Source organism: Ornithinimicrobium sediminis, from assembly GCF_021272345.1.
GTDB lineage: Bacteria > Actinomycetota > Actinomycetes > Actinomycetales > Dermatophilaceae > Ornithinicoccus > Ornithinicoccus sediminis_B.
In genome coordinates this window covers 344,320-401,990 of record NZ_JAJSDQ010000001.1, presented here as the reverse complement: position 1 = coordinate 401,990, position 57,671 = coordinate 344,320, and the positions used below count along the sequence as shown (strand labels likewise).

The following is a 57,671-nucleotide window of genomic DNA, read 5'->3' as shown; positions in this document are numbered from 1 at the left end:
GAGGACGACGACGTCAACCAGGCACAGATCACGCGTCAGAAGCGCTGACCCGCGGGCGGTCCCGTCCAGCAGGCGGGACCGCGGCGGTCGCACTTCGTGCGCACCGGGCAAGGTTCGAGAAGGAGAGGCGAGACATGGGAGCGCAGCAGCGGGAGTACCGCCAGCGCAGCAGATCCGTCCAGTCGACGAAGAAGATCACTCGGGCGATGGAGCTGATTGCCGCTTCTCGGGTCGTCAAGGCACGGCAGCGGGTCCAGGAGACCTCGCCGTACGCACGGTCGATCACCCGGGCCGTGTCGGCCGTCGCGACGCACTCGGACGTGGACCACCCGCTGACCACCGAGCGGCCCGACGCCCGACGGGCCGGCATGCTGGTCATCACCAGTGACCGCGGCCTGGCCGGCGCCTACTCGGCCACCGTGCTCAAGCGCAGCGAGCAGCTGCGCACGATGCTGGAGGAGGACGGCCGCGAGGTCGTCCCCTACCTGTGCGGGCGCAAGGCCGAGGGCTTCTACAGGTTCCGCCGGCGTGACTTCGAGACCAGCTGGTCGGGCTTCTCCGACAAGCCGACCTTCGAGGCCGCCAAGGCCATCGCCGAGCGGATCACCGAGGACTTCATCGCCGGAGCCGACGGCGGCGGGGTGGACGAGATCCACGTCGTCTACACGCGGTTCGTCAACATGGTCACCCAGGAGGTGCAGGTGCTGCGGCTCCTGCCGCTGGAGGTCGTCGAGGGTGTGGAGGCGCCGGAGGAGCACGAGCTCATCCCGCTCTACGACTTCGAGCCCAGTGGCACGCAGGTGCTCGACGCCCTGCTGCCGAAGTACGTCGTGTCACGCATCTACAACGCGCTGCTGCAGTCGGCGGCCTCCGAGCTCGCCGCCCGTCAGCGGGCGATGAAGTCGGCGACCGACAACGCCGACGAGCTCATCAAGACCTACACCCGGCTGGCCAACCAGGCCCGCCAGGCCGAGATCACCCAAGAGATCAGCGAAATCGTGGGCGGCGCCAGCGCCCTCGCCGACGCCAAGTGAGAAGGAAGCACTGAACCATGAGCACTGCTACCACTGAGGCTCCCTCGCAGGAGCAGAACCAGGGCGGAGTCGGCCGGCTCTCGCGGATCATCGGTCCGGTCGTCGACGTCGAGTTCCCGCCCGGACAGATCCCCTCGATGTACAACCTCCTCACCACGCAGGTGGAGCTCGGCGGCGAGAGCAAGAACATCAACCTCGAGGTCGCGCAGGACATCGGCGACAACATGGTGCGGGCGATCTCGCTGCAGCCCACCGACGGCCTCGTCCGTGGCGCCGCGGTGCAGGACACCGGCGGCCCCATCTCCGTGCCGGTCGGCGACGTCACGCTCGGCAGGGTGTTCAACGCGACCGGTGACTGCCTCAACCTGGGCGAGGGGGAGACCCTCGAGGTCAGCGAGCGTTGGGGCATCCACCGCCAGGCGCCGGCCTTCGACCAGCTCGAGTCCAAGACCCAGATGTTCGAGACCGGCATCAAGGTCATCGACCTGCTGACGCCGTACGTGCTGGGCGGCAAGATCGGCCTGTTCGGTGGTGCCGGCGTCGGCAAGACGGTGCTCATCCAGGAGATGATCGCCCGCGTCGCCCGCGACCACGGTGGTGTGTCGGTCTTCGCCGGCGTGGGTGAGCGCACCCGCGAGGGCAACGACCTCATCGTGGAGATGGAGGAGGCCGGCGTCCTCGGGCAGACCGCCCTGGTGTTCGGCCAGATGGACGAGCCCCCGGGCACCCGCCTGAGGGTCGCGCTGTCGGCGCTGACGATGGCGGAGTACTTCCGCGACGTGCAGAAGCAGGACGTGCTGCTCTTCATCGACAACATCTTCCGCTTCACCCAGGCCGGCTCCGAGGTGTCCACGCTGCTGGGCCGGATGCCGTCCGCGGTGGGCTACCAGCCCAACCTGGCCGACGAGATGGGTGTGCTGCAGGAGCGCATCACCTCCACGCGCGGCCACTCGATCACCTCGATGCAGGCGATCTACGTCCCGGCCGACGACTACACCGACCCGGCGCCGGCGACGACCTTCGCCCACCTGGACGCGACGACCGAGCTGTCCCGTCCGATCGCCTCGATGGGCATCTACCCCGCGGTGGACCCGCTGGCCTCGACCAGCCGCATCCTGGACCCGCGCTTCATCAGCCAGGAGCACTACGACACGGCTGCTCGGGTCAAGTCCATCCTGCAGCGGTACAAGGAGCTGCAGGACATCATCGCCATCCTGGGCATCGACGAGCTCTCCGAGGAGGACAAGATCCTCGTCGGGCGCGCTCGGCGCATCCAGCGCTTCCTGTCGCAGAACACCTACGTGGCCAAGCAGTTCACCGGCATCGAGGGCTCGACCGTGCCGTTGTCGGAGACGGTCGAGGCGTTCACCAAGGTGGCCGACGGTGAGTACGACCACCTGCCCGAGCAGGCGTTCTTCATGTGCGGAGGCCTGGAGGACGTGGAGCGTCAGGCCGCGGAGCTGGAGAAGAGCTGACCGTCGGGGGCTGAGCCCCCGACCATCCACCCCCACGGGCCGGGTCCCCTCACCGCGTGTGCGGCCGGACCCGGCCCGCCGTGGTCGCCGTCTGGCGTCCCGGCACTCCCGGGCAGGGGCGATACACTTCCAACCCTGCCCACCCCGATCCGAGAGGACACCACACCCGTGAGCCATCTGCAGGTCGAACTCGTGGCGGCCGACCGCAAGGTCTGGGAGGGCGAGGCCACCATGGTCAGCGCCCGCAGCACCGAGGGGGAGCTGGGCATCCTGCCCGGGCACACTCCGCTGCTGGCCACGCTGGTGAGCGGTGAGGTGCGTGTGCACGCGCCGTCCGGCGACGGCACGGCTGTCATCGACAGCGGCTTCCTGTCCGTGGACAACGACCGGGTGACCATCGTCGCCGACACGGTCGACGCCGAGGGACTCGTCACGCCGGGTGGTCGCTGACGCCCATGACGGACGCCCTCCCCTCGGTCCTGCTGGTGGTGATGGCGATCCTGGCTGCCGTCGTCCTCGTGGGTCTGGGGTGGTGGGCCTTCTCGCGCTTCGCGGGGCCGCCGCACTCGGCCAGCCAGCCCATCACGTGCGGCTACCGGGCCGCCGAGGACGACCCATGGGCCGTCGGCGTGCTGCACTACGAGGGCGACCTGCTCGTGCACCGGCGGCCGGGCGGCCTGTCGATGACGACCCAGCACCGCTGGGCCAGGGTGGGCCTCGACCTGGGGTTCGCCGACCAGGTCGACGGCAGGGACGTCTCGGACAGGCTGCCGGACGTGCCGCTCATGGCCGTCCCGTGCCGGTACGGCGCCACGAGCTTCTGGCTGGCCCTGACCGAGGAGCACTACACCGCTCTGCGTGCGTGGGTCGAGGCGGCCCCGCCGGGATGGAACTCCAACGTCGCCTGAGGGGGACCCTCGTCAGGCCTGCGGCTCGGCGCGGCCGCCACCGGGCTGCCACAGCACGTCGCCGCCGTCGTCCGTGTTGGCCACGCGGGACAGGATGAACAGGAGGTCGGACAGCCGGTTGAGGTAGGTCGCGGTGAGCGGGTTGACACCGCCGATGCCCTTCTCGGCCTCCGGGAGGGCGGGCTCGGACCCGTGTGCGGTGACGGCGGCCCAGGCCGAGCGCTCCGCGCGGCGGGTGACGGTGCGGGCGACGTGGAGGTGGGCAGACCCGCGGGTGCCGCCGGGAAGCACGAAGGAGCGCAGCGTGGGCAGCCCCTCGTTGTAGGTGTCGCAGTCCTGCTCGAGCTCGTCGACCCAACGCGCCTGCACGCGCAGTGGCGGGTGCTCGTAGGCAGTGCGCAGGGGGGTGCACAGGTCGGCCCCCACGTCGAAGAGGTCGTTCTGGATGCGCAGCAGCGTGGCGCGCACCTGCTCGGACAGCCCGCCGCAGGTGACGGCGACCCCGATGGCCGCGTTGGCCTCGTCCGTGTCGGCGTAGGCCACAAGACGTGGGTCGTTCTTGTCGGTGCGGCTGAAGTCGCCGAGGGAGGTCGTCCCGTCGTCACCGGTGCGTGTGTAGATCCGAGACAAGGTCACCATGACCGCATCCTCGCAGACGGTGCCTCGCCGGGCGTCATCGACCGGCTCGTCCCTGGGTCACGGCAGCACGGCAGGGTGAACTCTGGGCATCCGGGAGAGATGAGTCACAATCGTGATGCAATCGTGACGCGTTTGTCCCGAAAAGCGGGTGCGCGGACTCCTGTTTGCCAGTAGAAACGGGGCAGGGACGCTGTCCACGAGAGCTTGGAGCCGCAATGACAGCAACATGGGGGGACCTCGACATCGATGTCGAGACACCGGGGGTGGTCCGTCTGCGGGGTGCGCTGAACGTGCACACCGTGCCGGACCTGCGGGTGACCCTGCAGCGGGTGCTCGACACCGGCGAGGGCGACCTCGTCCTGCACCTCGGCGAGGCCGAGGTCCACGACGCGACGGGGCTGGGCGTGCTGGTGGGTGCACACCACCGCGCCGTGCGTCGGGGCCGCCGTCTCGTCATCGCCGAGACGTCCGAGCGGCTGGAGCGCCTGCTGCGGCTGACCAAGCTCCACCTGGTGCTCGCGCGGCTGGACGCACCGGTGGCCGGCACGGTCGCCGGAGGTCGGACGGTCAGGTCGCTGCCCACCCTGCCGCAGGTGCGCTGAGCCTGCGCACGATCTCGCGCACGCGCTCGGGTGACGTGCCCAGGTTGACCCGCACGTGCCCTGCGCCACCGGCGCCGTAGTCCTGGCCGTCGATGCGCACACCGGCCCGCAGGGCCCCACCCACCGGGTCGGGGCAGCTGAGGGCCCGCACGTCGAGCCAGGCGAGGTAGGTCGCCTCCGCCGCCCGGATGCGCACCGCCGGCAGGTCCTGGGCCATGAGCTCACGGAAGAGCACATGGTTGCCGGCGATCCGGGTGCGCACCTCGTCGAGCCACGGACCGCCGGCGCGGTAGGCGGTCGCGGTGGCGATCTGCCCGAGCGTGGTCATGCCGTGGTTGAGCACGGGATGCAGGTGCGTGAGGCGCCGGTGGTCCTCCAGCCGTTGGCTGACCACCTGGGCGCAGCGCAGGCCGGGCATCGTGAACGCCTTCGTGGCCGACATCAGGGTGGTGACCGGGGCGTCGGGCGAGGCGACGGCGGCGTAGGGGGTGAAGGCGACGCCGGGCAGCGTCAGCGGGGCGTGGATCTCGTCACTGACGACGTGCACCCCGTGCGGCTCGACGGCGTCACGCACCGCCTCCAGCTCGTTGCGGGTCCAGCACCGGCCCACCGGGTTGTGCGGATGGCACAGCAGCAGGGTCCGCGCCCCGTCGCGCGCGGCCCGCTCGATGCCGGCCACGTCGAGCTCGGCACGGTCGGCGTCCGGGTCGACCGGCACCTCCACCGCCTGTCTGCCCAGGTCGCGCACGGTCACGAGGAAGGGTGGGTAGACGGGTGTCGGGACGATGACCGGACCCCCGTCGGTGAGGTGGTGCAGCGTGAGCCGCATGCCCTCCATGACGTCACCGGTCAGGAGCACCCGGTGGGGGTCGACCTGCAGGCCCCAGCGCTCGAGTGCGAACCCGGCGAGCGCTTCGATGACCTCGTGACGTCCACGCGGGTCGGCGTAGCCGAAGACCCCCTGGGCAGCGTGGGCGAGCACGGCGTCGCGGACCACGTCGGGCACCGGCATGTCCATCTCGGCGACCCAGGCGGGGATGACCCCGGGACCGTCGACGGCCCACTTCAGCAGGCCTGAGGCCCGCAGCTGCTCGTCGGTGAGGTCGCGCATCGTCAGCCCACGGCCGTTGCAGCGGCCCGGCGCGGGTCGGCCCCGGCGCTCAGGGCGCCGTCCGGCTGGCGCAGGGCGCCGCCGACACCTCCGAAGAACATCGCATGCGGCTCGTGCTCGTAGAGCGGCAGCCCCACCTCGGTGAGGACGGTGGACAGCTCGGCGTCCCGCTCGTGGTCGATCCGCACCGTGTCGTCGTCGAGGTGGCGGACGTGCAGGCGGGGCCGGTCGATGGCCTCCTGCAGGCTCTCCCCGTGCAGGCAGACGTGGAGCAGCACCTGTGTGAGCGCCGTGGTGATCCGGTCGGCGCCGGGAGTGCCGATCGCGAGCCGGTCGCCGGAGTCGCTGCGACCCGTGGTGGGCGCCATGTTGGAGGCCATCCTGGTGCCTGGCTCCAGGGCGTGCAGGCCGCGCCGGTTCAGCTCGGGCTCTCCGAGGGCGTTGTTGGCGAGCATGCCCGTGCCCTGGATCGTCATGCCCGAGCTGTAGCCGGAGGACGCCGTGACCGCGCACGCCGTGCCGTCGCTGTCGACCACGGAGACGTGCGCTGTCGAGGCCGACGTCGGCAGCCCCAGGCCGGCGCCACCGTGGATGTCCCGGAGCAGCGCGTGGCCGGCGACCTCGAGGTCGGGGGCGATGTCGATGCGCTGCAGCCGCAGGTCGAGCACCCGGCGCATCACGCGTGCCGCGTCGACGGGGGTGACCGGTGTGCCGTAGGAGCCGAGCAGCCGCAGCATGGCGGTGAGCACCGGCCCACCGATCGAGGGCGGCGGGTTGCACGCAAGGTCCCACTCGCCGAGCCTGGTGCGCAGCGCGGGGCGGACCACCGGACGGTAGGCCTGCAGGTCCTCCAGGGTGAGCAGGCCGCCGCGCTGCGCCATGTCCTCCGCGATGACGCGGGCCAGGTCACCGGAGTACGCGGTGCCCGCGCCCTCGGCGCCGATCTGCTCGAGCGTGTCCGCCAGGTCGTCGTCGGTGATGATGTGGCCGGGGGTCAGCCCGTGCCCGTCATGGGTGTAGACAGCGCGGGTGACGGGGTCCCAGCCGAAGATGGTGGAGGACACCAGCTCGCTGTAGGAGCCGGCCGTCGGGCTCACCGGGAAGCCCTGGCGTGCCGCCCGGACGGCCGGGTCGAACAGCGCCGGCCAGGGCGCACGGCCGTGATGCCGGTGCGCCCAGCCCATGGCCGCGAGCATCCCGGGCGTCGCGACGGAGCCGGGGCCGGCGTAGGTCGTCAGGCCGCCGCCGTAGGTCGTCACGCACTCGATCATCCCCTGGCCGAAGCGCTCCCGTGGGGCACCACGCCCGGGCATCTCCACGTTGCCGTCGACGACCACAGGCTCGGCGTCGGCAGGCCAGATGTTGATGTAGCACCCCCCGAGCGGGCTGATCAGCCCGGGCTCGGAGACGCAGGCGGCGACCATCGCGGCGATCGCGGCGTCGACGGCGGTGCCGCCGTGTGACAGCGCCACCTGTCCCGCCTGGGCGGAGATCGGGTTGGGGGCGGCGATCGCGGCCTGTCGCGTCATGCCGCGATTGTGCCCCATCGGGGGACCCCGGTGCTCAGAACAACCGGTGCTCCGCGTCGTCCATCCCCCGCAGCGCCTCGTAGTCCAGGGTGACGCAGCGGATGCCGCGGTCCAGTGCGAGGGTGCGGGCCTGTGGACGGATCGCCTGCGCGGCGAAGACGCCGGCCACCGGGGCGAGGTGAGGGTCACGGTTGAGCAGCTCGAGGTAGCGGGTGAGCTGCTCGACCCCGTCGATGTCGCCGCGCCGCTTGATCTCGACCGCGACCGTGGCCCCGGTGCTGTCCCGGCACAGGATGTCGACGGGGCCGATCGCGGTGGGGAACTCGCGCCGCAGCAGGCTCCACCCGGCGCCCAGCGTCTGGATGTGCTGGGCGAGCAGCGCCTGCAGCTGCGCCTCGACCCCGTCCTTGACCAGCCCGGGGTCGACCCCGAGGTCGTGCGAGCTGTCGCTGAGGACCTCGTGGAGCCGGATGCGCAGCGTGTCCTCGCGTCTGCCGTGCCGGACCAGCCACACCGCGCAGACCCCTTCCTCGCGCTCGGCGTCGTCCGGCTCGACCTCACTCATGGCACACGGGGGCGCCATCCAGTTGAGCGGCTTGTAGGAGCCCCCGTCGGAGTGGACCAGCACCGAGCCGTCGGCCTTGACCATCAGCAGCCGGGTCGCCGGAGGCAGGTGTGCCTGCAGCGCACCTTCGTAGTCGACACTGCATCTTGCGATCACCACGCGCACGGGGCACCACCCTAGCCCGCCGGGGTGAGAGGATCGGCGCATGGCTAGCGACATCAGCACCGTCGGCGTGATCGGACTCGGCACGATGGGTGCCGGCATCGTGGAGGTCTTCGCCCGGGGCGGGCGCACGGTGATCGGGGTCGAGACCACCGAGGAGTTCGCCGAGCGGGGCAGGGCGATCCTCGCCGGGTCCACCGACCGGGCCGTCGCCAAGGGCAGGCTCGACGAGGCGGGCAGGCAGGAGATCCTCGACCGGGTCACCATCACCACCGACATGGCGGCGCTCGCTCCGGCCGACCTGGTGGTCGAGGCGGTGCCCGAGACGATAGACCTCAAGCGTGACGTCTTCGGGCGGCTCGACGGGATCGTGCGGGAGGACGCCGTGCTGGCCAGCAACACCTCGAGCCTGTCGATCACGCAGGTCGCGGCCGCCACGGCCCTCCCCGGGCGGGTCGTGGGCATGCACTTCTTCAACCCCGCGCCTGTGCTCCGGCTCGTCGAGGTGGTCACCACGCTGAGCACCGAGCCGGAGGTCACCGAGGCGGTCGTCGCCCTCGCCCGCGAGATGGGCAAGAGCCCGGTCGTGGTCGGGGACCGGGCCGGCTTCGTGGCCAACTACCTGCTCTTCGGCTACCTCAACTCCGCCATGCGCATGCTGGAGCACGGGCATGTCAGCCGCGAGGACCTCGACACGGCGATGCGCGTGGGGGCCGGCCTGCCCATGGGGCCGCTGACGCTCATGGACCTCATCGGCCTCGACGTGTGCGACCACATCGGCGACGTGATCTACGGGCACAGCCGCAGCCCCCTGCACGCGCCGAGCGCGATGCTCCAGCAGATGGTCACCGCCGGGCGGCTGGGGCGCAAGAGCGGCCAGGGGTTCTACAGCTACGCGCAGCCCGGTGGCGGCCAGGTCGTCCCCGACAGGTCCACCCCGGCCGAGGTGCGCCCGCCTGCGGTCGACAGCGTCGCGGTCCTGGGGGACGGCGCCCTCGCCCAGGAGCTCGACTCCCGGCTGACCGAGGCCGGGTATGCCGTCATCCGCCTGGCCGACGTGTCCGACCTCTCCCCGGTGGCGGGGGTCGACCTGGTGGTCGAGGCCCAGGCGGAGCCCGACGACGGGGACGGTGCCGAGCTGCCCGGACGTGACGTCGACGAGCTCTTCTCCGAGCTCGGGCAGGTCACCCGTCCGGGGACGATCCTGGCCACCGCCAACACCTACTCCGCCGTGGCGCTCGCAGCCCTGTCGGGACGACCGGAGGAGACGGCGGTGCTGCGCATGCACGCCCCCACCGGCAACGGACAGGTCGTGGAGATCGGCCGCACCGGCGTCACCGCCCGGTCCGTGGTCGACACCCTCCGTGGCGTGGTCACGGCACTGGGCGCCGAGCCGGTCGTCTGCCGCGACCGCACGGGTCTGGTCGTCGACGCACTGCTGGTGCCGCACCTGAACGACGCGGTGCGGATGCTCGACCAGGGCTATGCGAGCGTCGACGACATCGACACCGCGACCCGGTTCGGTCTGGGCTACCCGATGGGGCCGTTCGCCATGATCGACCACATCGGTGCCGACGAGGTGCTGTCCGTCTGCGAGGACATGCTCACCGGCAGCGACGGCTTCCAGCCGCATCTGGCGCCGTCGCCGCTGCTGGTGGAGCACGCCCTGCTCGATCGGCCCTTCACCCAGGGCTGATGCCCCGGTCCAACCGGCGTCGCCGGGGCGGGCGTCCCCGCCCCGGCGGCGGCCCGCCGTCGGCCCCCGCCGCGCGCGGGGGACAGGTCGCCACGACGCGCTACGCGGGCCAGGTGTGGTCGGTGCGGGAGGTGCGGGGCAACGACTCCGGCCGCAGCTACCTGTGCCCGGGCTGCCAGCAGCAGGTGGGGGCGGTGACACCGCATACGGTCGTGTGGCCCGAGGACGCCATGCAGGGCATCGACAACCGCCGGCACTGGCACACGCCGTGCTGGGCAGCACGCGAGCGCCGACGCCCTGGTGGGGCCTTCGCCTGAGGTCGTGACGGTCACAGCCGCGACTGGCGCGGCACGACGACCTCCTCGTAGACCAGCAGCAGCCCTGCGGCGACCGGGATCGCGATGAGGGCGCCGAGCACGCCCAGCAGGGTGCCGCCGACGAGCACCGCGACGAGCGTCACCGCCCCCGGCACGGAGACGGTCCGGGACATCACCCTCGGCACGATGAGGTAGTTCTCGATCTGCTGGTAGACGATGTAGTAGATGACGACGACCAGGGCCAGCGTGGGGTCCTGGACCAGCGCCACGGTCGCCACGATGGTGGCGCCCAGCGTGGCTCCGACGAGGGGGATCAGGCCCAGGAGGCCGACCAGCACGGCGAGCACGACGGGGTAGGGCAGGTCCAGGATCTCCAGGAGCACCCAGGAGCAGAAGGCGTTGATCGTGGCGACGGCACCCTGGCCCAGGGCGTAGGCGCCGACCCGGCGCATCACCTCCTCGGCCAGGGCGATGACGCGAGGGCGCCGGCTGGCGGGCACCAGCTTGTACGTCGCCTCCTTGACCGAGGGCAGGGTGGCCAGGAGGTAGAGCGTGAGGAACAACGCGAAGCCGAAGCCGATCAGCCCGCCGGCCAGCCACCCGGCTGCTCCCAGGACGCCGCCGAAGATGGTCGTCATGAACGTGCTGTCCGTGACCCGGTTCTCCAGCTCCTCGATGAGTCGGTCGGACACGGCGTACTGCTCGTCCAGACGGGTGACCCACGGCGTGGTCGACAGGTCCTCGAGGTAGCGCGGCGTGCGCTCGACGAGCGTGGTCGTCTGGTCGACGACGGGCGGCGCCACGAGGTAGCCGAGGGCGACGAAGACCGCGAGCAGCCCGACGAAGACGACGAGCACCCCGAACTGGCGGCTGGTGCCACGACGCACGAAGACCTCGACGATGGGGTTGAGCACCAGCGTCAGGAAGATCGCCACGACGAGGAAGGTCAGCACCGTGGACAGCCGGGAGAGGTTGCCCGCCAGGAACACGGCGGTCAGGACGCCCAGGGCGCCCACGAAGCCGATGAAGAAGGGCGCGGCCAGGCTGACCGAGCGGGGCGTGTGGTCCGGCGCCTCGACCTGGGGGAGCGGAGCCTGCTGCTGCGGGTGCTCCCACATCTCGCGGCGCAGCTCGTTGCTCTCGGCCAGCAGCTCGAGCTGTCGCTCCCGGTAGTCGTGCCAGCGCTGCACCGCCCGCCGGCCGGCACGCGGCACCGTCGCGGGGTTGAGGGCGTCCGGGACGCGCAGACGCGGGCGGTCCCGGTCCTGACCGGTCACACCGGCGGCTCCACCAGCTCGACGAGCACGCCGCCGGCGTCCTTGGGGTGGACGAAGTTGATGCGGCTGCCGCCGGTGCCGCGGCGAGCCTCGTCGTAGAGCAGCCGCAGGCCCTTGGCGCGCAGCATGCGCGTGGCCAGGTCGACGTCGTCGACGCGGTAGGCGAGCTGCTGCAGGCCCGGACCGGAGCGGTCCAGGAAGCGGCCGATGGCCGAGTCGGGACGCAGCGGCGCGAGCAGCTGCAGCTGGGCGGACCCGGCAGCGGCGTGCGGTGGGGCGAGCATGGCCTCGCGCACGCCCTGCTCCTCGTTGACCTCCTCGTGCACGACCACCAGGCCGAGGTGCCTCGCGTGCCACTCCACAGCGGCGTCGAGGTCGGCCACGGCGATGCCGACGTGGTCGATCGCACGGACGAGCGGGGCGAGGTCCTGCCACGGGCCGGTCATGGCCGCAGACTACTCACTTCGGGCCCCGTCGTGGACCGGGGGCGCGAAGGCAGCGGGCCTCCTGAGGCCAGGCCGCCGGGCCCGGGCTGGAGTGCCGCGGACGCACCGCATACGGTGCCGCCATGAACGACCTGCTGCTGCGCGGCGCCCGGGTGGTGCCCCTGGCCGACCCCCACCTGCCGCACCCGCCCGCGGGCCCGCCCGCCGAGCCTCAGGACGTGCTGGTCCGCGGTGGCCGGGTCGTCGAGGTCGCGCCCGTCGTCGAGGTCGGCAGCGAGGTGCCGCGCCTGGAGGCGGAGGGGCGCTGGGTCGTGCCGGGGCTGTGGGACCACCACGTCCACATGACCCAGTGGTCGCTGAGCCGCAGCCGGCTGGACACGTCGGGGACGGGCTCTCCCGAGGAGCTGCTCGCACTCGTCAGGCGGGCCCTGGACGACGGCGGTGCGCGCACCCCGACCGGTGTGCTCACCGGGTGGGGGCACCGCTCGGCCGGGTGGGGACGGCAGCCCAACGTGGCCGAGCTCGACGCCGTCACCGGGTCCGCCCCGGTGGTGCTCATCAGCGGTGACGGGCACCACGGGTGGCTCAACTCCGCCGCGCTGCTCCTGCTCGGTGTGCCGTTCCGCGACGGCATCGTCGAGGAGGAGGAGTGGTTCGGCATCTACGCTCGGCTGGACCGGCTCCCGCGGGCCCAGGAGGAGGCCGAGATGGGGGTCGCGGACGCGGTGGCGCAGGCCCGCGGACGAGGCGTCGTGGGCATCGTCGACCTGGAGTTCGCCGGCACCTGGGAGCAGTGGCCGCGGCGGTGCGCGGCCGGGGTGGGCCCCTGGCGGGTGCGCACGGGTGTCTACCCCGGGCGGCTCGAGGAGATCCTGGCCACCGGTCGCAGGGACGGCGACCCGGTCCCCGGCACCGACGGGCTGGTGACCCAGGGTCCGCTGAAGATCATCTCCGACGGGTCCCTCAACACGCGCACCGCGTGGTGCTGCGAGTCGTATGCCGACGGCTCCACGCTCCAGCACCCACGAGGTCGTGCCAACGTCTCGGTCGCGGAGATGACCGAGGCGGTGCGCCGGGCGCACGAGCACGGGCTGCGGGCAGCGCTGCACGCCATCGGCGACGCGGCCGTGACCGCGGTGCTCGACGTCTTCGAGGCGACCGGCGCCAGCGGGAGCATCGAGCATGCCCAGCTCCTGCGGCACGAGGACCTGCCACGCTGGGCCCGGCTGCCGGTCACGGCGAGCCTCCAGCCCGGGCACCTGCTCGACGACCGCGTCGTGACCGAGCAGTGCTGGCCGGACCGGACCGACCGCGCCTTCGTGGTCGCCGGGCTGGTCGAGCACGGCATCCCGGTCGCCCTCGGGTCCGACGCCCCGGTGGCACCCCTCGACCCCTGGCTGGCGATGGCGACCGCCGTGCACCGCGGCCCGGTCGAGGCCGGGCCCTGGCACCCGGAGCAGGCGCTCACGCCCCACCAGGCGCTGGCCGCCTCCGTCGACGGGCAGCGCGTGCGCCCGGGTGACCGGGGTGACCTGGTGCTCCTGGACGCCGACCCGCTGGTGTCCGGCAGCACCTCCGAGCAGGCCTCGGCCCTGCTCGCGATGACCGTGGCGGGCACCGTCGTGGCCGGTCGGGTGAGCGGGCCGGTCGCGGCCTCGCTGGACGGTTAGAGTGACGGTCACCACCGCCGTCGCTGGGAGGCCAGACATGTCGCACCACTCCACCACGTCCGTGATCGTCGCCGGAGCGCGCACCCCCATGGGGCGCCTGCTCGGCTCGCTGAAGGACATGTCCGGCACCGACCTCGGGGGCGTCGCCGTCGCGGGCGCGCTGGAGCGTGCCGGGGTGAGCGGCGACCAGGTCGACTACGTCATCATGGGCCAGGTGCTGACCGCCGGAGCCGGGCAGATCCCCGCGCGCCAGGCCGCGGTCAAGGGCGGGGTCCCGATGGACGTCCCGGCGCTGACCATCAACAAGGTGTGCCTGTCCGGCATCGACGCCATCGCCCTGGCCGACCAGCTCATCCGGGCCGGGGAGCTCGAGGTGGTCGTGGCCGGTGGCATGGAGTCGATGACCAACGCGCCGCACCTGCTGGAGAGGTCACGCTCGGGCTTCAAGTACGGCGACGTGACGATGCGTGACCACATGGCCTACGACGGTCTCTGGGACATCTTCACCGACCAGGCCATGGGTGGGCTGACCGAGACCGCCAACTGCGGTGACAACGGCGCGTTCAGCCGCGAGGAGCAGGACGCCTTCTCCGCTCGCAGCCACCGGCTCGCGGCGGCCGCCCAGGAGCGGGGGGTGTTCGACGCCGAGGTCGCCCCGGTGTCCATCCCGCAGCGCAAGGGCGAGCCCGTCGTGTTCGCCCGGGACGAGGGCATCCGCGCGGACACCACCGTGGAGTCGCTGGGGCGGCTGCGACCCGCCTTCCGTCCCGACGGCACCATCACCGCCGGGTCCGCCTCGCAGATCAGCGACGGTGCCTGCGCCGTCGTCGTCATGAGCAGGGCCAAGGCCGAGGAGCTCGGGCTCTCCTGGCTGGCCGAGGTCGGTGCCCACGGCGTCGTCGCCGGCCCCGACTCCACCCTGCAGAGCCAGCCGGCCCGGGCGATCGCCGCGGCCTGCGCCAAGGAGGGCATCGCGCCCACCGACCTCGACCTGGTCGAGATCAACGAGGCGTTCGCGGCCGTCGGCCTGGCCTCCACGGCCGAGCTCGGGCTGGACCCCGACATCGTCAACGTCAACGGCGGCGCCATCGCCCTCGGCCACCCCATCGGCATGTCGGGCGCGCGCATCGCGCTGCACCTGGCCTTGGAGCTGCAGCGCCGCGGCGGTGGCGTCGGCGCGGCCGCACTCTGCGGCGGCGGGGGGCAGGGCGACGCGCTCATCGTGCGCGTGCCGCAGCAGGACGCGGGCCGGCGTCCTTGAGGCGCGCGCGTCGTGAGGTCGACGTCCCGGCCCTGGTCGAGCAGGCCAGGGCCGGTGCGCCGCGCGCCGTCGCCCGGCTGATCACCCTGGTCGAGAACGCCGACCCGGCGCTGCGCGACGTCATGGCGGCGCTGGCGCCCCACACCGGCAGGGCGCGGATCATCGGGCTCACCGGCAGCCCCGGGGTGGGCAAGTCGACGACCACCACCATGCTGGTGACCGCCCTGCGTGCGCAGGGCAAACGGGTCGGCGTGCTGGCGGTCGACCCGTCCTCGCCGTTCAGCGGCGGCGCGCTGCTCGGCGACCGGATCAGGATGGTCGACCACGCACTGGACCCCGAGGTCTACATCCGGTCGATGGCCAGCCGGGGCCACCTCGGCGGGGTCAGCTGGGCGACGCCGCAGGCCCTGCGGGTGCTCGACGCCGCGGGCTGTGACGTGGTGGTCATCGAGACCGTGGGCGTGGGCCAGAGCGAGGTCGAGATCGCCGGTCTCGCCGACACGACGGTGGTGCTGCTCGCCCCGGGGATGGGCGACGGTGTGCAGGCGGCCAAGGCCGGCATCCTGGAGGTGGGTGACGTCTTCGTCGTCAACAAGGCAGACCGGGACGGCGCCGACGCGACCGTGCGCGAGATCCGGCACATGATCAGCCTCGGCGACCGCACCGAGCCCGGGCTCTGGCGGCCACCCGTCGTCAAGACCATCGCCGACCGTGGCGAAGGGGTCGAGGAGCTCCTGGAGGCGCTCGACAAGCACCTGGGACACCTGGAGGAGCACGACGAGCTGCGTGCCCGCCGCGAGCGTCGGGCTGCCCGCGAGGTCGAGGCGATCGTGCTGGCCGAGCTGCGCTCCCGGATGGGAGACCTGAGCGCGGGCGCGTCGCTGCCGGACGTCGCGGCGCAGGTGGCTGCCGGTGCGCTGGACCCGTATGCCGCTGCCGAACGCGTGCTCGCGGACCTCACCTGAGCCCGGGCGAGCCGTGCCACCGGCGGCTACGGTGAGCCCATGCTCTTCGCCTTCTCCATCTCGCCTGCTGTCACCGACGACGCCGACGGGTCGGTGAGCCGCGCCGTCGCCGACGCCGTGCGGGTCGTGCGGGCCTCGGGCCTGCCGCACGAGACCACCTCCATGTTCACCACCGTCGAGGGTGAGTGGGACGAGTGCATGGCGGTGGTCAAGGAGGCCTGTGACGCGGTCGCCCGGCACTCGCCGAGGGTGGGCCTGGTGCTCAAGGCCGACCTGCGGCCCGGCCATGAGGGGCAGCTGCAGGCCAAGGTCGACCGGGTGGACGCCCTCCTGGGGCAGGACGAGCCCCCGCACGGCGGCTGAGCGCTCGGCCATGGGTGAGTTCTTCGACCCCGACGAGGGTGGCCCGCTGCGCCTGGAGCTGCGCAGCATCGACGGACGGGACTTCACCCTGCTGCGTCGCATCGCCTACCTCGCCGACGACTACGAGGAGGCCTTCGTCGTGCCGGCCGACCTCACACGCTTCTCGACCGACCTGGCGTCGGTGCCGAGGGTGTTCACCTGGCTGGTGCCCCGGAGCGGAGACTTCCTGCCGGCGGCGGTGGTGCACGACGCCCTGGTCGAGGAGGGCGACTACCTCGGTCCACCCGTGGACCGGACCGAGGCCGACCTCATCTTCCGGGAGTCGATGGTCGAGCTGGGCACCGGACGCGTGCGGGCCTGGCTGATGTGGGCGGCGGTCACCACGGCCACGATGTGGGAGGGACGCATGTGGCGCGACCGTGCGGTGCTCCTGCTGATGCTCGGAGCGGTGACCGTGCTCGGTGTCGTCGCGACGCTCGACCTCGTGGACGTGTGGGACGTCCTGCCCTGGATGGGGGAGCGTGGGCTCGCCGCCGAGCTGGTGGGTGGGGCCGTCTTCGCGGTGCTGGTCCCGGCCCTGCTGGCCCTCACCTGGGGGGAGCGCCGGCAGGCGGGCATGATCATCGGCATCGCCCTGGCGCTGCTCCTGCACGTGACCGTCGTGCTCCTGGCCCTGTATGCGGCATACCTCGCCCTGGAGCGGATCGTGAGCGGCAGACGGGTACGGTGAGGGCATGACCGACAGCGTTGTTGATCGCACCACCCAGAGTGTCTCCTCCGGCCGCCAGGCGTGGCAGGCCCGCTACGACCAGGCCGTCGCCGCCGGCAGGGTCCGGGACGCGGACTTCACCACGCTGTCGGGCATGGAGGTCGACCCGGTGTACGGGCCCAGCCCCGAGGTCGAGGCCGTCGACGAGCGCATGGAGCGCATCGGCTGGCCGGGCACCTTCCCCTACACGCGGGGCCTGTACCCCACCGGCTACCGCGGGCGCACCTGGACGATCCGGCAGTTCGCCGGCTTCGGCAACGCCCAGCAGACCAACGAGCGCTACAAGATGATCCTGGCTCGCGGGGGCGGGGGACTCTCGGTGGCCTTCGACATGCCGACCCTGATGGGTCGCGACTCCGACGACCCGCAGGCCCTGGGTGAGGTCGGCCACTGCGGGGTCGCGATCGACACCGTCAGCGACATGGACACCCTCTTCTCCGACATCAGGCTGTCCGAGGTGACCACGTCGATGACCATCAGCGGCCCGGCGGTGCCCGTCTTCTGCATGTACCTCGTGGCGGCCGAGCGTCAGGGCGTGGACGTCAGCGCGCTCAACGGCACGCTGCAGACCGACATCTTCAAGGAGTACATCGCCCAGAAGGAGTGGCTGTTCCCGCCCGAGCCGCACCTGCGCCTGATCGGCGACCTGATGGAGTACACCACCTCCGACATCCCCGACTACAAGCCGCTGTCCGTCTCCGGCTACCACATCCGGGAGGCCGGCTCCACGGCGGCGCAGGAGCTCGCGTTCACCCTGGCGGACGGGTTCGGCTACGTCGAGCTGGGCCTGTCGCGCGGTCTCGACGTGAACACCTTCGCACCCGGGCTGTCCTTCTTCTTCGACTCCCACCTCGACTTCTTCGAGGAGATCGCCAAGTTCCGGGCCGCCCGGCGCATCTGGGCACGGTGGATGCGGGACGTCTACGGCGCCACCGACGAGAAGGCGATGTGGCTGCGCTTCCACACCCAGACCGCCGGGGTCTCGCTCACGGCCCAGCAACCTCTCAACAACGTCGTCCGCACGGCGGTGGAGGCCCTGGCCGCGGTGCTCGGTGGCACCAACTCGCTGCACACCAACGCCCTCGACGAGACCCTCGCGCTGCCCACGGAGCAGTCGGCCGAGGTCGCCCTGCGCACCCAGCAGGTGCTCATGGAGGAGACCGGCGTCGTCAACGTCGCCGACCCGCTGGGCGGATCCTGGTTCGTCGAGGCGCTCACCGACAAGGTCGAGGCCGAGGCCGAGGCCATCTTCGCCACCGTCCGCCGGATGGGGGAGCGTGGCAGGGAGGCGGGCGCGGACGGCGAGATCGAGCACCCCATCGGCCCGATGACCTCCGGCATCCTGCGGGGCATCGAGGACGGGTGGTTCCAGTCGGAGATCGCCGACGCCGCCTTCCAGTACCAGCTGGGCCTGGAGAAGGGGGCCAAGAAGATCGTCGGCGTCAACTGCCACACGGAGTCGGTCAGCCACGAGCTGGAGATCCTGCGGGTCAGCCACGAGGTCGAGCGTGACCAGGTGAGCCTGCTCGGCCGACGTCGCCAGGCGCGCGACACCGCCGCTGTCGAGCAGGCGCTCCGGTCGCTCGTCGAGGTCTCCCGTACGGACGCCAACATGATCCCCGCCATGCTCGACGCCGTGCGGGCCGAGGCGTCCCTGGGGGAGATCTGCAACGTGCTGCGCGAGGAGTGGGGCGTCTACCGCGAGCCGGCCCGCTTCTAGAGGCGACGAGCCCCTGTGCACGACGCCGAGATCGGCAGGCTCGTCGCCCTGGAGGGACGGCACTGGTGGTACCGCGAGCGGCGGGCACTGCTGGCCCGGGCGGTCGCCGACCTCGAGGTGGGCACCTCCCTGGACATCGGGGCGGCCGGCGGGGGGAACACCCTGGTGCTCAGCGGGCTCGGCTGGTCGGCGCTCGCCCTGGAGCACTCCGGGCCGGGGGCAGTCGTCGCCTCCTCTCGTGGACTGCCCGTGGTGCGAGGTGACGCCCACCGGCTGCCCTTCGCCGACCGGAGCCTCGACCTGGTGACGGCGCTCGACGTCCTGGAGCATCTGCAGGACGACCACGCCGCGGCCCGCGAGCTGCATCGCGTGCTGCGGCCGGGGGGGCGCCTGGTGGTGACGGTGCCGGTCGACCCGCGGCTGTGGTCCGCCCACGACGAGGCGGTCGGTCACGTGCGTCGCTACACCCGACCCGAGATCCTCCACCTGCTCACCGCTGCCGGCCTCGAGGTGGAGTCCGTCCGCTCGTGGATGGTGCTGCTGCGCCCCGCCGTCGCGCTGCGGCGGCGGCGGAGCACGGGCAGCGACCTGTCCCGGCCGCCGGCCTGGGCCAACGCCGTCCTGGGCGCGGTGGTGCGCATGGAGCGGCACCTGCCCGTGGGTCACCTTCCCGGGGTGTCCCTGCTGGTGCGAGCCCGACGGCTTCCGGGGGCACCGCCCGGCTGACCAGGTGCGCTGTCCTCGGCTGCGGGGGGTGACGAGCGTCTCGTCCGCCGAATTTCCCAACGTGCGACCACGAAAGTTACCATTTCGTTATGAAGTCCCCCCGCCTGGTCGCGGCAGCGACCCTCTCCTCCGTGCTGATCCTCGCTGCCTGCAGCGACGCCGACGACTCCGCCGACACCACCTCCGCGGACGGCGCCACCTCCACCAGCGACGTCGCGGCCGGCACGTCCGACGCCGCCGAGAGCACGTCGGACGCTGCCGGCAGCACGGCCGACGACACCTCCGAGACGAGCGCCCCCGCCGCTGACGCCACCATCACCGCCGAGCCCGCCGGTGAGGGTGCGGTGAGCATCGAGTCGGCCGAGCGGCTGGCAGCAGAGCTGCTCACGCGCGCCGCCGAGGCCACCCAGGCCGACGGTGACGAGCTCACGACGGCGATCAACTCCGCCTACCGCGGCCCTGCTCGTCAGGCCGCCGTCGCGGCCGACCGGCTCGAGGGCGTGACCGGGGAGCCCGAGGAGGTCGACCCGGACGACCTGCCCGAGCCGAACGTGCTGGCCGTCAGCCGGTCCGACGACGAGGCGCCGACGCTCATCGTGGTGCAGACCGTGCCCGAGGACGGTCTGCCCGAGCTGCACCTCATCGCCAAGCCGGCCGACATCGACAACTACCGCATCATCTGGTCGGCGCCCATGCTCCCCGGCACCGAGGTGGGCACCTTCGACCGGCGCAGCATCGGATCGCCGGTCGTGCGCGAGGGCGGGGGCGACTTCGTCACCACGCCCGGCACCGCGCTCAACGACCTGGCGGACTACATCGACTACCCGCCGAGCGGTGCTCCTGACGTGCGCACCAACGGCTACGCGCCCCAGGTGCGGCAGAACGCCAGCGAGCAGGCCGGAGCGGTCTCCGCGCAGGCGTCCTTCCTCGAGCGCAACCGGGTGAGCGGCGGCAACACCTACACGATCTACCAGGAGGACGGCTCCGGCATCACGTTCGGCGTGCTCGAGCGCGAGAGCGTCTTCAACGTCCGCAGCGGCAGCCGGCTCATCCCGCCGGACACCTTCACCGCCTTCGCCGACGACTCATCGATCACCGACAGCGCCACGCTGGACACCCTCGTGTTCGTCGCGATGCACCTGCCGGCCGAGGACGGCTCGCCGGAGATGATCGCGGCGCGCGAGCAGATCGTCGGAGCCTCCGGCAGCTGAGCCCCCTGGTCCCCGCTCCGCGCGGGATCGAGGACAATGGTCCCCATGACTCAGCAACCCTTCAGTGCCGCTGCCCTCCGGGGCGCCGTCGACCTCTCAGGCCTCGGCAAGAGACCCGGTCAGGCTCCGGCCGCACCGGGGAGCACCCCCGGCGAGGCCTCCTCCGCCTCCGGGGACCCCGCTCTGCGGCAGGCGGACGACGCGACCTTCGAGTCCGTGGTCAACGGCAGCATGACCGTGCCGACCGTGCTGGTGCTGTGGACACCGCAGGTGCCCGAGTCGGTGCAGCACGCCCAGGCGCTCGCGCAGCTGTCGCGCGAGTACGAGGGACGGTTCGTCGTGGTCGGCGTGGAGCTCAGCGCCAACCCGGGGATCGTGCAGGCGCTGACCCCGGTGCTGCAGCAGACCTTCGGCCAGGTCGACGCCCTGCCCATCGTGCTGGGCCTGCTGCAGGGCCAGCCGATGCCGTTCTACCTGGGTGTCCAGGACACCTCCCAGCTGCGGCCCCTCTTCGACAAGTTCCTCGAGGCGGCCGTGGCCAACGGGGTCACCGGGCGGGCCGACGTCGGCGAGGTGCCCTCGCAGGAGCCCGCCCAGGACGAGGAGGACGCCCCACTGTCACCGCTGCACCAGCAGGCCTACGACGCCATCGAGGCGGGTGACCTCGACGGGGCTGCGACGGCATACGAGCAGGCGCTGCAGGCCGACCCCGGGGACGACGAGGCACGTCTGGGTCTCGGCCAGGTCCGGCTGCTGCGGCGCACCCAGGACCTGGACGTCGACGCCACCCGTCAGGCTGCCGCCGAGCGTCCCTCCGACGTGGCGGCGCAGGTCGCGGCCGCCGACCTGGAGCTGGTCGGAGGGCACGTGGAGGACGCCTTCCTGCGCCTCGTCGACACCGTCCGGGTCACCTCCGGGGACGAGCGCAACCAGGCCCGCGAGCACCTCCTCGAGCTGTTCGAGGTCATCGGCGCCCAGGACCCGCGGGTGGCCGCAGCACGGCGCTCGCTCACGGCCGCCCTCTTCTGAGCCGCACCGCCGCAGACCGCAGCGCAGAGCCCGGCCGGGTCGACCGGCCGGGCTCTGCGCTGCTCACCCGGGGTCAGCCCGCCAGTGCGGCGTCGACGACCTGCTGTGCGTCCTGCTGCACCTGGGCCAGGTGCTCCGGCCCACGGAAGGACTCGGCGTAGATCTTGTACACGTCCTCCGTGCCGGAGGGACGGGCGGCGAACCACGCGTTCTCCGTCTGCACCTTGAGGCCACCGATGGCGGCACCGTTGCCGGGTGCCTCCGTGAGGATGGCGGTGATGGTCTCGCCGGCCACCTCGGTCGCCGTGACCGACTCGGGGGAGAGCGCCTTGAGACGCGCCTTGGCCGCGCGGTCGGCCGGGGCGTCGATCCGCGCGTAGGCGGGAGTGCCGTAGCGCTCGGTGAGGGTGGCGTACCGCTGCGACGGGCTGTCACCGGTCGCAGCCAGGATCTCCGAGGCCAGCAGGGCGAGGATGATGCCGTCCTTGTCCGTGGTCCACACGGCCCCGTCGCGGCACAGGAACGAGGCCCCGGCGGACTCCTCGCCGCCGAACCCGATGCTGCCCTCGAGCAGGCCGGGCACGAAGTACTTGAAGCCCACGGGCACCTCGAGCAGCCGACGTCCCAGGCCCTCCGCGACCCGGTCGATCATGGCCGAGGAGACCAGCGTCTTGCCGACCGCCATCTCCGACGACCAGTCCGGGCGCCCGCCGCCGTAGAGGTACTCGATCGCCACCGCGAGGTAGTGGTTGGGGTTCATCAGGCCCCCGTCGGGCGTGACGATCCCGTGCCGGTCACCGTCCGGGTCGTTGCCGGTGCTGATCTGGTAGTCGTCCTTCGCCCCGATCAGGGAGGCCATCGCGTGGGCCGACGAGCAGTCCATCCGGATCTTGCCGTCGCCGTCCAGCGTCATGAACCGCCAGGTGGGGTCCACGACGGGGTTGACGACGGTGAGGTCCAGCCGGTGGGTGTCCGCGATGGCCTGCCAGTAGTCGACGACGGCACCGCCGAGCGGGTCGGCGCCGATGCGCACACCCGCCTCCCGGACCACGTCGAGGTCGAGCACCCGGGGCAGCGCCGCCACGTAGTCACCCATGAAGTCGTAGGACTGCGCGGCCGCGCGGGCACGGGCGAAGGGAACGCGGCGGACACCGTCGAGGCCTGCGCGCAGCAGCGCGTTGGCGCGGTCGGCGACCCAGCCGGTCGCGTCCGTGTCGGCGGGACCGCCGTTGGGCGGGTTGTACTTGAACCCTCCGTCCCGGGGCGGGTTGTGCGACGGGGTCACGACGATGCCGTCGGCCACGGACGACCCCGAGCGGGTCTCGTTGGCCGCCAGGATGGCGCGCGAGACCGACGGGGTGGGCGTGTAGCCGTCGCCCGCGTCGACCAGGACCGTGACGTCGTTGGCGGCGAGCACCTCGAGCGCGGTGGCCCACGCGGGCTCGGACAGCGCATGGGTGTCACGACCGATGAACAGCGGCCCGGCGATGCCCTGCCCGGCGCGGTAGTCACAGATCGCCTGCGTCGTCGCCAGGATGTGGGCCTCGTTGAAGGCCCCGTCCAAGGCGCTGCCCCGGTGCCCGGAGGTGCCGAAGGCGACCTGCTGGTCGACGTCGTCCGGGTCCGGGGAGGTCGTGTAGTAGGCCGTCACCAGGTGGGCGACGTCGACCAGGTCCTCGGTGCGGGCGGGCTGCCCGGCCCGCTCGTGCAGTGCCATCACGCCTCCTTGTCGCCCACACGGGCGGCGTCGCCGTTCTCGGGCGCGAGCCAGACGGCACCCAGCGGGGGGACCACCAGCGTGGCCGAGTGCGGCTGGCCCTGGTGCGGCTCGTCGCTCGCCGTCACCACACCCAGGTTGCCGACGCCGGAGCCGCCGTACGAGTGGGCGTCGGTGTTGAGCACCTCGCGCCAGCGGCCCCCGCGGGGCAGCCCGACCCGCACGTCGCGGGGAGCGCCACCGAAGTTGGTCAGCGCGACGAGCATCGGGCGCTCGCCGTCGTCGTCGGGAGAGCCGTAGCGCACGAACGAGTAGGTGTTGCCCTGGGCGTCGTCGGCGTCGAGCCACTGGAACCCGGAGGCGTCGCTGTCGAGCTGCCAGAGGGCGGGGTGGGCACGGTAGGCCGCGTTGAGGTCGCGGACCATGTGCGCGATCCCCAGGTGGGCCGGCTGGTTGAGCAGCCACCAGTCCAGGCTGCGCCCGTCGGCCCACTCCGTCTCCTGCCCGAACTCCGAGCCCATGAACAGCAGCTGCTTGCCGGGGTGGGCCCACATGAAGGCCAGGTAGGCCCGCAGGTTGGCCAGCTGCTGCCACCGGTCACCGGGCATCTTGCGCAGCAGCGAGCCCTTGCCGTGCACGACCTCGTCGTGACTGATCGGCAGCACGTAGTTCTCGGAGAACGCGTACATCATCGCGAACGTCATCTGGTGGTGGTGGTACTGCCGGTGGATCGGCTCGCGTGCGATGTAGTCGAGCGAGTCGTTCATCCAGCCCATGTTCCACTTGAAGCCGAACCCCAGGCCGTTCTGGTCGGTGGGCTTGGTGACGCCGGGCCAGGAGGTCGACTCCTCGGCGATGATGACCGCCCCGGGGTGGCGACGGTATGCCGTCGCGTTGGTCTCCTGGAGCACCTCCACCGCCTCGAGGTTCTCCCGCCCGCCGTACCGGTTGGGGATCCACTGCCCCTCCTCGCGCGAGTAGTCGAGGTACAGCATCGAGGCCACGCCGTCGACCCGCAGCCCGTCGGCGTGGAACTCCTCCAGCCAGAACAGCGCGTTGGCGACCAGGAAGTTGCGCACCTGCGGCCGCCCGAAGTCGAAGACGTAGGAGCCCCACTCGGTGTGCCAGCCCTTGCGCGGGTCCGGGTGCTCGTAGATCGGGGTGCCGTCGAACCGGCCCAGCGCCCAGGGGTCGGTGGCGAAGTGACCGGGGACCCAGTCGAGGATGACGCCGACCCCGGCCTGGTGGAGCCGGTCGATGAGGAACTTGAGGTCCTCGGGGCTGCCGAACCGGGCGTCTGCCGCGTAGTAGCCGGTGACGTGGTAGCCCCAGCTCGGGCCGTAGGGATGCTGCATGACCGGCATGAGCTCGACGTGCGTGAAGCCCAGCTCGGTCACGTAGTCGACGAGCTGGTCGGCCAGCTCACGGTAGGACAGGCCCTGACGCCAGGAGGCGAGGTGCACCTCGTAGACGCTCATCGGGGCGGAGATCGCAGAGGTCGCGTCGCGCTGCTCCACCCAGGCGTCGTCACCCCAGACGTGGGTGGCCTCGGTCACGATGGAGGCGGAGGACGGCGGCACCTCGGTGGCCCGGGCCATCGGGTCGGCCTTCATCCGCCGGTGCCCGTCCGGGCCGGTGATGTCGTACTTGTAGCGGGTGCCGGCGCCGGTGTCCGGGACGAAGAGCTCCCAGATGCCCGAGGAGCCCAGCATGCGCATGGGGTGGGACGCGTTGTCCCAGTGGTTGAAGTCACCGACGAGGTTGACCCCCTGGGCGTTCGGGGCCCATACCGCGAACGAGGTGCCCACGACGTGGCCCAGGGGGCCGTCGTAGCTCCGCACGTGGGCCCCGAGCACGGTCCAGAGCTGCTCGTGGCGGCCCTCGTTGATGAGGTGCTGGTCGATCTCGCCCAGGGTGGGCAGGAAACGGTAGGGGTCGTCCTGCAGGTGGGCGACACCGTCACCCCAGGTGGTCTCCACCCGGTAGTCGCTGACCTGGTCGGTGGGCAGCACCGCGGTCCAGACACCGTGCGTCTCGTGCTCCGTCTGCACGCGTCGCTCGCCGGGAAGCACGAGGTCGACCTTGGATGCCAGCGGGCGCAGCACGCGCACCGTGAGCCCGCCGTCATGGGGATGGGCGCCGAGCAGCCCGTGCGGGTTGCTGTGCTGGCCGCGGAGCAGGAGCTCCACCTCGTGGCCGTGCAAGGGCTTGGCCTGGGGGGTCTTCGGGTCGCTCACCGTGGTCTCTTCCGTCGATGGGGCAGGGTCGGAGGTGCTGTGGTCACGGCGCTGGAGCAGCCGGGTAATGGCCGAGACCGGGATGCCGACCCAGGAGGGGCGGTTGCGGGACTCGTAGACGACCTCGTAGAGCGCCTTGTCGAGCTCCAGGGCGTCGAGCAGGGCCCCGAGCTCGCGCGGGTCCCTGCCGTCGCCCTGTGCGTAGCCGGCGAGGAAGGCGGCCCGGGCGGCGTTGGCCCAGTCGAGGCGGTCCAGGTCGTGCTCCTGGTCCACCGAGCCGGCTGCGTAGTCGAAGGAGCGCAGCATCCCGGCCACGTCGCGCAGCGCCAGGTCGGGAGCGGAGCGCTCGGCGAGGGAGCGCAGCGGCTCGCCCTCGAAGTCGACCAGGACCCAGCCGCGACCGGGCACGTCCAGCACCTGGCCGAGGTGGTAGTCGCCGTGGATGCGCTGCAGGTCGGGCCAGGGCCCGCTCGCCGCAGCCCGGTAGACCTGGTCGACGGCGGCACGGTGGCCGACCAGCTCGGGGACCTCCTCGAGGGCGGTGTCGCAGCGGGTGTGCCACTGGCCGACGAGGGAGTCGCGGTGGGCGTCGGTGACCGGCTCCGTGCCGAGGGCCTCTCGCAGGGTGCCGTGGACCTGCGCGGTCGCGAGCCCGAGAGCGTGCGCGCGCTCGGTGAAGTCCTCGTCGGCCTGGGCAGCCACCAGCGCAGTGCGCCAGGCGTCCTGCACTCCGGGCAGGAACTCCTGGGCGAAGGCCAGGTGCCCGTGCGCCTGACCGCCGCCGGGGGAGGTCCAGGTGCCCGCGACATACCCGGTCGGTCGCGGCACGAGGGTGGAGCCGGCCTCCGCGAGTGCGCTCTGCACTGCGACGTCGGGGTTGTCGCCCTCCTGCAGCACGCGGAAGACCTTCACGATGAGCGGGGCGCTGGTGACCTGGCCGGGCACCTCCCGGTCGGCCGGTCTGACGAGGTCCACGATGACCGAGGTGTTCGACTGCTCACCGGTCAGCACCGCGGAGCGCGCGACCACCGGCCGCGGCGCCGTGGGGTCCACCGGGTGGCCCATCGCCGACGCGTCGCTGCCCGACCCGACCGTGCTGCCGGACTGGACGAGGTCCAGCAGGGCCTGCACGTAGGCGCGGTCGTGGCAGGCGTCGTAGACGTGGTGCTCACCGACCGTGGTGACGAGCGCGGCATGCAGCGCCGGCTCCGGGTCACGGCGGTAGGTCAGCGGCACCTGGTAGACCACCGGCGCCGAGCCGGAGTCGTCGCACACCAGATGGGTGCGCACCAGCACGTGCTCACCCGCCCCGCCGGGCGCCGGCCAGGACACGGCGCCCAGGTGGCGCAGGCGCGGGGTCCGCCCCTTGCCGGCATACCAGCGCCGGCTGGCCATCCACGTGGTCAGGTGGGGGATCAGGTCCTGCAGGTGGTCACTCACCGGCAGCCTCCTCGTCGGGGGTCAGTCCCAGCCAGTAGAAGTCGCGCGACCCCATCGTGAGCAGGATCGTGCCGTGCTCCTCGACGTCGGGGAAGCCGACTCCGCCGAACAGGTCGTTGGCCAGGGCGCCGTGCAGGCGCGGGGGCAGGGAGATGCGGGCGGCCTGCGGCCGGGAGGACAGGTTGTTGACGCACAGCACCGCGGGGAAGCCGTGGCGCTGCTGGTTGTCGTCCACCGGCAGGATGCGCACGAAGGCGAGCACGGCGTCGTTGTCGGCCTCGCACAGGTGGAACTCCCCGACGCCGAACACCTCGTGCGCCGCCCGGACCTGCAGCATCCCTCGGGTCCAGTGCAGCAGCGAGGAGCTGGAGGCCATCTGCGCCTCCACGTTGACGTTGTTGTAGTGGTAGACCAGCGAGGAGACCACCGGCAGGTAGAGCTTGCCGGGGTCGGCCGTGGAGAAGCCCGCGTTGCGGTCGGGCGTCCACTGCATCGGGGTGCGCACCGCGTCGCGGTCGTCGAGCCAGATGTTGTCACCCATCCCGATCTCGTCGCCGTAGTACAGGCACGGGGAGCCCGGCAGTGACAGCAGCAGCGCGTTGATGAGCTCCAGCTCGCTGCGGGAGTTGTCCAGCAGCGGTGCCAGCCGCCGCCGGATGCCGATGTTGGCCCGCATGCGAGGGTCCGGGGCGTACCAGCCGTACATCGCCGAGCGCTCCTCGGTGGAGACCATCTCCAGCGTGAGCTCGTCGTGGTTGCGCAGGAACGTGCCCCACTGCATGCCGCGCGGGATCTCCGGGGTCTCGTTCATCACCGTGATGATGGGCTCGGCCTTCTCCTCCCGCAGGGCGTAGTAGAGACGCGGCATGACCGGGAAGTGGAAGCACATGTGGCACTCGGGCTCCTCCTCGGTGCCGAAGTAGTCCACCACCTCCGCCGGCATCTGGTTGGCCTCCGCCAGGAGCACCCGGCCCGGGTACTCCTTGTCGACCATGGCGCGCAGCCGGGCCAGGAACTCGTGCGTCGGCGGCAGGTTCTCGCAGTTGGTCCCCTCCTCCTCGAAGAGGTAGGGCACGGCGTCGAGCCGGAAGCCGTCGATGCCCATGTCCATCCAGAACCGGACGACGTCGAACATCGCCTCCTGCACCGCAGGGTTCTCGAAGTTGAGGTCGGGCTGGTGGGAGAAGAAGCGGTGCCAGAAGAACTGCCGGCGCACGGCGTCGAAGGTCCAGTTGGAGACCTCGGTGTCGACGAAGATGATGCGCGCGTCGGCATACCGGTCGTCGGTGTCGGACCACACGTAGAAGTCGCCGTAGGGCCCGTCCGGCTCGCTGCGCGAGGCCTGGAACCAGGGGTGCTGGTCCGAGGTGTGGTTCATCACCAGGTCGGTGATGAGCCGGATGCCGCGGGCGTGCGCCTGCGAGATGAGCTCCTGGAAGTCCGGCAGGGTGCCGAACTCGGCGAGCACGGCGGTGTAGTCGGCCACGTCGTAGCCGCCGTCGCGCAGCGGGGAGGCGTAGAACGGGGGGAGCCAGAGGCAGTCGACGCCGAGCCACTGGAGGTAGTCGAGCTTGCCGATGAGGCCCGTGAAGTCGCCCGAGCCGGTGCCGGTGGAGTCGTCGAAGGCCCGCACGACGACCTCGTAGAAGACCGCCTTGCGGTACCAGTCGGGGTCGTGCTTGAGGCCGGGCTGGTGCAGGTTGAGACCCCGGACCACGTCAGACCCTCCTCACCGAGACGATGTGGACCGGTTCGACACCGACCCCGAGCCGCACGTAGTTGTGCTCCCCCCAGTGCCACTGCTGCCCGGTGACGAGCTCCTGGGCGACGAAGCCGTCCTGCCAGTCCAGCCCCAGGGCGGGCATGTCCAGGTGGATGGTCGTCTCGCGCACCGCATGCGGGTCGAGGTTGGCGATCACCAGCACCGTGTCGTGCTCGGAGTCGTCACCGGCCCCGCCGCCTCGCTTGGAGAACACCAGGAAGTTCTCGTCGTCCGCGGCGTGGAAGGTGATGTTGCGCAGCCAGTGCAGGCTGGGGTGCTCACGCCGGATGCGGTTGAGCTTGGTCAGGTACGGCGCGAGGTTCGGGCGGCCGTGGGCCAGGCCCGTGCCGCCGTCGGGGCTGTCGAGGTCCCAGCGACGGTTCTTGAACTCGTACTTCTCGTTGTCGATCTGCTCCTCGGCGCCGGGCCGGGCGACGTGCTCGCAGTGCTCGTAGCCGGAGTAGATCCCGTAGGTCGGCACCAGGGTCGCGGCGAGGGCAGCACGCAGCGTGAACGCCGTCGGCCCGCCGAACTGCATGTAGGGCGTGAGGATGTCGTGCGTGGTGGGCCAGAACGACGGGCGCATGTAGGTGGCGGCGTCGCCGGCGAGCTCCGCGACGTACTCCCGCAGCTCCCAGGCCTCGTTGCGCCAGGCGTAGTAGGTGTAGGACTGCTGGAAGCCGGCCTTGGCCAGGGTGTGCATCATCGCCGGCTTGGTGAAGGCCTCGGCGAGCCAGATGACCTCGGGATGGTCGACCGCGACGTCGGCGATGAGCCACTGCCAGAACTCCACCGGCTTGGTGTGCGGGTTGTCCACCCGGAAGATCGTCACCCCGTGGTCGATCCACACCTGGATGACCCGGCGCATCTCGGCATAGGAGCCGGCGGGGTCGTTGTCGAAGTTGAGCGGGTAGATGTCCTGGTACTTCTTCGGCGGGTTCTCGGCGTAGGCGATCGTGCCGTCCGCGCGGGTGGTGAAGAGCTCCGGGCGCTCCGTCGCCCACGGATGGTCCGGTGCCGCCTGCAGTGCCAGGTCCATGGCCACCGCCAGTCCCTCCTGCTCGGCCCGGGCGACGAAGGCGTCGAAGTCGTCGAAGTCACCGAGGTCGGGGTGCAGGGCGTCGTGGCCGCCCTCGGCGGCGCCGATGGCGTAGGGGGAGCCGGGGTCGTGCTCGCCGGCTCCGAGGGTGTTGTTGCGCCCCTTGCGGTTGACCCGGCCGATGGGGTGGACGGGCGTCAGGTAGACGACGTCGAAGCCCATGGCCGCGACGGCGGGCAGCCGCTCGGCCGCCGTCGCGAAGGTGCCACTGGTCCACAGCCCGGTGTCCGGGTCCTGGGTGGCGCCCTCGGAGCGAGGGAAGATCTCGTACCACGCACCGTAGAGCGCCAGCGGCCGCTCGACCCACCAGGTGAGGTCGGCGCTGGGGCTGACCATGTCACGCAGCGGGTGCGCGCTGAGCACGTCGCGGATGTCGGGGTCGGTGCCGGCGGCGAGGCGGGCCGGCACCGGTCGGTCGGTGTCGCGCAGCGCGGTCGCGGCGTCGGTCAGCAGCTCGGCCTGGGCGGGGGAGCGGTCGACCTCGTCGCGGGCCCGCTCCAGCATGCGCGCGCCCTCCTCGAGCATCAGCTCGACGTCGACGCCGGCTTCCACCTTGATGACGGCGTCGTGGAACCAGGTGCCGTAGGGGTCGGACCATCCCTCGACCCGGTAGTGCCAGATGCCCTGGCGGTCCGCGTGGACCTCGGTCTCCCAGAGGTCCAGGCCGGGGTTCATCAGGCGCATCGGCAGGTGCTGCTCCACCCCGTCGGGGTCGGTCAGCACACAGGTCGCGTTGACGGCGTCGTGGCCCTCGCGAAACACGGTGGCGGACACGGTGAACACCTCGGCCACCACGGACTTCGTCGGTCGTGCGCCACCGTCCACGGCAGGCCGTACGTCCTGCACGGGGATACGCCCGATGGGTTGCTGACCCACGAGCTCGAGCACACTGCGGTCGATCGGGTCGGAAGGGCTGCGTCGTTGCTCGGTCACGCCCCAGACGCTACCGGTTTGGCGCTGGGGTGTGCGAGGAGTGCAAGGTCTTGCAGCCGTGTCCCCTATCCTTCCCACCGTGAAGGCGATCCGCAGGCTGCACGTCCGCACCGTGCTCCCTCCCACCCTGGCCCCTCTGTCCGACCTGGCGCTGAACCTGCGCTGGTCGTGGCATCCTCCGACGCTCGACCTGTTCCGCAGCATCGACCCGCAGAGGTGGGAGGAGGTCGACCACGACCCGGTCACGATGCTCAGCCGGCTGACCCCGGCGGACATGGAGCGTCTGGCGGCCGACAGCGACTTCCTCGCGCGGGTCGACGCCGCGGGTGACGGGCTGCGCGCCTACCTGACCGAGCCCCGGTGGTACCAGAAGCAGGCGCAGACCCATGCCGACGAGGGCGCCGTCCCCGCCTCGATCGCCTACTTCTCCCCGGAGTTCGGCATCACCGCTGTGCTCCCGCAGTACTCCGGCGGCCTGGGCATCCTGGCCGGTGACCACCTCAAGAGCGCCTCCGACCTCGGTGTGCCGATCGTCGGCGTCGGGTTGTTCTACAAGAGCGGGTACTTCCGTCAGCGGCTCAACGCCGAGGGGTGGCAGCAGGAGTCCTACCCCGTGCTCGACCCGGACGACCTGCCCATGTCGATGCTGCGTGAGGCGGACGGCAGCCCGGTGGTCATCGAGCTCGCCATGCCCGCCGGCGGGCGTCTGCAGGCCCATGTCTGGCGGGCCCAGGTCGGGCGCGTCCCGCTGCTGCTGCTCGACTCGGACGTCGAGACCAACGACGCCTCCCGCCGCGAGCTGACCAACCGCCTCTACGGCGGGGGCGGGGACCAGCGGCTGGAGCAGGAGATGCTGCTCGGCATCGGTGGGGTCCGCGCCCTGCGCGCATGGTCGCGGCTCACCGGAGCCCCCGTGCCGGACGTCTACCACACCAACGAGGGCCACGCGGGCTTCCTGGGGATCGAGCGCATCAGCGAGCTCACCACGCAGCACGGGCTGTCCGTCGACGAGGCGCTGCGCACGGTAAGGGCGGGCACCGTCTTCACCACGCACACCCCCGTCCCGGCCGGCATCGACCGGTTCGGCGTGGAAGCCATCCGGTCGCACTTCGGCGGGACCGCCGAGCTGCCCGGTGTGCCGGTGGACGACCTGCTGGCCCTGGGGGCCGAGACCTACGAGGGCGGGTCCGAGGGCATCTTCAACATGGCGGTGATGGGGATGCGCCTGGCGCAGCGCGCCAACGGTGTCTCCGTGCTGCACGGGGCGGTCAGCCGGGGCATGTTCGCCGGCCTGTGGCCGGGCTTCGACACCTCCGAGGTGCCGATCGGCTCGATCACCAACGGCGTGCACGCCGGCACCTGGGTGGACCGCAAGGTCTACGACCTGGCCGTCGAGCACCTCGGGGCCGACGCCATCCGCAGCGGCGAGGTCTGGTCCCGGGTCGAGGAGGTGCCCGCCGAGGCGCTCTGGGCGACCAAGCGCCAGATGCGCGAGCAGCTCGTCGCCGACGCCCGCACCCGGCTGCGCAAGTCGATGCGGCGCCGCGGGTCCACCTCCGCCGAGCTCGGCTGGGTCGACGACGTGCTCGACCCGGATGCCCTGACCATCGGCTTCGCCCGTCGAGGTGCGACCTACAAGCGGCTCACCCTGATGCTCCGCGACCCCGAGCGGCTGAAGAAGATCCTGCTGGACCCGCAGCGTCCGGTGCAGCTGCTCATCGCCGGCAAGAGCCACCCCGCCGACGACACGGGCAAGGCACTGATCCAGGAGATGGTGCGCTTCACCGACGACCCCGAGGTGCGCGACCGCATCGTGTTCCTGCCCAACTACGACATCGCGATGGCCCAGCGCCTGTACCCGGGGTGCGACGTGTGGCTCAACAACCCGTTGCGTCCGTTCGAGGCGTGTGGCACCTCCGGGATGAAGGCCGCGCTCAACGGTGCGCTGAACCTGTCGATCCTCGACGGGTGGTGGGACGAGTGGTACGACGGCCAGAACGGCTGGGCCATCCCGACCGCCGACGGCGTGGAGGACGCCGAGCGCCGCGACGACCTCGAGGCCTCCGCCCTCTACGACCTGCTCGAGAGCTCGGTGGTCCCGACCTTCTACGACCGTGACGAGCGGGGTCTGCCGATGCGCTGGCTGGGCATGATCCAGCACACGCTGGGCACGCTCGGACCGAAGGTCCTGGCCGACCGGATGGTGCAGGACTACACGCAGAAGCTCTACCTTCCGGCCGCCCGGGCCGGCTGGGCCGTCAGCGAGGGCGGCTTCGCCGGCGCCCGGGACCTTGCGGCATACGCGGCTCGGGCCCACGCGGCCTGGCCCCACCTGCGGGTCGACCATGTCGAGGCCGAGGGCGTCGGCGACACCCCGCAGGTCGGTGACCGGGTGCGGATGCACGCCTATGTCGCGCTGGACGGGCTGGCTCCGCACGAGGTGCGGGTGCAGCTGCTCTTCGGTCGGGCCCGCGACAACGACGAGCTCTCCGACGTGGAGACCGTCGAGCTGGCGCACGCCGAGACCTACGAGGGCGGGCGGCACCGGTTCACCGGGGAGGTGGTGCTCTCGCGCACCGGCTCCTTGGGCTGGACCGTGCGGGTGCTGCCGAAGCACGAGCGGCTCACGGGGGTGGCCGAGCTCGGCCTGGTCACCGCCCCCTGACCCGTTGCAAGGGAGTTTCCGCCCCACCGCGGCGCGTTGCGAGGGAGTGTGCGCACGGTAGCGGCGCGTTGCCAGGGATTCTGCTCGGCGGTCCCGCCGGACCCCGTGGTTGTCCACAGGGCCTCGGCGGGGTCGGTGCTGTTGTCGCCAAGATCGGGCCATGTGGCCATGGGAAGGGTATGAGGCACGAAGGGTCGCCGACCTCCGCCGCGCGGGGTGGGGTCGGGCCGAGATCGAGCGCTGTGAGTCCCCGACAGACCTGAACGGGGTCCGGGTCGTCAGCGAGGCGCAGGTGCCCGAGCGGGAGGCGCGGATCGCGCAGGCCCTTGCCGTCGCACCGACCGGCGGTGTGCTCAGCGGGTGGGCCGCGGCTGCCGTATGGGGCGTGCCCGCCTCCTTCCTGGACGGGACGCGCGACGGCGACTCGTTGGTGCCCGTCGACTTCTCCGTGCCTCGCGACGAGGGGACCTACCGACGTGCCGGCCTCAAGGTGCGCTACTCACCGGTGCCGTCCGGGGACGTCGCGGAGGTCGACGGGCTCCGGCTCACGAGCCCGCGACGGACGGCGTTCGACCTGGCACGGTGGGCCCGCACGGACGCCCGGGCCCTGGCGATGCTGGACCTGTCGATGCGGCACGGACTGGTCACACCCGGGGAGCTCGCGGCCTACGTGCGACCCCTGAGACGGCTGCACGGCCTCAGACGTGTCCGGGCGGCACTGCCCGAGATGTGCGACCGCGCGGAGTCGGTGCCCGAGAGCGAGCTGCGCTGGCACTGGCTGTCGATCGGCCTGCCGCGCCCGCTGGCCAACGTGGAGGTCCACGACCGCTTCGGCGTCTTCGTGGGCCGGATCGACCTGCTCGACCCGTTCACCGGGTTCGGCGCGGAGTACCAGGGCTTCTGGCACGGCATCGACGGCGCCAGGGAGGCCGACGCCCATCGCTTCCAACGGTTCGCAGCGATGAACCTGCACATCGCCGAGATCTGGAAGGAGGACGTCAGCGCGGGACGTGCCACCGGCAAGCTGCGTGACGCCTGGCACGCAGCGCAGGCGCGCGACCACCGCCTGGACGCCTGGCGGTGCCCCGGGGTCTCCCTGGCAACGCGGGCGTGAGGCCCGGGATCTCCCTGGCAACGCGGGCGTGAGGCCCGGGATCTCCCTGGCAACGTGGGTGGGTTGCGCGGGATCTCCCTGGCAACGCGGGTGGGTGGCCGGGATCTCCCTAGCCGGGCGGGTGGGGGAGGGTGAGCAAAGTGATACTCGTGGCGCCGCCCACGACGTCGTCCGGGTGGCTGGACCAGCGCAGCTGCCAGTCGCTCATGCCGTCCACCTGCGGCAGCGTCACGTCCTCGTGGTCCACGCCGCCGTTGACCACCAGCAGCACCGGCTGCCCTGCCTCGTCGCCGTCGTGCCGGCTGTCGAAGAGCGCCTGCACCAGCCGGCGCGTCGGGTCCACCCACTGCTGCTCGACCATGACCTCGCCGCTCTCGTCGAACCACCGCAGGCGCACCCGCCCCGGCACGGGGCGGTAGGCCGGGAAGTCCCGGGGACGCAGCACCGGGTGCTCCCTGCGCAGGGCGGTCAGGGCACGGGCGTCGGCGAGCAGCTTCTCCTGCCAGGGCGCGAGCCCCCAGTCGACCCAGCTGATCTCGTTGTCCTGGCAGTACGCGTTGTTGTTGCCGCGCTGGGTGCGTCCGATCTCGTCGCCGGCGGTGATCATCGGCACGCCGGGGGAGAGCAGCAGGGTCGCGAGCAGGTTGCGCACGGAGCGCCGTCGACCCGCCAGCACGGACTCGTCGTGGGTGAGGCCCTCGACCCCGTGGTTCCACGAGCGGTTGTCGCCGTGGCCGTCGCCGTTCGCCTCGCCGTTGGCCTCGTTGTGCTTGTGCAGGTATGCCGTGAGGTCGTGCAGCGTGAAGCCGTCGTGCGCGGTGACGTAGTTGACCGACGCGATGGGGCCGCGGTCCTCGTGACCGAAGAGGTCCTTCGACCCGGCCACGCGGGTGGCCAGCTCGCGCACCCCGTGGCCGGGGTGGCCGTCCAGGTCGCGCCCGACGTCGGTCAGCCAGAACGTGCGGACCGGGTCGCGGAACCAGTCGTTCCACTCGGCGAAGGGCGGAGGGAACTGCCCGGTGCGCCACCCGTGCACCCCGACGTCCCAGGGCTCCGCGATGAGCTTGACGCTCGAGAGCACGGGGTCGGTGCGCAGGGCGACGTGGAAGGAGTGGTCGGGGTCGTAGGCGTCGTCCTTGCCGCGTGCCAGGGCCGGCGCCAGGTCGAAGCGGAAGCCGTCGACGCGGAACTCGTTGACCCAGTGGCGCAGCGAGTCCAGGACCATGCGGGTGACGAGCGGCTCGCGCAGGTCGAGGGTGTTGCCGCAGCCGGTGACGTCGATGTCGTAGCCGCGCTCGTCGAGGCGGTAGTAGGTCAGGTTGTCCAGGCCGCGCCACGACAGGGTCGCACCCTGGTCACCGGCCTGCTCGCAGGTGTGGTTGTAGACGACGTCGAGGACGACCTCGATGCCGGCGGCGTGCAGCGCCTTGATGGCGCTCTTGACCTCGGTGACGACCTCCGCGGGGTCGCTCGCGGCGGCATACGCGGGATGCGGGGCGAAGAAGTTGAGGGTGTTGTAGCCCCAGTAGTTGGTCAGCCCCAGCTGCACCAGGTGCGGCTCATGGGTGAAGGCGTGGATCGGCAGCAGCTCCAGGGTGGTGACCCCGAGCGACCGGAGGTGCTCGACCACCGCCGGATGGCCCAGTGCGGCGTAGGTGCCGCGGATCTCCGGCGGCACGTCAGGGTGCAGCATCGTGAGGCCCCGCACGTGCGCCTCGTAGACCACGGTCTCACTGAGCGGCACGCACGGGCGCTCGTCCCCGGACCAGTCGAAGCCGTCGTCGAGCACCACGGAACGGGGCACGTATGCCGCGCTGTCCCGGTCGTCACGCGAGGTGCCGTCGCCGCTCCACCGGTCGTCGACCTGGTGGCCGTGGACCTCCGGACCCCAGCCGACCTCGCCGTCGACCGCGCGGGCGTAGGGGTCGACCAGCAGCTTGGCGGGGTTGTGCCGATGTCCCTCGTGCGGTGCCCACGGCCCGTGCACGCGGTAGCCGTAGCGTTGACCAGGCCCGACGCCAGGCACATGGTCCCACCAGATGCCGTAGGCACGGCGGCGCAGAGGCACCCGACGCTCGGCCCCGTCGTCGTCGAAGAGGCACAGGTCCACGGACTCGGCGTGCCGGGCGAGGACGGCGAACTCGGCGCCGTCCGGAGTCAGGGAGACCCCCATCGCGGGTGGGGTGTCGCGGGCACGTCGACGGGCAGAGGGATCCACACTCATGGTGCGCACCTTATGTGGGGTGGCCGTGGACTCGGTACGTTGGGCACATGAGTGATCCCACCTCCCTGCCCAACTTCCCACCGCCTCCGGAGGAGCACCCTCTGCGGGGCCGCGTGCTCGACGCGCTCCAGGACCTGGAGTTCGCCCCGGACCTCGACGGCCAGGGGGACGTGGCCTTCACCGCCCAGGGGCAGAAGCTCTTCGTGCGCTCGCTGGAGGGGGGCCAGGTCGACATCATGCGCACCTTCGGCCAGTGGCAGATCTCCGACAGCGTCCCGGACGACCTGACGACCCGGCTCAACGCCTGCAACGACATCTCCCTGGGGATGAACCTCGTCAAGGCCGGGATCGCAGGCGGCACCCTGGTGCTCACCGTGGAGCAGATCATCGCCAAGCGCGAGAACCCCAAGGCGAAGGTGCAGATCAGCGTGGGCCTGCTGCTGCAGGCTGTGCAGCTGTGGCACAAGAACGTCCTGGCCAAGTCCCAGCGCGACGCCGGTGTGGCGCCGCCCGAGGGTCAGCAGGAGCCCGGTCCGTGGCTGTCCGTGGCCACCCCGCGCCCGCGCCGCGAGGGTGACGTTGACGGCCGCTCCGACGGCACGGAGCCTCAGGCATGAGCGAGCAGTTCGTCCGGGTCGAGGTCGAGGGCGGCATCGCCACCCTCCGCATCGACCGGGGAAAGATGAACCCGCTCGACATCGCCGTGCAGGACCAGATCGGCGCTGCGGCGCGACAGGTGTCTGCGGACGACGACGTCGCGGCCGTGATCGTCTACGGCGGGGAGAAGGTCTTCGCCGCGGGGGCGGACATCAAGGAGATGCAGGCCATGACCTACACGGACATGGTCGACCGGGCCCCGGTCATCCAGGAGTGCTTCCGCGCCGTCGCACAGATCCCCAAGCCGACCGTGGCCGCGATCACGGGCTACGCCCTGGGCGCCGGGTGCGAGCTCGCGCTGTGCTGCGACTTCCGCATCGCGGCGGTCGACGCCAAGCTGGGCCAGCCGGAGATCCTGCTCGGTGTCATCCCGGGTGCGGGCGGCTCTCAGCGCCTGCCCCGCCTCATCGGCCCTTCGAAGGCCAAGGACCTGATCTTCACGGGCCGGATGGTCGACGCGCACGAGGCGCTGCAGATCGGTCTGGTGGACGAGGTCGTCGAGCCCGGGGAGGTCTACGCCGCGGCCCGGGCGCGGATGTCGCGCTACGTCCTCGGCCCGGCCTACGCCCTGCGTGCGGCCAAGGAGGCCGTCGACCGGGGGATGGAGACCGACCTGGAGACCGGCCTGGCCATCGAGGCGATGCAGTTCGCCGGGGTCTTCGCGACCAAGGACCGTGAGATCGGGATGACCTCCTTCGTCGAGCACGGTCCCGGCAAGGCGGATTTCGAGGGGCGCTGACCCGCCCGCACCCGCGTCGGTGTGGTCCTGAAGAAGGCCGGGTCCCGCGTGGACCCGGCCTTCTGCCTACCGGGTGGTGCGACGGTTCGGCCTCCTGGTCTGGCGCGAGACTCTCCTCGAGCTCCCGGCCGTGATGGCCGGCGTGATGTCCCTCACGCACCTGCTCGCCTGAGCGACCTCGTCCCGTCCGTCGGTCCGGGCCCGCGCGGCGGGCCCACCGGTTGACACCTGCCGCGACGGCAGGTGTCAAGATGGAGCCAGATCCCTGATCCCCGCCCACGAGAGGTCGTGACACGTGAACATCGTCGTCTGTGTCAAGTACGTCCCGGATGCGCAGTCCGAGCGCAGCTTCGAGCCCGACAACACCACCGAGCGTGAGTCGGTCGACGGGCTGCTGTCCGAGCTCGACGAGTACGCCGTCGAGGAGGCGCTCGCCATCGCCGAGGCGGGTGACGCCGAGGTGACCGTGCTGACCATGGGTCCCGAGGCTGCTGCCGCCGCAGTGAAGAAGTCGCTGCAGATGGGCGCGCACAAGGGGATCCACATCAACGACGAGGCCATCGCCGGATCCGATGCGGTCGCCACCTCCCGGGTGCTGGCCGCCGCCATCGACAAGATCGGCGGCGTCGACCTCGTGCTCACCGGGCTCGGCTCGACCGACGGCACGATGAGCGTGGTGCCTGCGATGCTCGCCGAGCGCCTCGGGCTGCCCCAGGTGACCTTCGCCTCCGAGCTCAGCGTGGACGGCGGCACGGTCCGCATCCGCCGTGACGGCGACGTCGCCAGCGAGACGGTCGAGGCCTCCCTGCCGGCCGTGGTGTCCGTCACCGACCAGATCAACGAGCCGCGCTACCCCTCGTTCAAGGGGATCATGGCGGCGAAGAAGAAGCCGGTCGAGACCTGGTCGCTGGCCGACCTGGGCGTCGACGCCGGCGAGGTCGGCCTCGGCGCCGCGTGGACGACGGTGGTCTCCATCGAGCAGCGCCCGCCGCGCAGCCAGGGTGAGATCGTGACCGACGAGGGGCAGGGCGGGGCGGCGCTCGCCGAGTTCCTGACCTCCCGCAAGTTCGCCTGAGCGACCAGACCGACAAGGAGTAGATCCCATGGCAGAAGTGCTCGTCCTGGTCGACCACGTCGACGGCACCGTCCGCAAGACCACCACCGAGATGCTCACCGCGGCCCGCCGCCTCGGCGAGCCCTCCGCGGTCTTCATCGGCACCGGCTTCGACGCCGCCCGCGACACCCTGGCCCGCTTCGGCGCGGTCAAGGCCTACCGCATCGAGTCCGCGGAGGTCACCGACCATCTCGTCGCCCCGGCGGCCGAGGCGCTCGCCCAGCTCGTCGAGCGGACCTCTCCGGTCGCCGTGCTGCTGCCCTCCAGCCTCGACGGCAAGGAGATCGCCGGTCGCCTGGCCATCAAGACCAGCTCCGGCGTCCTCACCGACGCGGTCGACGTGCAGCCCACCGACGGTGGCGTGCAGGTGACCAAGTCGGTGTTCGCCGGTGACTTCGAGGCAGTGTGTGCCTCCACCCACGGCTCGCCCGTCGTCACGGTCAAGCCCAACTCGATCGCCGCCGAGGAGGCGCCGGCAGAGCTGGCCGACGAGGTCGTCGAGGTCACCGTCTCCGACGCAGCCCGCACCGCGCGCATCGTCGAGCGCTCCGCGAAGCAGCAGACCGGCCGCCCGGCCCTCAGCGAGGCGGCCATCGTGGTCTCCGGTGGCCGCGGCACCGGCGGTGACTTCGGTCCCGTGGAGACCTTCGCCGACACCCTCGGTGCGGCGGTCGGCGCGTCCCGCGCAGCGGTGGACGCCGGGTGGTACCCGCACTCCAGCCAGGTCGGACAGACCGGTGTCTCGGTGTCCCCGCAGCTCTACGTGGCCGCCGGCATCTCCGGGGCGATCCAGCACCGTGCCGGCATGCAGACGAGCAAGACGATCGTGGCGGTGAACAAGGACCCCGAGGCGCCGATCTTCGAGATGGTCGACTTCGGCGTCGTCGGCGACCTCTTCCAGGTGCTGTCCCAGGCCGCGGACACGATCAGCGGCAGCTGAGCCCTGCTCCGGGGGTGGACCGCCACCCCCGGGGCGGCCGCGGACCGCCGGTCCCGCAGGGCGCCGTAGAATCCTGTGGAGTGACTGCCTATCTCGACCACGCGGCGACGACCCCGATCCTGGAGGAGGTCGTCGAGGTGGTGACCGCCACCATGCGGCAGGTCGGCAACGCCAGCTCGCTGCACACCTCCGGCCGGCAGGCCCGCCGCACCGTCGAGGAGTCCCGCGAGTCCATCGCGGAGGACCTGGGCGTGCGCCCCTCCCAGGTCATCTTCACCTCCGGCGGCACGGAGTCGGACAACCTCGCCGTGAAGGGCACCTTCTGGCGTCGCCACGGCGACGACCCCACCCGTCGTCGGCTGGTCGTGTCGGCGGTCGAGCACCACGCCGTCCTGGACCCCGTGGACCACCTGGTCAGCACCGGCCAGGCCGACGTGACCTGGCTCGAGCCCGACGAGCACGGTGTCGTGAGCCCTTCCGTCCTGCGCGCCGCCCTGGCGGCCGACCCCTCGTCGGCGGCGCTCGTGTCCGTGATGTGGGCCAACAACGAGGTGGGCACCGTGCAGCCGGTCGCCGAGCTGGCGGCCGTGGCCCGGGAGCACGGCGTGCCGTTCCACACCGACGCGGTGCAGGCGCTGGGGCAGGTGCCCCTGCCCCTGGGTGAGGTGCCGGTCGACCTCGTCACGCTCACCGGCCACAAGGTCGGTGGCCCCCTCGGCGTCGGCGTCCTCGTCGCCGGACGCGACCAGGACCCTGTGCCGCTGACCCACGGAGGGGGGCAGGAGCGGCAGATCCGCAGCGGCACGCTGGACGTGCCCGGCATCGCCGGGCTGGCCGTCGCCGTGCGCCACGCGGTCACCCACCAGGCCGTCCACGCCGAGCACATGACCGCCCTGCGGGACCGGCTCATCCGAGGTGCGCTCGCGGTCGACCCCACGGTCACCGTCAGCGGTCACTGGCAGCCCGGCGACGGCATACACCGCCTGCCCGGCAACGCCCACCTGCGCCTGCCCGACTGCGACGGCGACTCCCTCCTCTACCTGCTGGACGCGGCAGGGGTCGAGTGCTCCACGGGGTCCGCCTGCCAGGCCGGGGTGCCCCGACCGAGCCACGTCCTGCTGGCGATGGGCGTGTCCGAGGCGGATGCACGTGGCGCACTGCGGCTCTCGCTCGGCCACACCTCCAGCGAGGCCGACGTCGACGCCTTCCTGGCCGCCCTCCCCGGAGCGCTGGACCGTGCCCGGCGTGCCCGTCAGGCCACCGCGAGGGTGGGCTGATGCGCGTCGTCGCCGCCATGAGCGGCGGGGTCGACTCGGCGGTCGCCGCCGCTCGGATGCTGGAGTCCGGGCACGAGGTGGTGGGTGTCCACCTCGCGCTGTCCCAGTCGGCGGCCACCCTGCGGGAGAGTGCTCGCGGCTGCTGCACGCTCGAGGACGCGGGGGATGCGCGCCGGGTCGCCGACCGCCTCGGCATCCCGTTCTACGTCTGGGACATGGCCGAGCGCTTCAAGGCCGACGTCGTGGACGACTTCGTCGCCGAGTACGCCGCAGGCCGGACCCCCAACCCGTGCCTGCGCTGCAACGAGAAGATCAAGTTCGCCGCCCTCCTCGACAAGGCGCTGGCACTGGGCTTCGACGCCGTCGCGACCGGTCACTACGCCCAGGTCCGCGAGGTGGCCGACTCCGCCGCCCCCGGCGGGACACGTCGGGAGCTGCACCGCGCCGTCGACCCGGCCAAGGACCAGTCCTACGTGCTCGGGGTGCTCGACGCGGAGCAGCTCGGGCGCAGCTTCTTCCCTCTCGGCGACACGACCAAGCCCGACATCCGCGCGGAGGCGGCGCAGCGCGGCTTCTCGGTGGCCAGGAAGCCGGACAGCCACGACATCTGTTTCATCCCCGACGGAGACACCCGTGGCTGGCTGCAGCGCCGGCTCGGCGAGCAGCCGGGGCCCGTCGTCGACACCGAGGGGCAGGTGCTCGGTGAGCACCGGGGCGCCTTCGGCTACACGGTCGGACAGCGACGGGGTGTGGGCCTCACGGTCCCGCCGGCCGACGGCACGAAGCGGTATGTCGTGCGCACCGACACCCGCACCAACACCGTGGTCGTGGGTGCCCAGGAGCTGCTCGGTGTCGACCGTATCGTCGGGGACCACGCCCGCTGGTGCGGTCCGGCCCCCCAGGGGGTCGTCGAGGTCGGCGCACAGGTGCGGGCGCACGGCCAGGAGTATGCCGCACGGGCGTGGGCCGACGGCGAGGCCGGGACGCTCGAGGTGCACCTCGAGGAGCGGATCCGGGGGGTCGCCCCCGGCCAGTCGGTGGTGCTCTACCACGGGTCGCGCGTCGTCGGGTCGGCGACCATCGCCACCGCCGACCGCCGTCAGGTGTCCGCAGGGCGGGCCCCCTCGTGACCACCGTCCTGGGTCGGTTCACCGGGTTCGGTCCGCGCGCGGTGTCGTTCTGGCACGAGCTCGAGGCCGACAACAGCAAGGCCTTCTTCGACGCCCACCGCGACGTCTACGAGCGGGACATCCGCGAGCCCCTGGAGCGTCTGCTCGGTGAGGTGGCCGCGGAGTTCGGGGACGGCAAGGTCTTCCGTCCGCACCGTGACGTGCGCTTCTCCGCCGACACCTCGCCCTACAAGCTGCACGCGGGGGCGGTGGTCGGCTCCCGGGCGGCCGCCTACTACACCGCGGTCAGCGGTGACGGACTGCTCGCGGCATCGGGCTACTACCAGATGAGCCGTGACCAGCTGGAGCGCTTCCGCGTCGCCGTCGCCGACGACACCAGCGGCCCCGTGCTGGCCGGCCTGGTCGCGCAGGCCAGGGACGCCGGCGCCGACGTGGGCGGTAGCGCGCTGGCGACGGCGCCGCGTGGCTACCCTCGTGACCACCCTAGGGTCGACCTGCTGCGGCACAAGGGCCTCACACTGTCGCGGGCCTGGCCCGAGCACGGCTGGCTGCGCACGCGAGAGGCGCTGCGACGGGTCGTCGCCCTCTGGCGGGAGACCGAGGACATCGACGCCTGGCTCGACGAGCACGTCGGCCCGTCCACCGAGGAGCCTCCCGGGCGGTGAGGGCCGTCACCCCGGTCGGGTGCCCGGGTCAGCCCGCCGGTGTCGCGTGGTCCCGGTCCTGCGGCGGTATGCGGTAGCGCCCCGCCTCGGGGCGCTCGACCAGGGCGTCGTCGACCAGGTAGCGCCGCAGCATCGCCACGTCGTCGTGGAACTCGCGCAGCAGGCTGTTGAGCTCCACCTCGGAGAGCTCGAGACCGTGCGGGAGGGAGTGCGCGACCCAGCTGAGAGCGGCGACCCGTCTCTCCTCGCGGCGGGGCACCTGGACGAGACGCCCGGACGGGTCGACGAACGGTCGCAGCACGTCGGGCACCGGGGGGGCGAGCCACGCTGTGCCGGTGGTCCATCTCCCCACTGTGCCACTGCGAGCCTGCCACGACGAGGTGGGCTTCACCACAGACGTGGGCGCTCCTGTCGACGGCTTTGCGGGACTACGCTGTTGACATGGGTGATGACGAGGGCTCACGCGGCGCCGACGCATCTCCGGAACAGCGGGACACCGGGCCGTCCCCCGCCTGGTCACCGACGGTCACGACGCTGGTCGCGCTCAGCCTGGCGGTCCTCTTCTTCTGGCTCTCACTGACCCCGTCGCTGATGCCGCGCTCCGGCTTCTTCCAGGGCGTCATCGGCGGTGCCTCCGCCGCGTTCGGCTATGCGCTGGGGCTGGTGGTCGTCCGTGCCTGGCGCTTCTTCCTGGAACGGCCGGCACCCGGGGAGGCCTCGCGGCCGGTCGCGCTGGCGGTCGCCCTCATCGCGTCGGTCGGCACCGTCCTCGTGCTGGTGAGACACCGGGCCTGGCAGCGCGAGCTGCGAGAGCTGATGGGTGTCGAGCTGGTCGGCTGGGCCCACCCGTTCGTGGTCATCGCCGTGGCGCTGCTGGTCTTCGTGCTGGTCGTCGCGCTGGCGCGCGTGTTGCGGTGGGTCTACCGCCGGCTGGACCGCGTCGTCTCCCGGGTCGTCCCGCGACGGGTGTCGGCGCTCATCGCCGCCGTGGCGGTGCTGGCCCTCACGTTCGGCATCCTCAACGGGGTCGTCATCGACAACGCGGTGCGTGCTCTCGACGCGTCGTTTGCCCAGGTCAACGGCGAGCTCGAGCCGGACACGCCGCAGCCGGCCGCCGCGGAGGTCTCCGGCAGCCCTGAGTCACTCGTGACCTGGGAGTCACTGGGGCGTCAGGGACGCAGGTTCATGGCGGGGGCCACCAGCGTGGACGACCTCGAGGCATTCAGCGGCAGGCCGGCGAGCCAGCCCGTGCGGGCCTATGCCGGCATCGCCTCCGCCGACGACATCGAAAGCACGGCGGAGCTCGCCGTCGACGACCTGGAGCGGGCGGGCGGCTTCGACCGTGCGGTGCTGTCCGTCGTGACCACCACAGGCACGGGATGGGTCAACGAGAACTCGGCCGTCGCCCTGGAGTACCTCTACAACGGTGACACCGCGCAGGTCAGCATGCAGTACTCCTACCTGCCCAGCCCGCTGTCCTTCCTCATCGACCAGGGCCGTGCCCGTGCGGCCGGCCGTGCGCTGTTCGAGGCCGTCTACGCCCGGTGGGAGCAGCTGCCACAGGACGAGCGACCGCTGCTCGTCGTCGCCGGCGAGAGCCTGGGGTCCTTCGGCGGCGAGACACCGTTCGGCAGCGCCGCCGACATGCGTGCCCGCATCGACGGGGCCCTCTTCGTGGGACCGCCCTTCATGAGCGACCTGTGGCGGGAGTACGTCGACAACCGCGACCCCGGGTCACCGGAGTGGCTGCCCGTCTACGAGGAGGGACGGACGGTGCGCTTCGCCGCCCGGCCCGACGACCTCGGGCGTCCGACGGGGGAGTGGGGAGACACCCGCGTGGTCTACCTCCAGCACCCCTCGGATCCTGTCGTCTGGTTCGACTTCTCCCTGGCGGTGCGCAAGCCCGACTGGCTGGAGGAGGAGCGGGGCTACGACGTGCTGCCCAGCACCCGCTGGTTCCCCTTCGTGACGTTCCTGCAGGTCGCCGCGGACCTGGCGCTCGCCGAGGGGGTGCCCCCGGGCCACGGCCACCAGTACGGCGCGGACCCTGCGAACGGCTGGGCCGCGGTGCTGCAGCCGCAGGGGTGGGGGGACGACGACACCGAGCGTCTCCGCGAGGTGCTGCTCGTCCGCGACCAGTGACCGTTGCCAGGGGGTTTGCACCCCCACGACAGCCGTTGCGAGGGGGTTTGCGACGCTGGAGCAGACGTTGCCAGGGAGTCTGCACTTCCCGAACAGCCGCTGGCAGGCAGTCCGCCGGCCGGCGTGGCGCTTCACTTGTAGGTCCTGTCCTTCGTCTCCGACTCCCGGGATCTCCCTGGCAACGCGGGATGGGCGTCGGGATCTCCCTGGCAACGCGGGATGGGCGTCGGGATCTCCCTGGCAACGCGGGGGTGGGGGATGCCGCAGACTGTGCCCATGGTCGGTGTGAGCGGGATCGGGTCGTGGCCCGGGACGGACGTGCGTGAGGCGGTCCGCGTCGTGCGGGACGTGCTGGGTGAGGCCAGCGCCGAGGGGGTCACGGGGCTGCCCTACCTGCCTGAGCTGCCGGCGCGGGGGCCCGGTGCCGACATGGTCGGGCGCGCGACGCGCCTGCTCGTCGACCTGGCGGTGGACCTCCAGCCGCAGGGCTGGCGGCTGGTGGACCGTCCGGGACGAGATGCCGAGCGCACCGCCTCCTTCTGGCGCCATGACCTCGACGAGCTCGCGGAGGCCTACGACGGCTGGTCCGGACCTCTCAAGGTGCAGGTCGGCGGCCCGTGGACGCTGGCCTCCGAGCTCTGGCTGCCGCTGGGCGACCGCGTGCTCTCCGACGCCGGTGCCACCCGTGACCTGTGTGCCTCGCTCGCCGAGGGTGTCGCCGGGCACGTAGGGGAGGTGCGCCGGCTGGTGCCGGGGGCCGAGGTCGTGCTCCAGGTCGACGAGCCGAGCCTGGGCACGGTGCTGCTCGGCCGGGTGCGCTCGGAGTCGGGCTACCGCGTGCTGCGCGCACCCGAGGCGGCGGAGGCGGTGGCCGCCCTGCGTCAGGTGCTCGACGGTGCTGTGTCCGGTGGGGCCGCCCGCACCGTGGTGCACTACTGTGCTGCGCCGCCACCGGTGCCGGTGCTGCGCGACGCCCGCCCGGACGCGCTGTCCCTCGACGTCACCGCCCTGGGGGCCCGCGCGTGGGAGTCCCTGGCCGTCGCCGTCGAGGCCGGCACGGCCCTGTGGGCGGGACTCGTGCCGGCCGACGGCGACCCCACCGCATACCGCGGACCGCACGACGACCTCGTCGCCCGCTGGGGTGAGGTGGGCCTGCCGCGAAGGGACCTGGCGGACGTCACGGTCACCCCTGCCTGTGGGCTCGCCGGTGCCACCCCCCGGAGCGCCCGTGCGCTGACCGAGGCCACCGTCCGGCTGGCCGGCGACCTGGCCGAGAGCGCCGCCGGGTGAGCCCCACCCGGGTGCCGTGGCAGGTGAAGTTCCTGTCGCTGGCGCTCATCTGGGGGTCCAGCTACCTGCTCATGAAGGTCGGGCTGGAGGCCATGTCCGGTGTCCAGGTGGCCACCCTGCGGGTGCTGTGTGCCGTGGTCGTGCTGCTGCCGCTGCTGCGGATGGCGGGTGGCCGCCTGCCGCGCAGCACGCGCACCTGGGGCCACCTGCTGGTCACCGGCACCCTGCTGTGCTCGTTGCCCTGGACGTTGTTCGCCGTCGGGGAGGAGCGGGTCGACTCGCTCATCGCCGGCATCGCCAACGCCGTGACACCCATCGCGACGGTGGCGTTCTCGATGATGCTGCTGCGCGCGGAGCCGGTGGGCCGCCGACGGCTGGCCGGCGTGGGCATCGGCTTCGTGGGTGTGCTCCTCATCCTGCAGCCCTGGTCGCTGGAGAGGGGACCGGACCCGGTCGGCTTCGCCATGGTGCTGACGGCGTCGGCGAGCTACGGGCTGGGGTGGACCTACGTGCGCAGGTTCCTGCGCGGCGCCGACCCCGGGGGGCTGTCCATGCCCACCGCGCAGATCCTCGTCGCGACCGTGCAGATGCCGCTGCTGCTCACCCTCTGGTGGTGGCTGTCGCCACAGGCGGGCGCCTCCCCCTGGTCGCTGCACACCTCCACGGACGCGCTGGTGCCGGTGCTGGCCGTGGTCCTGCTGGGCGTGCTGGGCACGGGGATCGCGCAGTCGATGCAGTATGACGTGGTGCGCGCGGCCGGCCCCACGGTCGCCGTCAGCGTCACCTACCTCATCCCGATCGTGTCCGTGGCCCTCGGCGTGCTGGTGCTGGGCGAGAGCGTCGGGCCGGTCGTCCTGCTCGGTGCCGGCGTCGTCATCGCGGCGTCGCTGCTGATCGGCCGGGCACCGGTGGTCTCACCCCGGGTCCGTCGCACCCGTGCGCCACAATGACGGGGTGAGCGAGCCCGCCGAGACCCAGGTCCCCGACGACGTCCGGCACGCGTGGACGGAGCTGGCGGAGGAGATCCGCGAGCACCAGTTCGCCTACTACGTCCGGGACGCCCCGGTCATCTCCGACGGTGAGTTCGACGCGCTCGTCCGCCGGCTGGAGGAGCTCGAGACGCAGCACCCGTCCCTGCGCACGCCGGACAGCCCGACCCAGCAGGTGGGCGGCACGTTCTCCACGGAGTTCACCCCCGTCGACCACCTGGAGCGGATGCTCAGCCTGGACAACGCGTTCAGCCCGGAGGAGCTGCAGGCCTGGGCCGACCGGGTGGAGCGCGAGGCGGGGGGCGCCGAGGTGCACTACCTGTGCGAGCTGAAGATCGACGGGCTGGCGGTCAACCTGCTCTACGAGGACGGCCGGCTGGTCCGGGCGGGCACCCGGGGAGACGGGAGGACCGGCGAGGACGTCACCCTCAACGTGCGCACCATCGACGGTGTCCCGCACCAGCTGGCGGCCCCCGAGGAGCAGGGCGACGCCGAGGTCCCGGTGCCGCACGTGGTCGAGGTGCGCGGGGAGGTGTTCTTCCCGATCGAGGCCTTCGCGGAGCTGAACGCCTCGCTCGTCGAGGCCGGGAAACCGCCGTTCGCCAACCCGCGCAACGCCGCGGCCGGCTCCTTGCGGCAGAAGGACCCCCGGGTCAGCGCCTCCCGGCCGCTGCGCATGCTGGTGCACGGCATCGGGGCGCGCAGCGGTTTCGAGATCTCGCGCCAGTCCCAGGCCTACGACGTGCTGCGTGCCTGGGGGCTGCCGGTGTCGGCGCACGCGAAGGTCCTGCGGGACATGAAGGCCGTGCAGGAGCTCGTCGCCCATGTCGGCGAGCACCGCCACGACGTCGAGCACGAGGTCGACGGGGTGGTGGTCAAGGTCGACGAGGTCCCGGTGCAGCGGGCGCTGGGCTCTACGTCCCGGGCACCGCGCTGGGCGGTCGCCTACAAGTTCCCGCCCGAGGAGGTCACCACCACGCTCCTCGACATCCGGGTCAACGTGGGCCGCACGGGACGGGTCACCCCCTACGGGGTCATGGAGCCGGTCGTCGTCGCCGGGTCGACGGTGGAGATGGCGACGCTGCACAACGCCTCCGAGGTGGTGCGCAAGGGGGTGCTGATCGGCGACACCGTGGTGCTGCGCAAGGCCGGTGACGTGATCCCCGAGATCCTCGGGCCGGTGGTCGACCTGCGGGACGGCTCCGAGCGCGCGTTCGCGATGCCGACCGAGTGCCCCTCCTGCGGCACGCCGCTGCGCCCGGAGCGCGAGGGCGACAAGGACATCCGCTGCCCCAACTCCCGGGCCTGCCCCGCCCAGCTGCGCGAACGTCTGTTCTCGCTGGCGGGCCGTGGTGCTTTCGACATCGAGGCGCTGGGCTGGGAGGGCGTGCAGGCTCTCCTGGACGCCGGCGTCGTCACCGACGAGTCGACCCTCTTCTCGCTGACCGCCGACGACATCAGGAGGGTGCCGCTCTACACGCGCGCCGCGAAGAGGTCGGACCCGCCGGAGGCCGTCGTGGACGGGCGGGTGCTCTCGGCCAACGGCCTCAAGCTCGTGGAGCACCTGCACCAGGCGAAGTCCCAGCCGTTGTGGCGTGTGCTCGTGGGCTTGTCGATCCGCCACGTCGGGCCGACCGCAGCGCGCGCGCTGGCCACCGAGTTCGGCTCGGTGGAGGCGATCCGGGCGGCCGACACGGAGGCGCTGGCTGCCACCGAGGGTGTCGGGCAGGTCATCGCCGAGTCGGTCAAGGACTGGTTCGCAGTCGACTGGCACCGCGCGATCGTCGAGCGCTGGGCGGCCGACGGGGTGCGGATGGCCGACGAGCGCGACACCTCTGTCGAGCGGACCCTGGAGGGCCGGACCGTCGTGGTGAGCGGGTCGCTGGAGGGCTTCAGCCGCGACGAGTCGAAGGAGGCGATCATCGCCCGTGGCGGCAAGGCCGCCGGCTCGGTGTCCAAGAAGACCGACTTCGTCGTCGTCGGTGCCAACGCAGGCTCCAAGGCCGCCAAGGCCGAGGAGCTCGGCCTGACGGTCCTCGACGAGGCGGCGTTCCGCCGGCTGCTCGAGACGGGCGACCCGCAGGGCTGAAGCCCCGAGGCGGGCAGGGTTCAGGGGGCTCCCTGAACCACCCCTGAGTGCGACCCTGGCCGCACCCCCAGAACCGCTCGCAGGGCTGGATGGGGCGGGCACGGCGGACGAGTCCGTCCGCCGTCCCGAGGAGCTCCATCATGGCCAGCACACGTCCGCCTCACCCACCGTCCCCCCGAGGACGCGCCGAGCCGCGGTGGGCCAGGAGCCTCCCGGCGCGGCTTCCTCGTCGTCCTGCTGGCCCAGGGGGTGGACACCGCGGGACGGGTCGCCTTCGACCGGGCCCTGCAGGTCCCGCCTCTGGCGGCGGCCGAGACCGACCCGCAGGGGCGCCGGGTGTTCCAGCTCACGGCCGCTGAGGGTGAGGGCGACCTCGGGGGCGCGTCCCCGACCCGCACCCGCGGCTTCCAGGGTGGCCACCTGGGGCCCACGCTGCGGGCGCAGCGGGGTGAGGAGGTCGTGGTCCACGTCCGCAACGGGCTGGACGAGGCCACCACGGTGCACTGGCACGGGATGGAGCTCCCGTCCTCCGTGGACGGCGGGGCCGCACCGGCCGGTGGCTCCTGGCGGGCTGTGGTCACCGAGCTGGACGGTCGACCAGCCGGCCGCGACGCTGTGGTACCGCCCCCACCCGCACGGGAAGACGGCCGAGCAGGTCGCCCAGGGGATGGTGGGCATGTTCATCGTCGACGACCCGGTCGAGCAGGCGCTGGACCTGCCCGGTGACTACGGCGTCGACGACCTGCCGGTCATCGTGCAGGACGTCACGCTGGAGCAGGACGGTCGACTGCGCACGGGTGCCGACCCGGGCGACACCGTCCTGGTCAACGGCACGCCCGGGCCGTATGCCGTGGTGTCCACCGAGCGGGTGCGGCTGCGGCTGCTCAACGCGTCGGTGCAGCGCACCTACGACTTCGGGCTGGACGACGGGTCCGTCCTCACCCAGGTCGCCGGTGACGGCGGGCTGCTGCCGGCTCCCCACCGCACGAGCCGCGTGCAGCTGTCACCAGGGGAGCGCGCCGAGGTCGTGGTCACCATGACCCCGGGTGAGACCCGTGTGCTGCGCAGCCACCCGCCCGATTTGGGCGTCAGCGCGATGAGCGCACGGTTCAGCGGTGGTGGCGACACCCTCGACGTGGTGCAGCTGCGGGCACGGCCCACGCTCGAGCCCTCACCCGAGGTGCCCGACAGGCTCGGCTCGGACGCCCCGGACCTGGCCGCGGCGGAGGCGGAGGCTGTGCGCACCCGCACCTTCAGGCTGCAGGGCCGCACGATCAACGGCGCCGTCATGGACACGGACCGCGTGGACGAGGTCGTCACGGCCGGTGAGACCGAGGTGTGGGAGGTCCTCAACAGTGACGGTGAGCCGCACCACTTCCACGTGCACGGGGTGCAGATGCGGGTGCTGACGGTCGGCGGCCGTGCTGCGGGGCCGGAGCTGGCGGGCCTGAAGGACACGGTCTTCCTGCCGGCGGGGCAGCCGGTGCGGATGCTCGTCACCCTGCCCGAGCACGTCGACCCGGAGGTGCCGAACATGTACCACTGCCACCTCCTGCGCCACGAGGACCAGGGGATGATGGGCCAGTTCGTGGTGCTCCCGCCCGGCGGGTCCGGCGCCGGTCCGGTGGCCCCGCCCGCCGGCCGCACCGACCACTGACGGCGCGCAGCCCCGACGTGCAGGAAGCAGGGGTACCGTGGGCCGGTGCAGCGCTACCTGTGGGTCGTCGTCGCGGTGTTCGGCCTGTATGCCGCATCGTCGATCGCCCTGGAGGGCCAGTGGCCCCTCGCGGCCCTGGTGCTGCTGGCTGCTGCTGCGTTCTCCTGGTCGTCCTCCCCGTGGAAGGGCGGCCGCACACCGCGTCATCGAGAGGTCATGGCCATGCCTGAGCAGGATCGTCCCGTCGTCGTCTACTGGCGCCCCGGCTGTGGCTTCTGCGGCCGGCTGCGCTCCGGTCTCGGCGGGCTGGCCGACGACGCGCACTGGGTGAACATCTGGCAGGACGACGAGGCCGCAGCCTTCGTGCGCAGCGTCAACGACGGCAACGAGGTCGTGCCGACCGTGGTCATCGACGGTCTGCCGTTCACCAACCCCGACCCCTCCCTCGTGCGGGAACGGCTCTCTGCCTGAGCGGCGACCAGGGCAGCGGTGAGCGCCGCATACACTGGCCCGCATGTCCGCACTGTCCCGCGACGACGTCGCGCACGTGGCCATGCTCGCCCGCATCCAGCTCTCGGAGGCTGAGCTCGACCGGCTGGCCGGCCAGCTCGACCAGATCGTCGGCTGGGTCGGCCAGGTCAACGAGGTCGCGGCCGCCGACGTGCCCCCGACGTCGCACCCGCTGCCGCTGACCAACGTGACCCGCCCGGACGAGGTGCGCCCCAGCCTGGCCGTCGAGCAGGCTCTGGCGGCTGCGCCGATGGCGCAGGAGCAGCGCTTCGCCGTGCCCCGCATCCTGGACGAGGACTGATCCCATGACCGACCTCACGCGGCTCACCGCTGCCCGGATGGCCGAGGGCCTGGCCGCCGGCGACTTCACCTCCGAGGCCCTGACCCAGGCGCACCTGGACCGCATCGAGCGGCTCAACCCGGTGCTCAACGCCTACCTGCAGGTCGACACCGAGGGTGCCCTGGCGACGGCACGTGCCGTGGACGCCGCACGTGCCGCGGGGGAGAGCCTGCCCCGGCTGGCCGGTGTGCCGGTGGCGGTCAAGGACATCGCCTGCACCGTCGGCATCCCGACGACCGCCGGGTCGCGGATGCTCGAGGGCTGGGTGCCGCCCTACGACGCGACGATCGTGACCCGCCTCAAGGAGGCGCGCATGCCGATCCTCGGCAAGACCAACATGGACGAGTTCGCAATGGGCTCCTCGACCGAGCACTCGGCCTACGGCCCCACGCGCAACCCGTGGGACCTCGAGCGCATCCCCGGAGGGTCCGGTGGCGGCAGCTCGGCGGCCGTGGCGGCATACCTGGCACCGCTGGCGATCGGCTCCGACACCGGTGGCTCGATCCGCCAGCCCGCCGCGGTCACCGGCACCGTCGGCACCAAGCCGACGTACGGCGGGGTATCGCGCTACGGGGTGATCGCACTGGCCTCCTCCCTGGACCAGATCGGTCCCTGTGCCCGGACGGTGGCCGACGCGGCGCTGCTGCACGAGGTCGTCGCCGGGCACGACCCGATGGACTCCACGTCCATCGACGCCCCCGTGCCGCCGGTGCTGGAGGCGTCGGCCACCCGTGACCTCACCGGGCTCAGGGTCGGCGTCGTGCGCGAGATCTCCGGCGAGGGCTTCCAGGCCGGTGTGCTGGCCCGCTTCGAGGAGGCGGTGGAGGAGCTGAAGGCCCTCGGGGCCGAGGTCGTCGAGGTCTCCTGCCCGCACTTCCGCTACGCCATGGCCGCCTACTACCTCATCCTGCCCAGCGAGGCCTCCTCCAACCTGGCCCGCTACGACGCCATGCGCTACGGCCTGCGGGTCGGGCCGGACGGCGTCGACAGTCCGAGTGCCGAGCAGGTCATGGGGGCCAGCCGCGACGCGGGCTTCGGTGACGAGGTCAAGCGCCGCATCATCCTGGGCACCTACGCCCTGTCCAGCGGCTACTACGACGCCTACTACGGCCAGGCGCAGAAGGTGCGCACCCTCATCGCCCGCGACTTCGAGGCCGCGTTCTCGCAGGCCGACGTGCTGGTGAGCCCGACGGCGCCGACGACTGCCTTCCGGATCGGCGACCAGACCGAGGACCCGATGACGATGTACCTCAACGACATCGCCACCATCCCCGCCAACCTCGCCGGCGTCCCGGGCCTGTCGCTGCCGGTGGGCGTGGCCGACGAGGACGGGTTGCCGGTCGGCCTGCAGGTGCTCGCGCCCGCGACCGAGGACCAGCGGCTGTATGCCGTGGCCGCGGCCCTGGAGGAGCGGCTCCACACGGCCTGGGGCGGGCCGGTCCTGGACCGGGCCCCCACCGTCGAGTCGCAGGAGGTGCCGGCATGAGCACACGGACCAGGACCGCGGAGACGGTCGTACCCTTCGAGGAGGTGATGCGCCGCTTCGACCCGGTGATGGGCCTGGAGGTGCACGTCGAGCTCAACACCGCCACCAAGATGTTCTGCGGGTGCGCCACCGAGTTCGGCGCCGAGCCCAACACCCAGGTGTGCCCGGTGTGCCTGGGCCTGCCCGGTGCGCTGCCGGTGGTCAACCACGCAGCCGTCGAGTCGGCGATCAGGATCGGCCTGGCGCTGAACTGCGAGATCGCGTCGTGGTGCCGCTTCGCGCGCAAGAACTACTTCTACCCGGACATGCCCAAGAACTTCCAGACCAGCCAGTACGACGAGCCGATCGCGTTCGGCGGCTACCTGGACGTGGAGCACGATGACGGCGCCGGTGGCACCGAGGTCTTCCGGGTCGGCATCGAGCGCGCCCACATGGAGGAGGACACCGGCAAATCGCTGCACGTCGGCGGCTCCACCGGTCGTATCCACGGCGCCGACTACTCGCTGGTCGACTACAACCGTGCCGGCATCCCGCTCATCGAGATCGTCACCACGCCGCTCACCGGGGCGGGGGAGCGTGCGCCGGAGATCGCCAAGGCGTACGTCTCGGCGTTGCGCGACCTGCTCAAGGCCCTCGGGGTCTCCGACGTGCGGATGGAGCAGGGCTCGATGCGCTGCGACGCCAACGTGTCACTGCGCGCGAAGGTCTCGGACGACCCGGCCTCCGTGGAGCAGGCGGCCGTGCCCCTGGGCACCCGCACCGAGACCAAGAACGTCAACTCCCTGCGCTCGGTCGAACGTGCCGTGCGCTACGAGATCACCCGGCACGCCGCCGTGCTCGACTCCGGGTCGCCGATCACGCAGGAGACCCGGCACTGGCACGAGGACACCGGAGTGACGACCTCGGGCCGCCCGAAGTCCGACGCCGACGACTACCGCTACTTCCCCGAGCCGGACCTGGTGCCGGTGGCACCGACCCGTGAGGACGTCGAGCGCCTGCGGGCGACGCTGCCCGAGCCGCCGCAGGAGCGCCGCAAGCGGCTGCAGGCCGACTGGGGCTACTCCGACCTGGAGATGCGCGACGTCGTCAACGCGGGGGCGCTGGAGGTCATCGAGGACACGGTGGCAGCGGGAGCCACGCCCGCGGCGGCCCGCAAGTGGTGGACCGGCGAGCTGGCCCGCAGGGCCAACAGCGAGGGGGTCGAGGTGACGGCCATGGGCGTCACGCCCGCGCACGTCGCCGAGCTGGACGGGCTGGTCCGCGATGGCCGTCTCAACGACTCGATGGCCAGGCAGGTGCTCGAGGGCGTGCTCGCCGGCGAGGGCGGCCCGGCCGAGGTCGCCGACGCCCGTGGCCTGGAGCTGGTCCAGGACGACGGGGCGCTGGAGGCGGCGGTGGACAAGGTCATCGCTGCCCACCCCGACGTGGCCGACAAGATCCGTGACGGCAAGGTGCAGGCCGCCGGTGCCCTGATCGGCCAGGTGATGAAGGAGATGCGCGGCCAGGCCGACGCGGCCAAGGCGCGTGCCCTCATCCTGGAGCGGCTCGGCGTCTCCTGACCGCCACCCGCCGAGAGCTGCCCTGTCCCGGCCTCCGTGCAGCCGGCCCGCTCCGGTGCTGCGGTGTCCGACGGGTGCTGCGGTGTCCGACAGGTGCTGCGCTGCAGCACAGCACCGGTCAGAAACGGCAGCACCGGTCAGAAACGACGGCACTGGTCAGAAACGACGGGACCTGACACCCCCGGACGGCCCAGCCGAGGAGTCAGCGGCGCAGCTCCGCCGGGTCGAGCCTCAGGAGCCGGTCGTCGTCCTCGGCAGGGCTGCCGCGGAAGGTGTTGCTCGTGAGCACCCAGAGTGCACCGGCGTCGTCGACGACCACGCTGCGCAGCCGTCCGTGGTCGGTGAGCAGCCGCTCCGGCTCCCCTGCCACGCCGTCGGCGTCGACCTGCACGCGCCACAGCGCCTGTCCGCGCAGCGCCGCCACGTAGATCGCGTCGTCCGGGCCGACCGCCAGCCCCGAGGGGGAGGCCTGGTCGGTGGTCCAGGTGAGCACGGGGTCGACGTAGGCCGGGTCCCCTCCCGGTCCTTCGTAGAGGGGCCAGCCGTAGTTGCCACCGGGCTCGATGAGGTTGAGCTCGTCGAGGGCGTTCTGTCCGAACTCGCTGGCCCACATCCGGCCCTGCGAGTCCCACCCCAGCCCCTGGACGTTGCGGTGCCCCAGGGACCACACGGGTGAGTCGGGGTCCGGGTTGCCCGGCGCAGGGTCGCCGTCCTCGGTGATCCTCAGGATCTTGCCGCCCAGGGAGCCGGGCTGCTGGGCCAGGCCCACGTCCAGGGCGTCACCGGTGCTCACGTAGAGGTGACCGTCGGGGCCGAACGCCAGCCGGCCACCGTTGTGGTTGCCGGCCTTGGGTATGCCGTCGAGCACCACCTCGACCTGCGGCTCGCCGCCGGAGGTGTCGATGCGCAGCACGCGGTTGTCCTCGGCGGTGGTGGCGTAGACGAAGAACTGCGAGCCGTCGCCGTCCGGGGGGACGACGAGGCCGAGCAGGCCGCCCTCGCTGTCCGGCCGGACCCCGGGCACGGTGGCGACGAGCTCACGCTCGCCCTCCAGGGGCACCCGCCACACCTGCGCCGTGTCACGTTCGCCCACGAGCGCTGCGGTGCCGTCCTCGACGACCGCGAGCCCCCAGGGGACGTCGAGCGAGTCGGCGACGACGACGAGCGGCTCCAGCGGCGCAGCCTCCTCGGTCGCGGTGGGCGTGGCCGTCTGCGTCGTGGTCTCGGGCGCGGACACCGTGGCCGCGTCAGGGTCCTGCGAGCTCGGCTCCGGCGAGGCCGAGACCTCGGTGGGCGCCGGGTCCGTGGCCTCCGGCTCCTCGGCGCCGCACGCCGCGACAGCGAGCAGTGCAGCTCCGGCCAGCAGCGATGTCCGTCGTCGGTGCATCGCCCCAGCGTGCCACCTGCACCTGGACATAGGCTGCGGCGGGTGAGTGTCGTGACCGTGCCCCCGTCCCTGGTCGAGCTCGTCGGACCCGTCGAGGGGGTGGAGATCCTGCCCTGGGACCTGCGCACCGACCCGCCGCGGGCCGGCGAGGTCGAGGTGGTCGTCGTGCCGACCCACCAGGCCCCGTGGGTCACCCGGCTCGCCGAGCTGCCCGGGCTGCGTGCTGTCCAGCTGAGCTCGGCCGGGCACGAGCACGCGCTGCGCTTCCTGCCGCCGGGAGTGACCTTGTCCAACGCCGTCGGGGTGCACGACACCGCCACTGCCGAGCTGGCCCTGGCACTGCTGCTGGCCGCGCAGCGGGACCTGCCCGACTTCGTCCGGGCCCAGGCGAGCGGGGAGTGGGCGGCGCCACGGCAGCGACGCTCCGTCGCCGACAGCACCGTCGTCGTGGTCGGCTACGGCGGCATCGGGCGTGCCCTGGCCACGCGGCTGCGCGCCTGCGAGGCGGAGGTGGTCGCCGTGGCGTCCCGCGCACGCGCCGGGGACGGCCTGGTCGACCGGGTCCACGGCGTCGCCGAGCTGCCCGCGCTGCTGCCGCGGGCCGACGTCCTCGCGCTCGCGACCCCGCTCACGGAGGGCACCCGCAGGCTCGTCGACGCCGCGGCACTGGCCCTGCTGCCCGACGACGCCCTGGTCGTCAACGTCGGCCGGGGTGCGGTCGTCGACACCGACGCCCTCGTCGCGGAGTGCGCCGGCGGCAGGCTGCGGGCCGCGCTCGACGTCACGGACCCCGAGCCGCTGCCGCCGGACCACCCGCTCTGGAGCACCCCAGGTGTGCTCGTCAGCCCACACACCGCGGGCAGCACCAGCGCGTTCGCCCCCCGGATGGCGCGCTACCTGCGGGCGCAGCTCACCGCATACGGGCAGAGGGGACAGCTGCCTCACGTGGTCGCGACCGGGTGAGACCCGGCCCCCCGGGATGCGCCACGTCCACGACACGTCGGCGAAACCGTGGGGAAACAGCCTCCCCCTAG

At 72.2% G+C, this 57,671-nt stretch carries 49 protein-coding genes and 1 pseudogene (1 of these 50 running past the window's edge); 37 read left to right on the top strand and 13 right to left on the bottom strand.

The genetic code is table 11. The features are described 5' to 3' along the window. The 5 genes from atpA to LVO85_RS01760 form a co-directional block, all read left to right on the top strand. A protein-coding gene (gene atpA / locus LVO85_RS01780; protein WP_232745687.1) for a F0F1 ATP synthase subunit alpha crosses the window boundary here: on the top strand, positions 1–48 show its end. The gene continues 1,590 nt to the left of window position 1, outside the view; 48 of the gene's 1,638 nt are visible here — the last part of the coding sequence; the start codon falls outside the window, past its left edge; its stop codon occupies positions 46–48. Positions 49–134: 86 nt separating this feature from the next. Next, on the top strand, positions 135–1,034 hold the full coding sequence (locus tag LVO85_RS01775; protein WP_232745686.1) for a F0F1 ATP synthase subunit gamma: 900 nt from the start codon (positions 135–137) through the stop codon (positions 1,032–1,034). Positions 1,035–1,051: 17 nt separating this feature from the next. Next, on the top strand, positions 1,052–2,509 hold the full coding sequence (atpD, locus tag LVO85_RS01770) for a F0F1 ATP synthase subunit beta (protein ID WP_232745685.1): 1,458 nt from the start codon (positions 1,052–1,054) through the stop codon (positions 2,507–2,509). Between the two features lie 168 nt (positions 2,510–2,677). Next, positions 2,678–2,959 (top strand): F0F1 ATP synthase subunit epsilon, encoded by a 282-nt coding sequence (locus tag LVO85_RS01765; RefSeq protein ID WP_232745684.1) that lies wholly within the window; start codon positions 2,678–2,680, stop codon positions 2,957–2,959. Between the two features lie 5 nt (positions 2,960–2,964). Next, positions 2,965–3,417, top strand: a complete 453-nt coding sequence (locus tag LVO85_RS01760; RefSeq protein ID WP_232745683.1) for a DUF2550 family protein — start codon at positions 2,965–2,967, stop codon at positions 3,415–3,417. Positions 3,418–3,429: 12 nt separating this feature from the next. Here LVO85_RS01760 and LVO85_RS01755 read toward each other — a convergent pair whose 3' ends face one another. After that, complete coding sequence (locus LVO85_RS01755; protein ID WP_232745682.1) at positions 3,430–4,056, bottom strand: cob(I)yrinic acid a,c-diamide adenosyltransferase; 627 nt, start codon at positions 4,054–4,056, stop codon at positions 3,430–3,432. 215 nt (positions 4,057–4,271) lie between these two features. Here LVO85_RS01755 and LVO85_RS01750 point away from each other — a divergent pair, with 215 nt between their 5' ends. After that, entirely contained in the window at positions 4,272–4,658 is a 387-nt protein-coding gene (locus tag LVO85_RS01750) for an STAS domain-containing protein (RefSeq protein ID WP_232745681.1), read from the top strand. On the opposite strand, the gene LVO85_RS01745 is transcribed toward LVO85_RS01750, so the two are convergent. Genes LVO85_RS01745 through nucS form a run of 3 tightly spaced genes read right to left on the bottom strand, consistent with a single transcriptional unit; the run spans position 4,624 to position 8,028 of the window. Further along, entirely contained in the window at positions 4,624–5,769 is a 1,146-nt protein-coding gene (locus LVO85_RS01745) for a MalY/PatB family protein (RefSeq protein ID WP_232745680.1), read from the bottom strand. The two genes, LVO85_RS01750 and LVO85_RS01745, sit on opposite strands and share 35 nt — an antisense overlap. A 2-nt stretch (positions 5,770–5,771) precedes the next feature. Beyond that, positions 5,772–7,298, bottom strand: coding sequence for a gamma-glutamyltransferase (locus tag LVO85_RS01740; protein WP_232745679.1), 1,527 nt, complete (start codon positions 7,296–7,298; stop codon positions 5,772–5,774). A 34-nt stretch (positions 7,299–7,332) separates the two neighbouring features. Further along, positions 7,333–8,028 (bottom strand): endonuclease NucS, encoded by a 696-nt coding sequence (gene nucS / locus LVO85_RS01735; protein WP_232745678.1) that lies wholly within the window; start codon positions 8,026–8,028, stop codon positions 7,333–7,335. Between the two features lie 40 nt (positions 8,029–8,068). Here nucS and LVO85_RS01730 point away from each other — a divergent pair, with 40 nt between their 5' ends. Then, positions 8,069–9,721 (top strand): 3-hydroxyacyl-CoA dehydrogenase family protein, encoded by a 1,653-nt coding sequence (locus LVO85_RS01730; RefSeq protein ID WP_232745677.1) that lies wholly within the window; start codon positions 8,069–8,071, stop codon positions 9,719–9,721. Continuing rightward, positions 9,721–10,038 (top strand): hypothetical protein, encoded by a 318-nt coding sequence (locus LVO85_RS01725; RefSeq protein ID WP_232745676.1) that lies wholly within the window; start codon positions 9,721–9,723, stop codon positions 10,036–10,038. The genes LVO85_RS01730 and LVO85_RS01725 overlap by 1 nt, the downstream gene beginning before the upstream one ends. An 11-nt stretch (positions 10,039–10,049) precedes the next feature. Here the strand turns inward: LVO85_RS01725 and LVO85_RS01720 are convergent, their stop codons facing one another. Both LVO85_RS01720 and mce read right to left on the bottom strand, forming a co-directional pair. Continuing rightward, positions 10,050–11,315: an AI-2E family transporter gene (locus LVO85_RS01720; protein ID WP_232745675.1), complete on the bottom strand. Its 1,266-nt coding sequence runs from the start codon at positions 11,313–11,315 to the stop codon at positions 10,050–10,052. After that, positions 11,312–11,761 carry a methylmalonyl-CoA epimerase gene (mce, locus tag LVO85_RS01715; protein ID WP_232745674.1) on the bottom strand — a complete coding sequence of 150 codons (450 nt, stop codon included), beginning with the start codon at positions 11,759–11,761 and terminating at the stop codon, positions 11,312–11,314. Before mce ends, LVO85_RS01720 begins: the two co-directional genes overlap by 4 nt. 122 nt (positions 11,762–11,883) lie before the next feature. On the opposite strand from mce, the gene LVO85_RS01710 reads away from it, so the two are divergent. The 9 genes from LVO85_RS01710 to LVO85_RS01670 all read left to right on the top strand — a co-directional run bounded on the left by LVO85_RS01710 (position 11,884) and on the right by LVO85_RS01670 (position 21,475). Then, on the top strand, positions 11,884–13,431 hold the full coding sequence (locus tag LVO85_RS01710; protein WP_232745673.1) for an amidohydrolase: 1,548 nt from the start codon (positions 11,884–11,886) through the stop codon (positions 13,429–13,431). Between the two features lie 37 nt (positions 13,432–13,468). Next, positions 13,469–14,692, top strand: a complete 1,224-nt coding sequence (locus LVO85_RS01705; RefSeq protein WP_232745672.1) for an acetyl-CoA C-acetyltransferase — start codon at positions 13,469–13,471, stop codon at positions 14,690–14,692. Next, complete coding sequence (gene meaB, locus LVO85_RS01700) at positions 14,689–15,657, top strand: methylmalonyl Co-A mutase-associated GTPase MeaB (RefSeq protein WP_232745671.1); 969 nt, start codon at positions 14,689–14,691, stop codon at positions 15,655–15,657. The genes LVO85_RS01705 and meaB overlap by 4 nt, the downstream gene beginning before the upstream one ends. Before the next feature lie 39 nt (positions 15,658–15,696). Next, positions 15,697–16,020 (top strand): thiamine-binding protein, encoded by a 324-nt coding sequence (locus LVO85_RS01695; protein WP_232745670.1) that lies wholly within the window; start codon positions 15,697–15,699, stop codon positions 16,018–16,020. Positions 16,021–16,030: 10 nt separating this feature from the next. Next, entirely contained in the window at positions 16,031–16,750 is a 720-nt protein-coding gene (locus LVO85_RS01690; RefSeq protein WP_232745669.1) for a DUF1353 domain-containing protein, read from the top strand. A 4-nt stretch (positions 16,751–16,754) separates the two neighbouring features. After that, entirely contained in the window at positions 16,755–18,509 is a 1,755-nt protein-coding gene (locus LVO85_RS01685) for an acyl-CoA mutase large subunit family protein (RefSeq protein WP_232745668.1), read from the top strand. A gap of 15 nt (positions 18,510–18,524) precedes the next feature. Beyond that, a complete protein-coding gene (locus LVO85_RS01680; RefSeq protein WP_232745667.1) occupies positions 18,525–19,235 on the top strand; it encodes a class I SAM-dependent methyltransferase in 711 nt (236 codons plus the stop codon). Between the two features lie 89 nt (positions 19,236–19,324). Continuing rightward, positions 19,325–20,446 carry a hypothetical protein gene (locus tag LVO85_RS01675; protein ID WP_232745666.1) on the top strand — a complete coding sequence of 374 codons (1,122 nt, stop codon included), beginning with the start codon at positions 19,325–19,327 and terminating at the stop codon, positions 20,444–20,446. Between the two features lie 45 nt (positions 20,447–20,491). After that, on the top strand, positions 20,492–21,475 hold the full coding sequence (locus LVO85_RS01670) for a co-chaperone YbbN (RefSeq protein ID WP_232745665.1): 984 nt from the start codon (positions 20,492–20,494) through the stop codon (positions 21,473–21,475). Between the two features lie 73 nt (positions 21,476–21,548). On the opposite strand, the gene pgm is transcribed toward LVO85_RS01670, so the two are convergent. The 4 genes from pgm to LVO85_RS01650 are packed head-to-tail and all read right to left on the bottom strand — an operon-like array spanning position 21,549 to position 30,663. After that, positions 21,549–23,192, bottom strand: a complete 1,644-nt coding sequence (gene pgm, locus LVO85_RS01665) for a phosphoglucomutase (alpha-D-glucose-1,6-bisphosphate-dependent) (protein WP_232745664.1) — start codon at positions 23,190–23,192, stop codon at positions 21,549–21,551. After that, entirely contained in the window at positions 23,192–26,869 is a 3,678-nt protein-coding gene (gene glgB, locus LVO85_RS01660; protein ID WP_232745663.1) for a 1,4-alpha-glucan branching protein GlgB, read from the bottom strand. Before glgB ends, pgm begins: the two co-directional genes overlap by 1 nt. Next, on the bottom strand, positions 26,862–28,586 hold the full coding sequence (gene treS, locus LVO85_RS01655) for a maltose alpha-D-glucosyltransferase (RefSeq protein WP_232745662.1): 1,725 nt from the start codon (positions 28,584–28,586) through the stop codon (positions 26,862–26,864). The genes glgB and treS overlap by 8 nt, the downstream gene beginning before the upstream one ends. A 1-nt stretch (position 28,587) precedes the next feature. After that, entirely contained in the window at positions 28,588–30,663 is a 2,076-nt protein-coding gene (locus tag LVO85_RS01650; protein ID WP_408637659.1) for an alpha-1,4-glucan--maltose-1-phosphate maltosyltransferase, read from the bottom strand. 79 nt (positions 30,664–30,742) lie between these two features. Here LVO85_RS01650 and glgP point away from each other — a divergent pair, with 79 nt between their 5' ends. Together glgP and LVO85_RS01640 are read left to right on the top strand one after the other, a co-directional pair. Continuing rightward, a complete protein-coding gene (gene glgP, locus LVO85_RS01645; protein ID WP_232745661.1) occupies positions 30,743–33,328 on the top strand; it encodes an alpha-glucan family phosphorylase in 2,586 nt (861 codons plus the stop codon). Between the two features lie 160 nt (positions 33,329–33,488). Then, positions 33,489–34,442 (top strand): hypothetical protein, encoded by a 954-nt coding sequence (locus tag LVO85_RS01640; RefSeq protein WP_232745660.1) that lies wholly within the window; start codon positions 33,489–33,491, stop codon positions 34,440–34,442. A 109-nt stretch (positions 34,443–34,551) separates the two neighbouring features. Here LVO85_RS01640 and glgX read toward each other — a convergent pair whose 3' ends face one another. Beyond that, positions 34,552–36,666 carry a glycogen debranching protein GlgX gene (gene glgX / locus LVO85_RS01635; protein WP_232745659.1) on the bottom strand — a complete coding sequence of 705 codons (2,115 nt, stop codon included), beginning with the start codon at positions 36,664–36,666 and terminating at the stop codon, positions 34,552–34,554. 47 nt (positions 36,667–36,713) lie between these two features. Between glgX and LVO85_RS01630 the strand changes: the two genes are divergently transcribed. The 7 genes from LVO85_RS01630 (at position 36,714) to LVO85_RS01600 (ending at position 43,188) form a co-directional block, all read left to right on the top strand. Then, positions 36,714–37,283 (top strand): hypothetical protein, encoded by a 570-nt coding sequence (locus LVO85_RS01630; RefSeq protein ID WP_232745658.1) that lies wholly within the window; start codon positions 36,714–36,716, stop codon positions 37,281–37,283. Beyond that, the gene (locus LVO85_RS01625) at positions 37,280–38,062 is read left to right on the top strand and encodes an enoyl-CoA hydratase/isomerase family protein (protein WP_232745657.1); all 783 of its coding nucleotides are present in this window, start codon (positions 37,280–37,282) and stop codon (positions 38,060–38,062) included. The genes LVO85_RS01630 and LVO85_RS01625 overlap by 4 nt, the downstream gene beginning before the upstream one ends. Before the next feature lie 295 nt (positions 38,063–38,357). Further along, on the top strand, positions 38,358–39,137 hold the full coding sequence (locus LVO85_RS01620) for an electron transfer flavoprotein subunit beta/FixA family protein (protein WP_232745656.1): 780 nt from the start codon (positions 38,358–38,360) through the stop codon (positions 39,135–39,137). Positions 39,138–39,165: 28 nt separating this feature from the next. Beyond that, on the top strand, positions 39,166–40,116 hold the full coding sequence (locus LVO85_RS01615) for an electron transfer flavoprotein subunit alpha/FixB family protein (RefSeq protein WP_232745655.1): 951 nt from the start codon (positions 39,166–39,168) through the stop codon (positions 40,114–40,116). Positions 40,117–40,196: 80 nt separating this feature from the next. Beyond that, entirely contained in the window at positions 40,197–41,393 is a 1,197-nt protein-coding gene (locus LVO85_RS01610) for a cysteine desulfurase family protein (RefSeq protein WP_232745654.1), read from the top strand. Beyond that, a complete protein-coding gene (gene mnmA / locus LVO85_RS01605; protein ID WP_232745653.1) occupies positions 41,393–42,523 on the top strand; it encodes a tRNA 2-thiouridine(34) synthase MnmA in 1,131 nt (376 codons plus the stop codon). Before LVO85_RS01610 ends, mnmA begins: the two co-directional genes overlap by 1 nt. After that, positions 42,520–43,188 carry a DUF2461 domain-containing protein gene (locus tag LVO85_RS01600; RefSeq protein ID WP_232745652.1) on the top strand — a complete coding sequence of 223 codons (669 nt, stop codon included), beginning with the start codon at positions 42,520–42,522 and terminating at the stop codon, positions 43,186–43,188. The genes mnmA and LVO85_RS01600 overlap by 4 nt, the downstream gene beginning before the upstream one ends. 28 nt (positions 43,189–43,216) lie before the next feature. Here LVO85_RS01600 and LVO85_RS01595 read toward each other — a convergent pair whose 3' ends face one another. Next, entirely contained in the window at positions 43,217–43,489 is a 273-nt protein-coding gene (locus LVO85_RS01595; RefSeq protein WP_232745651.1) for a DUF2087 domain-containing protein, read from the bottom strand. A 140-nt stretch (positions 43,490–43,629) separates the two neighbouring features. On the opposite strand from LVO85_RS01595, the gene LVO85_RS01590 reads away from it, so the two are divergent. The 10 genes and pseudogenes from LVO85_RS01590 (at position 43,630) to gatB (ending at position 55,250) form a co-directional block, all read left to right on the top strand. Then, the gene (locus LVO85_RS01590; protein ID WP_232745650.1) at positions 43,630–45,330 is read left to right on the top strand and encodes an alpha/beta hydrolase; all 1,701 of its coding nucleotides are present in this window, start codon (positions 43,630–43,632) and stop codon (positions 45,328–45,330) included. Between the two features lie 276 nt (positions 45,331–45,606). Next, positions 45,607–46,620 carry a uroporphyrinogen decarboxylase/cobalamine-independent methonine synthase family protein gene (locus LVO85_RS01585; protein ID WP_232745649.1) on the top strand — a complete coding sequence of 338 codons (1,014 nt, stop codon included), beginning with the start codon at positions 45,607–45,609 and terminating at the stop codon, positions 46,618–46,620. Beyond that, the gene (locus LVO85_RS01580; protein WP_232745648.1) at positions 46,617–47,570 is read left to right on the top strand and encodes a DMT family transporter; all 954 of its coding nucleotides are present in this window, start codon (positions 46,617–46,619) and stop codon (positions 47,568–47,570) included. The genes LVO85_RS01585 and LVO85_RS01580 overlap by 4 nt, the downstream gene beginning before the upstream one ends. Before the next feature lie 4 nt (positions 47,571–47,574). Continuing rightward, a complete protein-coding gene (gene ligA, locus LVO85_RS01575) occupies positions 47,575–49,698 on the top strand; it encodes an NAD-dependent DNA ligase LigA (protein ID WP_232745647.1) in 2,124 nt (707 codons plus the stop codon). 249 nt (positions 49,699–49,947) lie between these two features. Continuing rightward, positions 49,948–50,178, top strand: a pseudogene (locus tag LVO85_RS17155) (copper oxidase); the annotation flags it as partial. Then, positions 50,111–51,355 carry a multicopper oxidase family protein gene (locus LVO85_RS01560; RefSeq protein WP_332875391.1) on the top strand — a complete coding sequence of 415 codons (1,245 nt, stop codon included), beginning with the start codon at positions 50,111–50,113 and terminating at the stop codon, positions 51,353–51,355. The pseudogene LVO85_RS17155 and the gene LVO85_RS01560, both read left to right, overlap by 68 nt. 45 nt (positions 51,356–51,400) lie before the next feature. Beyond that, positions 51,401–51,826, top strand: a complete 426-nt coding sequence (locus LVO85_RS16905) for a glutaredoxin domain-containing protein (RefSeq protein ID WP_232745646.1) — start codon at positions 51,401–51,403, stop codon at positions 51,824–51,826. Positions 51,827–51,869: 43 nt separating this feature from the next. Then, the gene (gene gatC, locus LVO85_RS01550) at positions 51,870–52,166 is read left to right on the top strand and encodes an Asp-tRNA(Asn)/Glu-tRNA(Gln) amidotransferase subunit GatC (protein ID WP_232745645.1); all 297 of its coding nucleotides are present in this window, start codon (positions 51,870–51,872) and stop codon (positions 52,164–52,166) included. A gap of 4 nt (positions 52,167–52,170) precedes the next feature. Further along, a complete protein-coding gene (gene gatA, locus LVO85_RS01545) occupies positions 52,171–53,691 on the top strand; it encodes an Asp-tRNA(Asn)/Glu-tRNA(Gln) amidotransferase subunit GatA (protein WP_232745644.1) in 1,521 nt (506 codons plus the stop codon). Continuing rightward, the gene (gene gatB / locus LVO85_RS01540) at positions 53,688–55,250 is read left to right on the top strand and encodes an Asp-tRNA(Asn)/Glu-tRNA(Gln) amidotransferase subunit GatB (RefSeq protein WP_232745643.1); all 1,563 of its coding nucleotides are present in this window, start codon (positions 53,688–53,690) and stop codon (positions 55,248–55,250) included. Before gatA ends, gatB begins: the two co-directional genes overlap by 4 nt. Before the next feature lie 202 nt (positions 55,251–55,452). Here the strand turns inward: gatB and LVO85_RS01535 are convergent, their stop codons facing one another. Continuing rightward, positions 55,453–56,637 (bottom strand): PQQ-dependent sugar dehydrogenase, encoded by a 1,185-nt coding sequence (locus LVO85_RS01535; protein WP_232745642.1) that lies wholly within the window; start codon positions 56,635–56,637, stop codon positions 55,453–55,455. 42 nt (positions 56,638–56,679) lie between these two features. Here LVO85_RS01535 and LVO85_RS01530 point away from each other — a divergent pair, with 42 nt between their 5' ends. After that, positions 56,680–57,600, top strand: a complete 921-nt coding sequence (locus tag LVO85_RS01530) for an NAD(P)-dependent oxidoreductase (RefSeq protein ID WP_232745641.1) — start codon at positions 56,680–56,682, stop codon at positions 57,598–57,600. Positions 57,601–57,671 lie beyond the last annotated feature (71 nt).

Bases quoted from the DNA above. Each gene is read 5' to 3' on its own strand.
- LVO85_RS01730 (WP_232745677.1), top strand. From the start codon at position 8,069: ATGGCTAGCGACATCAGCACCGTCGGCGTGATCGGACTCGGCACGATG.
- mce (WP_232745674.1), bottom strand. From the start codon at position 11,761: ATGACCGGCCCGTGGCAGGACCTCGCCCCGCTCGTCCGTGCGATCGAC.
- LVO85_RS01675 (WP_232745666.1), top strand. From the start codon at position 19,325: ATGAAGTCCCCCCGCCTGGTCGCGGCAGCGACCCTCTCCTCCGTGCTG.
- atpD (WP_232745685.1), top strand. From the start codon at position 1,052: ATGAGCACTGCTACCACTGAGGCTCCCTCGCAGGAGCAGAACCAGGGC.
- LVO85_RS01760 (WP_232745683.1), top strand. From the start codon at position 2,965: ATGACGGACGCCCTCCCCTCGGTCCTGCTGGTGGTGATGGCGATCCTG.
- LVO85_RS01705 (WP_232745672.1), top strand. From the start codon at position 13,469: ATGTCGCACCACTCCACCACGTCCGTGATCGTCGCCGGAGCGCGCACC.
- gatA (WP_232745644.1), top strand. From the start codon at position 52,171: ATGACCGACCTCACGCGGCTCACCGCTGCCCGGATGGCCGAGGGCCTG.
- LVO85_RS01755 (WP_232745682.1), bottom strand. From the start codon at position 4,056: ATGGTGACCTTGTCTCGGATCTACACACGCACCGGTGACGACGGGACG.
- LVO85_RS01685 (WP_232745668.1), top strand. From the start codon at position 16,755: ATGACCGACAGCGTTGTTGATCGCACCACCCAGAGTGTCTCCTCCGGC.
- LVO85_RS01775 (WP_232745686.1), top strand. From the start codon at position 135: ATGGGAGCGCAGCAGCGGGAGTACCGCCAGCGCAGCAGATCCGTCCAG.
- LVO85_RS01615 (WP_232745655.1), top strand. From the start codon at position 39,166: ATGGCAGAAGTGCTCGTCCTGGTCGACCACGTCGACGGCACCGTCCGC.
- glgX (WP_232745659.1), bottom strand. From the start codon at position 36,666: ATGAGTGTGGATCCCTCTGCCCGTCGACGTGCCCGCGACACCCCACCC.
- LVO85_RS01590 (WP_232745650.1), top strand. From the start codon at position 43,630: ATGGGTGATGACGAGGGCTCACGCGGCGCCGACGCATCTCCGGAACAG.
- LVO85_RS01750 (WP_232745681.1), top strand. From the start codon at position 4,272: ATGACAGCAACATGGGGGGACCTCGACATCGATGTCGAGACACCGGGG.
- LVO85_RS01725 (WP_232745676.1), top strand. From the start codon at position 9,721: ATGCCCCGGTCCAACCGGCGTCGCCGGGGCGGGCGTCCCCGCCCCGGC.
- gatC (WP_232745645.1), top strand. From the start codon at position 51,870: ATGTCCGCACTGTCCCGCGACGACGTCGCGCACGTGGCCATGCTCGCC.
- gatB (WP_232745643.1), top strand. From the start codon at position 53,688: ATGAGCACACGGACCAGGACCGCGGAGACGGTCGTACCCTTCGAGGAG.
- LVO85_RS01745 (WP_232745680.1), bottom strand. From the start codon at position 5,769: ATGCGCGACCTCACCGACGAGCAGCTGCGGGCCTCAGGCCTGCTGAAG.
- LVO85_RS01690 (WP_232745669.1), top strand. From the start codon at position 16,031: ATGGGTGAGTTCTTCGACCCCGACGAGGGTGGCCCGCTGCGCCTGGAG.
- LVO85_RS01695 (WP_232745670.1), top strand. From the start codon at position 15,697: ATGCTCTTCGCCTTCTCCATCTCGCCTGCTGTCACCGACGACGCCGAC.
- LVO85_RS01710 (WP_232745673.1), top strand. From the start codon at position 11,884: ATGAACGACCTGCTGCTGCGCGGCGCCCGGGTGGTGCCCCTGGCCGAC.
- LVO85_RS01670 (WP_232745665.1), top strand. From the start codon at position 20,492: ATGACTCAGCAACCCTTCAGTGCCGCTGCCCTCCGGGGCGCCGTCGAC.
- LVO85_RS01740 (WP_232745679.1), bottom strand. From the start codon at position 7,298: ATGACGCGACAGGCCGCGATCGCCGCCCCCAACCCGATCTCCGCCCAG.
- LVO85_RS01625 (WP_232745657.1), top strand. From the start codon at position 37,280: ATGAGCGAGCAGTTCGTCCGGGTCGAGGTCGAGGGCGGCATCGCCACC.
- pgm (WP_232745664.1), bottom strand. From the start codon at position 23,192: ATGGCACTGCACGAGCGGGCCGGGCAGCCCGCCCGCACCGAGGACCTG.
- LVO85_RS01585 (WP_232745649.1), top strand. From the start codon at position 45,607: ATGGTCGGTGTGAGCGGGATCGGGTCGTGGCCCGGGACGGACGTGCGT.
- LVO85_RS01630 (WP_232745658.1), top strand. From the start codon at position 36,714: ATGAGTGATCCCACCTCCCTGCCCAACTTCCCACCGCCTCCGGAGGAG.
- LVO85_RS01640 (WP_232745660.1), top strand. From the start codon at position 33,489: ATGTGGCCATGGGAAGGGTATGAGGCACGAAGGGTCGCCGACCTCCGC.
- mnmA (WP_232745653.1), top strand. From the start codon at position 41,393: ATGCGCGTCGTCGCCGCCATGAGCGGCGGGGTCGACTCGGCGGTCGCC.
- LVO85_RS01535 (WP_232745642.1), bottom strand. From the start codon at position 56,637: ATGCACCGACGACGGACATCGCTGCTGGCCGGAGCTGCACTGCTCGCT.